The organism is Burkholderiales bacterium, assembly GCA_015075645.1.
Lineage (GTDB): Bacteria > Pseudomonadota > Gammaproteobacteria > Burkholderiales > Casimicrobiaceae > VBCG01.
The window spans coordinates 172001-229671 of record JABTUF010000001.1; the positions used below are offsets into that span (position 1 = coordinate 172001).

Annotated in this window: 48 protein-coding genes and 1 tRNA gene (2 of these 49 running past the window's edge); 23 read left to right on the forward strand and 26 right to left on the reverse strand. The window is 71.3% G+C overall.

Annotated elements, in window-relative coordinates:
* The 9 genes from HS109_00765 to alaC all read right to left on the reverse strand — a co-directional run.
* Positions 1-515, reverse strand: the 5' end (the start) of a protein-coding gene (locus HS109_00765; GenBank protein MBE7520895.1) for a GcvT family protein. It extends 1936 nt beyond the left edge of the window; 515 of the gene's 2451 nt are visible here — the first part of the coding sequence; its start codon is at positions 513-515; its stop codon lies beyond the left edge, outside the window.
* Positions 516-569: 54 nt separating this feature from the next.
* On the reverse strand, positions 570-1553 hold the full coding sequence (locus tag HS109_00770; protein ID MBE7520896.1) for a tripartite tricarboxylate transporter substrate binding protein: 984 nt from the start codon (positions 1551-1553) through the stop codon (positions 570-572).
* A gap of 138 nt (positions 1554-1691) precedes the next feature.
* Entirely contained in the window at positions 1692-2996 is a 1305-nt protein-coding gene (locus HS109_00775) for a GlxA family transcriptional regulator (GenBank protein MBE7520897.1), read from the reverse strand.
* An 84-nt stretch (positions 2997-3080) separates the two neighbouring features.
* A tRNA-Met gene (locus tag HS109_00780) sits at positions 3081-3157 on the reverse strand.
* Between the two features lie 102 nt (positions 3158-3259).
* On the reverse strand, positions 3260-4333 hold the full coding sequence (locus HS109_00785; protein MBE7520898.1) for an ABC transporter ATP-binding protein: 1074 nt from the start codon (positions 4331-4333) through the stop codon (positions 3260-3262).
* A gap of 9 nt (positions 4334-4342) precedes the next feature.
* On the reverse strand, positions 4343-5719 hold the full coding sequence (locus tag HS109_00790) for a hypothetical protein (GenBank protein MBE7520899.1): 1377 nt from the start codon (positions 5717-5719) through the stop codon (positions 4343-4345).
* On the reverse strand, positions 5719-7143 hold the full coding sequence (locus HS109_00795; protein ID MBE7520900.1) for a threonine synthase: 1425 nt from the start codon (positions 7141-7143) through the stop codon (positions 5719-5721). The genes HS109_00790 and HS109_00795 overlap by 1 nt, the downstream gene beginning before the upstream one ends.
* Before the next feature lie 7 nt (positions 7144-7150).
* Positions 7151-8467 (reverse strand): homoserine dehydrogenase, encoded by a 1317-nt coding sequence (locus HS109_00800; protein ID MBE7520901.1) that lies wholly within the window; start codon positions 8465-8467, stop codon positions 7151-7153.
* Between the two features lie 4 nt (positions 8468-8471).
* On the reverse strand, positions 8472-9677 hold the full coding sequence (gene alaC, locus HS109_00805; GenBank protein ID MBE7520902.1) for an alanine transaminase: 1206 nt from the start codon (positions 9675-9677) through the stop codon (positions 8472-8474).
* Between the two features lie 138 nt (positions 9678-9815).
* Here alaC and HS109_00810 point away from each other — a divergent pair, with 138 nt between their 5' ends.
* Both HS109_00810 and HS109_00815 read left to right on the forward strand, forming a co-directional pair.
* Positions 9816-10184, forward strand: coding sequence for a hypothetical protein (locus HS109_00810; GenBank protein MBE7520903.1), 369 nt, complete (start codon positions 9816-9818; stop codon positions 10182-10184).
* Positions 10185-10232: 48 nt separating this feature from the next.
* Positions 10233-11411, forward strand: coding sequence for an MFS transporter (locus tag HS109_00815; GenBank protein MBE7520904.1), 1179 nt, complete (start codon positions 10233-10235; stop codon positions 11409-11411).
* 14 nt (positions 11412-11425) lie between these two features.
* Here HS109_00815 and HS109_00820 read toward each other — a convergent pair whose 3' ends face one another.
* Positions 11426-12127, reverse strand: a complete 702-nt coding sequence (locus HS109_00820) for a (2Fe-2S)-binding protein (protein ID MBE7520905.1) — start codon at positions 12125-12127, stop codon at positions 11426-11428.
* Positions 12128-12340: 213 nt separating this feature from the next.
* Complete coding sequence (locus tag HS109_00825; GenBank protein MBE7520906.1) at positions 12341-13219, reverse strand: histone deacetylase family protein; 879 nt, start codon at positions 13217-13219, stop codon at positions 12341-12343.
* 199 nt (positions 13220-13418) lie between these two features.
* Between HS109_00825 and HS109_00830 the strand changes: the two genes are divergently transcribed.
* The 3 genes from HS109_00830 to HS109_00840 are packed head-to-tail and all read left to right on the forward strand — an operon-like array spanning position 13419 to position 17454.
* Positions 13419-14381, forward strand: coding sequence for an AAA family ATPase (locus HS109_00830; protein MBE7520907.1), 963 nt, complete (start codon positions 13419-13421; stop codon positions 14379-14381).
* Positions 14382-14389: 8 nt separating this feature from the next.
* The gene (locus HS109_00835) at positions 14390-15379 is read left to right on the forward strand and encodes a DUF58 domain-containing protein (protein ID MBE7520908.1); all 990 of its coding nucleotides are present in this window, start codon (positions 14390-14392) and stop codon (positions 15377-15379) included.
* Between the two features lie 38 nt (positions 15380-15417).
* On the forward strand, positions 15418-17454 hold the full coding sequence (locus HS109_00840) for a DUF3488 domain-containing transglutaminase family protein (GenBank protein MBE7520909.1): 2037 nt from the start codon (positions 15418-15420) through the stop codon (positions 17452-17454).
* An 88-nt stretch (positions 17455-17542) separates the two neighbouring features.
* On the opposite strand, the gene rpoS is transcribed toward HS109_00840, so the two are convergent.
* Genes rpoS through surE form a run of 4 tightly spaced genes read right to left on the reverse strand, consistent with a single transcriptional unit; the run spans position 17543 to position 21158 of the window.
* Positions 17543-18511, reverse strand: coding sequence for an RNA polymerase sigma factor RpoS (gene rpoS / locus HS109_00845; protein ID MBE7520910.1), 969 nt, complete (start codon positions 18509-18511; stop codon positions 17543-17545).
* A 22-nt stretch (positions 18512-18533) separates the two neighbouring features.
* The gene (locus HS109_00850) at positions 18534-19691 is read right to left on the reverse strand and encodes a peptidoglycan DD-metalloendopeptidase family protein (GenBank protein ID MBE7520911.1); all 1158 of its coding nucleotides are present in this window, start codon (positions 19689-19691) and stop codon (positions 18534-18536) included.
* A gap of 34 nt (positions 19692-19725) precedes the next feature.
* Entirely contained in the window at positions 19726-20376 is a 651-nt protein-coding gene (locus HS109_00855; protein ID MBE7520912.1) for a protein-L-isoaspartate(D-aspartate) O-methyltransferase, read from the reverse strand.
* A gap of 41 nt (positions 20377-20417) precedes the next feature.
* Positions 20418-21158 carry a 5'/3'-nucleotidase SurE gene (gene surE / locus HS109_00860; GenBank protein MBE7520913.1) on the reverse strand — a complete coding sequence of 247 codons (741 nt, stop codon included), beginning with the start codon at positions 21156-21158 and terminating at the stop codon, positions 20418-20420.
* Between the two features lie 55 nt (positions 21159-21213).
* Here surE and HS109_00865 point away from each other — a divergent pair, with 55 nt between their 5' ends.
* The 3 genes from HS109_00865 (at position 21214) to HS109_00875 (ending at position 23973) form a co-directional block, all read left to right on the forward strand.
* Positions 21214-22899 (forward strand): iron ABC transporter permease, encoded by a 1686-nt coding sequence (locus HS109_00865; GenBank protein MBE7520914.1) that lies wholly within the window; start codon positions 21214-21216, stop codon positions 22897-22899.
* Between the two features lie 159 nt (positions 22900-23058).
* Positions 23059-23445: a VOC family protein gene (locus HS109_00870; GenBank protein ID MBE7520915.1), complete on the forward strand. Its 387-nt coding sequence runs from the start codon at positions 23059-23061 to the stop codon at positions 23443-23445.
* A 45-nt stretch (positions 23446-23490) separates the two neighbouring features.
* Positions 23491-23973, forward strand: a complete 483-nt coding sequence (locus HS109_00875) for a hypothetical protein (GenBank protein MBE7520916.1) — start codon at positions 23491-23493, stop codon at positions 23971-23973.
* Positions 23974-24060: 87 nt separating this feature from the next.
* On the opposite strand, the gene HS109_00880 is transcribed toward HS109_00875, so the two are convergent.
* Positions 24061-25089: a Fe(3+) ABC transporter substrate-binding protein gene (locus HS109_00880; GenBank protein ID MBE7520917.1), complete on the reverse strand. Its 1029-nt coding sequence runs from the start codon at positions 25087-25089 to the stop codon at positions 24061-24063.
* Between the two features lie 139 nt (positions 25090-25228).
* Positions 25229-28006 (reverse strand): phosphoenolpyruvate carboxylase, encoded by a 2778-nt coding sequence (gene ppc, locus HS109_00885; protein ID MBE7520918.1) that lies wholly within the window; start codon positions 28004-28006, stop codon positions 25229-25231.
* A 35-nt stretch (positions 28007-28041) separates the two neighbouring features.
* On the opposite strand from ppc, the gene pgi reads away from it, so the two are divergent.
* Entirely contained in the window at positions 28042-29706 is a 1665-nt protein-coding gene (pgi, locus tag HS109_00890) for a glucose-6-phosphate isomerase (protein MBE7520919.1), read from the forward strand.
* On the opposite strand, the gene mltB is transcribed toward pgi, so the two are convergent.
* Complete coding sequence (mltB, locus tag HS109_00895; protein ID MBE7520920.1) at positions 29700-30683, reverse strand: lytic murein transglycosylase B; 984 nt, start codon at positions 30681-30683, stop codon at positions 29700-29702. The two genes, pgi and mltB, sit on opposite strands and share 7 nt — an antisense overlap.
* 169 nt (positions 30684-30852) lie before the next feature.
* On the opposite strand from mltB, the gene HS109_00900 reads away from it, so the two are divergent.
* Complete coding sequence (locus tag HS109_00900; protein MBE7520921.1) at positions 30853-31893, forward strand: quinone-dependent dihydroorotate dehydrogenase; 1041 nt, start codon at positions 30853-30855, stop codon at positions 31891-31893.
* 167 nt (positions 31894-32060) lie between these two features.
* On the opposite strand, the gene HS109_00905 is transcribed toward HS109_00900, so the two are convergent.
* The 4 genes from HS109_00905 to hrpA all read right to left on the reverse strand — a co-directional run bounded on the left by HS109_00905 (position 32061) and on the right by hrpA (position 39868).
* Positions 32061-32543 carry a MaoC family dehydratase N-terminal domain-containing protein gene (locus HS109_00905; GenBank protein MBE7520922.1) on the reverse strand — a complete coding sequence of 161 codons (483 nt, stop codon included), beginning with the start codon at positions 32541-32543 and terminating at the stop codon, positions 32061-32063.
* Positions 32540-33325: a competence/damage-inducible protein A gene (locus HS109_00910; protein ID MBE7520923.1), complete on the reverse strand. Its 786-nt coding sequence runs from the start codon at positions 33323-33325 to the stop codon at positions 32540-32542. The genes HS109_00905 and HS109_00910 overlap by 4 nt, the downstream gene beginning before the upstream one ends.
* Positions 33322-35721, reverse strand: a complete 2400-nt coding sequence (locus HS109_00915) for a DUF1631 domain-containing protein (GenBank protein MBE7520924.1) — start codon at positions 35719-35721, stop codon at positions 33322-33324. The genes HS109_00910 and HS109_00915 overlap by 4 nt, the downstream gene beginning before the upstream one ends.
* A gap of 166 nt (positions 35722-35887) precedes the next feature.
* Positions 35888-39868, reverse strand: coding sequence for an ATP-dependent RNA helicase HrpA (hrpA, locus tag HS109_00920; protein MBE7520925.1), 3981 nt, complete (start codon positions 39866-39868; stop codon positions 35888-35890).
* 161 nt (positions 39869-40029) lie between these two features.
* Here hrpA and HS109_00925 point away from each other — a divergent pair, with 161 nt between their 5' ends.
* The gene (locus HS109_00925; protein MBE7520926.1) at positions 40030-41637 is read left to right on the forward strand and encodes an ABC transporter substrate-binding protein; all 1608 of its coding nucleotides are present in this window, start codon (positions 40030-40032) and stop codon (positions 41635-41637) included.
* Between the two features lie 92 nt (positions 41638-41729).
* Here HS109_00925 and HS109_00930 read toward each other — a convergent pair whose 3' ends face one another.
* The 4 genes from HS109_00930 to HS109_00945 form a co-directional block, all read right to left on the reverse strand.
* The gene (locus HS109_00930; protein ID MBE7520927.1) at positions 41730-42056 is read right to left on the reverse strand and encodes a ubiquitin; all 327 of its coding nucleotides are present in this window, start codon (positions 42054-42056) and stop codon (positions 41730-41732) included.
* Between the two features lie 70 nt (positions 42057-42126).
* The gene (pntB, locus tag HS109_00935) at positions 42127-43545 is read right to left on the reverse strand and encodes a Re/Si-specific NAD(P)(+) transhydrogenase subunit beta (GenBank protein MBE7520928.1); all 1419 of its coding nucleotides are present in this window, start codon (positions 43543-43545) and stop codon (positions 42127-42129) included.
* 13 nt (positions 43546-43558) lie between these two features.
* The gene (locus HS109_00940; protein ID MBE7520929.1) at positions 43559-45154 is read right to left on the reverse strand and encodes a Re/Si-specific NAD(P)(+) transhydrogenase subunit alpha; all 1596 of its coding nucleotides are present in this window, start codon (positions 45152-45154) and stop codon (positions 43559-43561) included.
* Positions 45155-45256: 102 nt separating this feature from the next.
* Positions 45257-46321 (reverse strand): tartrate dehydrogenase, encoded by a 1065-nt coding sequence (locus tag HS109_00945; protein MBE7520930.1) that lies wholly within the window; start codon positions 46319-46321, stop codon positions 45257-45259.
* Between the two features lie 110 nt (positions 46322-46431).
* Here HS109_00945 and HS109_00950 point away from each other — a divergent pair, with 110 nt between their 5' ends.
* The 12 genes from HS109_00950 to hisS all read left to right on the forward strand — a co-directional run.
* Positions 46432-47337: a DMT family transporter gene (locus tag HS109_00950; protein MBE7520931.1), complete on the forward strand. Its 906-nt coding sequence runs from the start codon at positions 46432-46434 to the stop codon at positions 47335-47337.
* A gap of 4 nt (positions 47338-47341) precedes the next feature.
* Positions 47342-48118, forward strand: coding sequence for a sulfite exporter TauE/SafE family protein (locus HS109_00955; protein ID MBE7520932.1), 777 nt, complete (start codon positions 47342-47344; stop codon positions 48116-48118).
* A gap of 65 nt (positions 48119-48183) precedes the next feature.
* Positions 48184-49152, forward strand: coding sequence for an acetyl-CoA carboxylase carboxyltransferase subunit alpha (locus HS109_00960; GenBank protein ID MBE7520933.1), 969 nt, complete (start codon positions 48184-48186; stop codon positions 49150-49152).
* Complete coding sequence (gene tilS / locus HS109_00965; protein MBE7520934.1) at positions 49121-50506, forward strand: tRNA lysidine(34) synthetase TilS; 1386 nt, start codon at positions 49121-49123, stop codon at positions 50504-50506. The genes HS109_00960 and tilS overlap by 32 nt, the downstream gene beginning before the upstream one ends.
* Before the next feature lie 208 nt (positions 50507-50714).
* The gene (locus HS109_00970; GenBank protein ID MBE7520935.1) at positions 50715-51704 is read left to right on the forward strand and encodes a TRAP transporter substrate-binding protein; all 990 of its coding nucleotides are present in this window, start codon (positions 50715-50717) and stop codon (positions 51702-51704) included.
* A gap of 43 nt (positions 51705-51747) precedes the next feature.
* Positions 51748-52281 carry a TRAP transporter small permease gene (locus tag HS109_00975; protein ID MBE7520936.1) on the forward strand — a complete coding sequence of 178 codons (534 nt, stop codon included), beginning with the start codon at positions 51748-51750 and terminating at the stop codon, positions 52279-52281.
* A complete protein-coding gene (locus HS109_00980) occupies positions 52278-53555 on the forward strand; it encodes a TRAP transporter large permease subunit (GenBank protein ID MBE7520937.1) in 1278 nt (425 codons plus the stop codon). Before HS109_00975 ends, HS109_00980 begins: the two co-directional genes overlap by 4 nt.
* A gap of 186 nt (positions 53556-53741) precedes the next feature.
* Positions 53742-54167, forward strand: a complete 426-nt coding sequence (ndk, locus tag HS109_00985) for a nucleoside-diphosphate kinase (GenBank protein ID MBE7520938.1) — start codon at positions 53742-53744, stop codon at positions 54165-54167.
* A complete protein-coding gene (gene rlmN, locus HS109_00990) occupies positions 54100-55332 on the forward strand; it encodes a 23S rRNA (adenine(2503)-C(2))-methyltransferase RlmN (GenBank protein ID MBE7520939.1) in 1233 nt (410 codons plus the stop codon). The genes ndk and rlmN overlap by 68 nt, the downstream gene beginning before the upstream one ends.
* A 16-nt stretch (positions 55333-55348) precedes the next feature.
* Positions 55349-56164 (forward strand): type IV pilus biogenesis/stability protein PilW, encoded by an 816-nt coding sequence (gene pilW, locus HS109_00995; protein MBE7520940.1) that lies wholly within the window; start codon positions 55349-55351, stop codon positions 56162-56164.
* On the forward strand, positions 56161-57081 hold the full coding sequence (locus tag HS109_01000; protein MBE7520941.1) for a DUF4115 domain-containing protein: 921 nt from the start codon (positions 56161-56163) through the stop codon (positions 57079-57081). The genes pilW and HS109_01000 overlap by 4 nt, the downstream gene beginning before the upstream one ends.
* Before the next feature lie 58 nt (positions 57082-57139).
* A protein-coding gene (gene hisS, locus HS109_01005) for a histidine--tRNA ligase (GenBank protein ID MBE7520942.1) crosses the window boundary here: on the forward strand, positions 57140-57671 show its 5' end (the start). 785 nt of this gene lie beyond the right edge of the window; only the first 532 of its 1317 coding nucleotides appear in the window; its start codon is at positions 57140-57142; its stop codon lies beyond the right edge, outside the window.

The window sequence follows — 57671 nt, forward strand, 5'->3', positions numbered from 1 at the left end:
ATGCGCACGCCGAGCGAGCGCGCGCCGCGTGCGAACGCGAGCGTCACGCCCACGGGATCGGCTTGTCCGTCGCGCGGCAACCAGAAGCCACCGGTCACCCCGCGACCGTCGAGCAGCGGGTAGCGCGCGAGCACCTCCGAGGGCGAGAGCGTTTCCACCTCGAGACCGAAGCCGCGCGCCATCGACGCCTGCCGCTTCAGCTCCTCGAGTCGCGCCCCGGTCAGGGCGACGCTGATCGAGCCGTTCTGCCGGAAGCCGGTCGACTGGCCGGTCTCGCGCTCGAGCGTGCCGAGCAGCTCGGTCGTGTAGCGCGCGAGCGTCGTCAGGTTGCGGGTCGCGCGGAGCTGTCCGATCAGGCCGGCAGCGTGCCAGGTCGTGCCGCACGTCAGTTGCCGCCGTTCGAGCAGGACGACGTCCGTGATGCCGAGCTTCGCCAGATGCCAGGCGATCGAACAGCCGATCACCCCGCCGCCGACGATGACGACATCTGCGCGCGAGGGCAACGCTGTGCTCACGCGCTCGCGCCCGGCGCGCCGGAGTACGTCGGCAACCCGCTCACGCGGCGTCGGTCAATCGACCTTGAACCCGGTTTCCCGGATCACGCGACCGAAGCGCTCGTACTGCTCGCGCACGTAGCGCACCGAGTCCGCCGGCGACAGCAACGATGCGTCGATGCCCATCTGCTTCAGCCGCGCGGCGATCTCCGGTTCGCGCGCGATCGCGGCCAACTCGCCGTGCAGCCGCGCCACCACCGCAGGCGGCGTGCCGGCGGTCGTGAAGTAGGCGAACGTGGACACCATCGGCGGGATGCTCTGGCCGAACTCCGACGGGATCGGTACGTCAGGGGCCACCGGCGAGCGGCGTTCGTCGAACAGCACGAGCGGCCGAAGCTTGCCGTCGCGCACGTGCTCCGCCGTGCCCGCCACGAGGTCGATGGTCCCCGTCACGTGCCCGCCGTACAGGTCCGTCAGCGCCGGCGGCAAGCCCTTGTAGGCGACGAGTTCGAAGTCGAGCCCCGAACGTTGCTTGAACGAGGTCATCATGATGTGGACGGTACTGCCCGGAGCGTTCATGGTGAGCGACACCTTGCCCGGCGAGCGGCGGATCGTATCGATCAGGTCCGCGAAGGTCTTTTCCGGCCGGTCGGCGCGGACGACCAGCCAGTTGGGCACCGTGCCCACGACCATGACCGGCGCGAGGTCCTTGAGCGGATCGTAGGCCAGGTCCTTGATCGTGTATGGGTTGATCGCGAACGATGCGTCGCTCGTCAGGAGCAGCGTGTGTCCGTCCGCGGGCGCCTTCACGGCGGCGAGCACCCCGGGCACCGTGGCGCCGCCCGCGCGATTCTCGACCACGACGTCCTGGCCGAGCTTCTCGGACAGCCGCCGGCCCATCGTGCGCGCGATGACGTCGGTCGATCCGCCCGGAGGGAAGGGAACGACGATCCGGATCGGTCGATTGGACAGCGGCAGGCTGTCGACCGGCGCCGCCAACGCGAGGACGAGGCCGAGCGCAAGCAACACCGCGACAGGCTTGGGCGTGAGTCGAACCATGATCGGTCTCCTTGCGACGCATGCCCCGTCCATGCGGGGCACGCGACGAAAGTAGTCCGCGCGGCCGTCCGCCGCTAGCCTGTTTCGGACATTCGACAGCCGCTCGCGGACCGCCACGGCGGGCCGGCCCGTTCGGCATCAGGCCGCGGGAACCGGAAACTCGCCTGCCGGCGGCGCGAACGGCAGTCGCCGCTCGGCCGAAGGCGGATGTCCGTGCAGGACCCGGTAGCAGCGGGCGAAATGCGACGCCGAGACGAACCCGCAGGCGAGCGCGACTTCCGTGACCGGCAGGTCGGTCAGACGCAGCAGTGCCCGCGCGTGCTCGAGCCGTCGCGCACGTCGAAACGCGGCCGGCGTGGTCATGAGTTCTCGGCGGAACAATCGCGTCAGGTGCCGCACCGACAGGCCGACGCGTCGCGCGAGTTCGCGCTCGCCCAGCGCACGCGCCGGCTCGGCGGCCAGAAGGCGCCGCGCCTCCGTCACGGCGCGATGCCGCCCCGGGTCCGCTGCGGGCGCATTGCGTTGCGCCTGCGTACCCGCGCGGATGGTTTCGTGCAGGCAGTGCTCGGCGACGCGCTGCGCCAGTGCGGCGCCGTGGTCCTGTTCGATCGCCGCCAGCATCATGTCGATCACCGCGGTGCCCCCGGCGCAGGACATTCGCCGGCGGCCGACCTCGAACAGCGTCGGGCGGAGGTCCGCGCGAGGGAAACGATCTCGGAACGCCCCGGCGACCTCCCAATGCACGGTCACCGCGCAGCCATCGAGCAGGCCGGCCGCGCCGAGAAGCATCGAGCCGGTGTCGAGTCCGCCGAGCGTCGCGCCTTCGCGGTCGCAGCGTTGCAGCCATCGCTGCAACGCGGGGGTGAGGAAGCGTTCGGGACGCAGATCGGCGCAGACGATGAGTGTCCCCAATCGCGGCGCGCGCGCGTAGGTGTGGTCGACACGGATCACGATGCCGTTGCGGTCGCGGACGTCGGTGCCGTCGACCGAAATCGTGTACCAGGCGTAGCGCGACGCGACGGGCAGGTACCGGTTGGCGATACGCAGCGGCTCGATCGCGGAGGCGAGCGCGATCACCGTGAACTCGGGCACCAGGAGAAACCCGATCGGGCCGGGAAGCCGCGGCTCGCGCCCAGGAACCGGGGGCGCCTGGCGCGCGGACGATTTTCGTTTCGCCGATGGGCTGTCCATGAACTGCTCCCTCACGCTTCGACCTCGAGGGCGACCGCTGGACTCGAGCCGACCCGGAAGGCGCTCAAAGACATTGCCGCGATGCCGGCGCACCCGTTCAGGTGCCTGCATTGGGTCAACCGGCAGTTCCGGGGCGGAACCAGGGCGGGTCGCAGTTGGACGCCGATCGTCCTGTCGCAGGACGCGTCCCCGACGGACAGCCCGTTCGGGCGGGCCGAGACTCGCCGCACGTCGAACCGTTCCGTCGACCAAGCGACTCGCCGGCATCGAAACGGCACCCTTGCGTCACGAGTCCCGGAAATGGGACGGCCCGCATCGCTGCGGGCCGTTCGAATCTGGTTGCGGGGGAAGGATTTGAACCTTCGACCTTCGGGTTATGAGCCCGACGAGCTGCCAGACTGCTCCACCCCGCGGAAGGAGGTCAAGTATAACGCGATTGCCCGCCTCCGGTCAATCGGGGCGACTGCGCCTCGGACCGCGGATGGCAACCTTCTGCGTACCACCCGGTTGCCCCGTCAGCGCTGCGGGTCGGGAGCATCCTCGTCGGGCCGGGGAAAGGCGACGACGTGGTCGATGTCGAGCCGGATGCCGATGGGCTCGCCGATCGCGTGGTCGTGGTGCGACGGCACCACCGCGAGCACCCGCGTGCCGGACGCGAGGGCGAGCGTGTAGAGGAACTCGGAGCCGCGAAAGGTCTTGGCGACCACGTTCGCGCGCCACGGGCTCGCGTCGTCGTGCACGATGTCGTCGGGACGCAGCAGGACGTCCGCCGCGTCGCCTTCGCGCAGTTCCGGACGCGGCGCGCCGTCGAGTTCGCCGAGTTCGGTGAGAAGCCGCCCGCGCGCGTCCGCGACGCCGCGCACGAACACGCCCTGGCCGATGAAATCGGCGACGAAGCGCGTACGCGGCTGGTGGTAGAGGTCGTAGGCGCTCGCCCACTGCTCGATCGTTCCCTCGTTCATCACGCCGATCTCGTCGGCGATCGCGAACGCCTCGTGCTGGTCGTGGGTGACGAGGATCGCCGTGATCCCCGCCTCCTTGAGGATCGCGCGCACCTCGAGCGAGAGCCGCTCGCGCAGGTCGGTGTCGAGGTTGGAAAACGGCTCGTCGAGGAGCAGGAGCCCGGGCCGGGGCGCGAGCGCGCGCGCGAGCGCCACGCGCTGCTGCTGTCCGCCCGACAACTCGTGCGGCCACGCGCGCGCCGCGTCGGCGAGGCCGACGAGTTCGAGCATCGCTCGCGCGCGCGCGTCGCGCTCCGCGGGTGTGGCGCGCGCGAGTCCGAAGGCCACGTTGCGCAGGACGTCGAGGTGCGGGAACAGCGCGTAGTCCTGGAACACCATGCCGATGCCGCGTTCCTCGGGCGGCACCTCGACGCCCGGCGACGACACGACGCGTCCGGACAGCGCGATGCTGCCGCCGCGGACCGGCTCGAAGCCCGCGATGCAGCGGAGCACCGTCGTCTTGCCGCAGCCCGAGGGCCCGAGCAGGCAACCGATCGCGCCCGCCGGCAGCGAGAACGACAGCCCGCGCACGACCGGGACACGGTCGTAGGCCTGTTCGAGCGATGTCACCTCGAGCGTGGCTGCCATCGCGCGAGTCTACCCGTGCCGCGCGGCCGGGAGCGCTGCCTGTCGCTGCGCGCCACCCGGGCGGCCGAGTTCCGCGAGCCTCGCCGCGATGCCCGTTCCGACGTGCATGCGCGGATGCATCGCGGGATCGTGCGCCGCAACGCGGTCGCGCGCGACCTCGAAGGCCTGTGCCAAGCTCGCGCCCTTCCCCATGCCGTCCTCGAAGAAGGCGCGCCCGAACGCCGTGGCGCCGGCTTCGACGCCGCACCCGGCGGAGGAACTCGCGGCATCCGACGCCACGATCACCGCGGTGTCGTCGTCGGCGAGTTCGTCGGCGAAGGCCCCGGCGTTGCAGGCCGACACGACGACCACGCGATAGCGGATGCCGGCATCGTCGAACGCGCTGCGCACGCCCGCCGCGCTGATCGGGACGAGTTCGAGCGGCGGCATGCGCACGTCGAGTTCGCCGTTCCGTCGGCTCGGCGCGGCGAGGTAGACCATCGCGATGTCCTCGTCGGGATCCATCGCGGCGGCGAACTCGTCGAGCGTGTCGCGCAGGTGCGTCAGCGAGGCGATCGGATCGGTGAGGAGCGTGCGCCGATCGTTCAGGAGCACGATAGAGCGGCCAGCGGCGCCCCCGCGCTCGTCCATCGCGTGCCGCGCAGCCTCGACGTCGGCGCGGTACGCCGGCTCGTTCGCATCGCCCGCGAAGCCGGCGAAGTAGAGGTCGGTGACGCCCGGCCTGCCGTCCTCGATCGCGTCGAGCGCCTCGTCGAGGATGCGCATCTGCTCGGAGAGCACCGGCTCGGAGGCCGGGCTCGGGTAGCGGGAATCGGGCGCGTCGCGTGCGGGCGGAGCGAACCACGGCTCGAGCGTCATGATCGCCGAGGACAGGAAGATCGGCACGGCCAGCACGACGCCTCCCGCGAGCGCGCGGACCGCGCGCATTCCGCGGCGGTACTCGAGCGCTACGTGGACGATGCGTACGAGGACGACGAGGATCCACGCGAGGACCACGTCGTCGACGACGCCGGTCCATGCATCCGGCACGCCGAGTTCCTGCCACGGCAGGCCGTTCGCGAGCTGCAGGACCGGGAACGCCGAGAGCGCGATGACCGGAATCGCGTGCACGAGCGCGCGGTCGCGGTTCAGGAGCGCGATCAGCGCGGAAGCAAGAATCAGGATGCCGCCGGAGTAGATCTCGTTGCCGAGGCCACGCCACGAGAACGCGGCGCCGTCGCCGTAGCGCATGGCGTCCGCGGCGACATCGACGAGCGCGGAGACGACGAAGAGCGCGAGGAGCTGCCGGAGGTCGATCCGGAACGCCAGGCGACGGACCGGCAGGAACAGCGCGACACGGAGTCCCGCCGCGAGATTGCGGGCGAGCGCGCGCGCGAACGCGCGCATCAGGTCACCGGCTGCGCGTGCGAGGCGACGTAGGAGCGCACCGCGCCGGCGTCGTTGGCGATCACGGTCCGGTACTGCGGGCGCGCCTCGAGGCCGTCGAAGGCGCGCGGACGATCGGGATCGCGCCCGAGCGCCTCGCGGATCGTCGCGGCGAACTTCGCCGGCAGCGCGGTCTCGATGCACAGCAGAGGCACGTCGCGGTCCCGCTGCTCGAGCCCGACCTTGAGGCCGTCGGCGGTGTGCGGGTCGACGACGCGGCCGTAGCGCGCGGCGATGGCGCGAATCGTGGCGACGCGGTCCGCATGCGTGCTCCTGCCCGACACGAACCCGAAATCGGCCATGCCGCGCCAGGCGTCGGTGCCGCCGAGGTCGAACGACCCCTGCCGCGCGAGATCGTCCCACAGTGCGCGCAGGCGACCCGCATCGCGCCCGACGAGGTCGAACACGAAACGCTCGAAGTTCGACGCCTTGCTGATGTCCATCGACGGCGACGACGTCGCGCGCGTCTCGGCCGCGCCGCGCGGCCGGTAGCGGCCGGTGCGGAAGAATTCGTCGAGCACGTCGTTCTCGTTGGTCGCGAGGATGAGCCTTCGCAGCGGCACGCCCATGCGCTTGGCGACGTGCGCGGCCAGGATGTTGCCGAAGTTGCCCGACGGCACCGCGACGTCGACCGGCGCGCCCGGCGCGCTCCGCGCGGCGAGGTAGCCGTGCACGTAGTAGACGACCTGCGCGGCGACGCGCGCCCAGTTGATCGAGTTGACCGCGCCGATCGCGTAACGGCGCTTGAACGCCGCATCGCCGGCGATCGCCTTGACGATGTCCTGGCAGTCGTCGAAGGTGCCGTCGACCGCGAGGTTGTGGATGTTGGCGTCGGCGAGCGAGTACATCTGCGCCTGCTGGAACGGGCTCATGCGGCCGTTCGGCGAGAGCATGTACACCTCGATGCCGCGCCGGCCGCGCATCGCGACCTCGGCCGACGAGCCGGTGTCGCCGGAGGTCGCGCCGAGGATCGTGATCCGGCGCCCCTCGCGCGCGAGCGCGTACTCGAAGAGCTCGCCCAGGAGCTGCATCGCGACGTCCTTGAACGCGAGCGTCGGCCCGTTCGACGCGCACAGGAGGCCCAGTCCGCTCTCCAGCCACTCGACCGGGACGATCGCCTCGCTCCCGAACTTCTCCGGCGCGTAGGCGCGCGCGACGAGCCCCTTCAGGTCCGGCGCCGGAATGTCGCTCGCATAGCGCGAGAGCACGTCGAAGGCGATGTCGCGGTAAGGCGCACCGTGCAGCGCCTCCAGTTCGCCCGGCGCGAACGCGGGGTAGCGCTCGGGCACGGCGAGCCCGCCGTCGGGCGCGAGGCCCTCGAGCAGGATCGCGAGGAACGGCTGCGGCGCGTCGCGCCACGCGCCCCGGGTGGACAGGTACCTCACGCCAGCCTCACGCGAGGTCCTCGAGCCGGATGCGCACCACGCGGCCGCGCACGGTGGCGAGCGCCTCGATCGCGCGGATCGCGTCGACGACGCGCTTCTCGACCGAGCGGTGGGTGAGCAGGATGATGTCGGTCTGCTCCTCGCCCTCGTCGGGCTCCTTCTGGATCATCGCGTCGATCGAGATCTCGCGGTCGGCGAGGATGCGCGTGATGTCGGCCAGCACGCCGGGCTTGTCCTCGACGCGCATCCGCAGGTAATAGCTCGTCTCGACCTCGCCGATCGGCAGCACCGGCACGTCGGAGAGCTGGTCGGGCTGGAACGCGAGGTGCGGCACCCGGTGCTCCGGGTCCGCCGTGTGCATGCGCGTCACGTCGACGAGGTCGGCGATCACCGCGCTCGCGGTCGGCTCCGCGCCGGCACCGGCGCCGTAGTACAGCGTCGCGCCCACCGCGTCGCCCTTCACCAGCACGGCGTTCATCGCGCCCTCGACGTTGGCGATCAGGCGCTTCGCCGGGACGAGCGTCGGGTGGACGCGAAGCTCGTAGCCCTCGCGCTTGCGCCGCGCGATGCCGAGGAGCTTGATCCGGTAGCCCAGTTCCTCGGCGTAGCGGATGTCCTCGCGCGTGAGCTTCGTGATCCCCTCGTGGTAGGCGCCGTCGAAGCGCATCGGTACGCCGAAGGCGATCGCGGCCATGATCGTGAGCTTGTGCGCGGCATCGATGCCCTCGACGTCGAAGGTCGGGTCGGCCTCGGCGTAGCCGCGCTTCTGCGCCTCCGCGAGCACCGATGCGAACGACGCACCGGTCGCGCGCATCGTCGAGAGGATGAAGTTCGACGTGCCGTTGATGATGCCGGCGATCCACTCGATGCGGTTCGCGGTCAGGCCCTCGCGCAGCGCCTTGATGATCGGGATCCCGCCGGCGACCGCGCCCTCGAAGGCGACCATCACGCCCTTCGCGTGCGCGGCGGCGAAGATCTCGTTGCCGTGGAGCGCGAGCAGCGCCTTGTTCGCCGTGACCACGTGCTTGCCGCGCGCGATCGCGTCGAGCACGAGCGTGCGTGCCGGCTCGATGCCGCCGATCGCCTCGACGACGATGTCGACGTCCGGATGCGCGGCGACCTTCGCCGGGTCGTCGGTCAGGCCGACGCCGTCCGCGCCGCGCAGCGCCGCGCGCGCGCGGTCGGGTGTGCGCGTGCCGATCCACGCGACGCGGATCGGGCGTCCCGCCCGGCGCGCGATCTCCTCGCCGTTTCGCGCCAGCACGTCGAACACGCCGCGGCCGACGGTCCCGAATCCCAGCAATCCGACGTGGAGCGCCTTCATGCGGTCAGGCGGCCTGCGACAGGCCGTCGTCGCGGAACATCTGCTTGATGCCGCGGATGGCCTGCCGCGTGCGCGCCTCGTTCTCGATCATCGCGAAGCGCACGTGGCCGTCGCCGAACTCGCCGAAGCCGACGCCGGGCGACACCGACACCTTCGCCTGCGCGAGCAGGCGCTTGGTGAACTCGAGCGAACCCGCGGCGCGGTAGGCCTCGGGGATCTTCGCCCACACGTACATCGACGCCTTCGGGTTGTCGACCATCCATCCGGCTTCGTGCAGGCCCCGCACCAGCACGTCGCGGCGGCGCTGGTAGCGCATCGCGATTTCGGCGACGCAGTCCTGCGGGCCTTCGAGCGCGGCGATCGCGGCCACCTGGATCGGCGTGAACGTGCCGTAGTCGTGGTAGCCCTTGATGCGGCCGAGCGCGTTGACGAGGTCGCGGTTGCCGACCATGAAGCCGACGCGCCAGCCGGCCATGTTGTAGCTCTTCGACATCGTGAAGAACTCGACCGCCACGTCGCGCGCGCCGGGCACCTGCATGATCGACGGCGCCTTCCAGCCGTCGAAGCAGATGTCCGCGTAGGCGAGGTCGTGGACGACCCAGATACCGTATTCGCGGGCGAGCGCGACGATCTTCTCGAAGAAGTCGAGTTCGACGCACTGCGCGGTCGGGTTGGCCGGGAAGTTCAGGATGAGCATCTTGGGTTTCGGAAAGCTCATCCTGATCGTGTGCTCGAGTTCGGCGAAGAAGTCGACGCCCGGCGCGAGCGGGATCTGCCGGATGTCGGCGCCGGCGATGATCGGCCCGTAGATGTGGATCGGGTAGCTCGGGTTGGGGACGAGCACCGTGTCGCCGCGATTCATCGTCGCGAGCACGAGGTGCGCGATGCCCTCCTTCGACCCGATCGTGACGATCGCCTCGCTCTCGGGGTCGAATTCGATGCCCCAGCGCGCCCGGTACCAGTGGCAGATCGCGCGGCGCAGCCGCGGGATGCCCTTGCTCACCGAGTAGCCATGGGTATCGGGCCGTTGCGCGGACTCGACGAGCTTGGCGACGATGTGCGGCGGCGTCGGGCCGTCGGGATTGCCCATGCCGAAGTCGATGATGTCCTCGCCGCGGCGGCGGGCGGCCATCTTGAGTTCGGTGGTGATCGCGAAGACGTAGGGGGGCAGCCGCTCGAGGCGGTCGAAGCGTTTCGGGGGAGGAAGCATGGCGGGCTCTCGCGTAAGCGCCCGGAACCGTCCGAGCGACGCGCCGCCGGTCCCCGGGCGGATCCCGGGGCAGGCGACCGTATAATCGTAGCCAATCCGCGGGTTTACCGCAACGCACCATCGACCGGCACGACCGACGTGAAGCTCTCCCTCGACTCAGGCGCCGGCATCGTCGTCACCGGAGCGGGTCCGGGATGGATCCGGGTCGGCGCGCAGGAAGTGCGCGACAACGTCGTGCTGGCGCCGGACCGCATGGTCCCCGGGTTCGCGCCGCACGGCTTCGACGCGCTCGAAGCCGCCGACCTCGCGGCGTTGCTCGAACACCGACCCGAACTCGTGATCCTCGGCAGCGGCGCCGTGCAGAAGTTCGTCCACCCGCGCACGCTCGTTCCGCTGATCGACGCCCGGGTGGGTGTCGAGACGATGGCGACACCCGCCGCCTGCCGCACGTTCAACATCCTCTCCGGCGAGGGTCGGCGCGTGGTGGCCGCCCTCATCGTCGGGTGAGGCACGTTGAACGTTCGACGTTGGACGTTTGACGTTCAACGTCCAACCATGCGACGCAGTCGCGTAGTCGTCGCGGTGGGGACCGCGCAGACGCTCGCGTGGGCGTCGTCGTACTACCTGCCCGCGGTTCTCGCCGACTCGATCGCATCCACGCTCGCGCTCTCGCGCACCTGGGTGTTCGGCGCGTTCTCGATCGCGCTGGCGTTGACCGGATTCCTCGGCCCGGCGATCGGGCGGCACATCGACGCGACCGGCGGCCGCAAGGTGCTCGCCGCCTCGGCGCTCGTGCTGCCCGCCGGACTCTCGCTGCTCGCGGGGGCGCAAGGCCCGGTGTCGCTCGTGCTCGCGTGGGCGGTGCTCGGCATCGGCATGGCGCTCGGGCTCTACGACACGGCGTTCGCTGCGCTCGCCGCGATGTACGGCCGCGCCGCGCGCTCGCCGATCACCGGCATCACGCTCCTCGCAGGATTCGCGAGCACGCTCGGCTGGCCGGTGTCCGCCTGGCTCGACCACGTGGTCGGCTGGCGCGCGGCCTGCCTCGCGTGGGCCGCGGTTCATCTGGTCGTGACGCTGCCGTGCTACCTCGTTGCCGTGCCGCGGCGCGCGGTCCGCGAACCCGACGACCCCGACGTCGAGGTCGATGCGCCAGCGCACGCGGGAGCGACGCCCCGCCATGCGATGCTGCTCCTGGGCTTCGCGTTCGCCGCTGTCGCGTTCGTGTCGACGTCGATGAGCGCGCACCTGCCGCGCCTGTTGCAGGACACCGGCGCGAGCACCGCGGCGGCGATCGCCGCGGCATCGCTCGTCGGCCCCGCGCAGGTGGCCGCGCGCTTCGCGGAATTCCTGAGCATGCACCGGTGGCAACCGCACCCGGCCGCAGTCGCCCGGGTCGCGGCGAGTCTCAATCCGATCGGCGCAGGTGTGCTGGCGTTCGCCGGGGGCGCCGGGTTCGCGGCGCCGGTCTTCGCGTTGCTGTACGGCGCGGGCAACGGACTCTTGACGATCGCGCGGGGCACGCTGCCCCTCGCGCTGTTCGGTCCCTCGGGCTACGGATTCCGCCAGGGCACGATCGCCGCGGCGGCGCGCGTCTCGCAGGCCTGCGCGCCGGTCGCGTTCGGCCTGCTGCTCGAACAGGCCGGCACGGGTGCAGCGCTCGCGGTCTCGGCCGGGCTGTCGCTAGCCTCGCTCATGGCGTTCATCGCGCTGGGGCGTCCGGCGACGCGGTAGCACCGAGCGTCGCGTCAGCACTGGATCGTGTTGCGGCAGTAGGCCGAGAGTTCGCGCACGACGGTGGTCGCCTCCACCGGGCGACGCCCGCGGCCGCCGTAGTCGATCGCGAGCTTGAACTCGTACTTCGCGAAGAATGCGTCGAACTGCTCGGCGCCGACCGTCCCGGTGGCGGTGAGGTGGTCGGTCGCCGCCTCGTACTCGAGCACGATCGCGGCGAGCGGCTGGGGCGCCGGCCCCGAGACGACGCGTGCGCCTTCGAGCGGATCGTAGACGCTGTGGTCGGCGCAGCAGTGGATGACCGCGCCGCCCGAGGTGGGCGAGCGTTCGCGCTGATAGCGGATGAACGAGACTTCCTTCGTCGGGTAGGCGAGCTTGTGCGCGCAGATCGCCGAGAACGCCACGATCGTGCGATCCGGGCCGACGCCGCCCGACCATTCGTAGCGCGCCCCGTTTTCGCGCCGCAGCGTCGCCGGCGACCGGACGGCCTTCGGCAGGCGCAGCAGGAAGCACGGCGTCGCCGCGTACGGGTACTGGAACACGAAGTTGGTCTCGGCGGCGAGCTTCGTGGCGAGGATCGGGACGCCGTGGATGTCGACCAGGAGCGCCGGCCGGTAGCTCCGGCTCCCGGCCTGCGCTCGGGCCGCGTCCGCAGCGGCCAGTCCCGCCGCACCGGCCATCGCACCGCACACTTCCAGAAATTCGCGTCGCTTCATCGTGGTTCACGCGCAGTTCGGGGAAAATCCACGTCCTTCCGAAGTCGCGGCCCGGGTGTCCGACGAACTTCCGCGAGCATGGCCCCGTGGTACCGGAAAGTTCGGCCGCCGATCGCCGAACCCCACCGTCGCTCGACGCCCACTGCCCGACCCGTTCGCCATCTGGGCCCAAGCTGCGCCTGCGACCGTTCTCGCATCGAAGCGCAGCGCCGGTCAGCCCTCGACCAGTGCCCTGACGTGCTCGGCCGCGCTGCGGCCGAGCGCGGAGAGCGCGTAGCCGCCTTCGAGCGTCGAGACGATGCGGCCCTTCGCATGGCGGCCCGCCACCGCCACGAGTTCCCTCGTCACCCAGCCGTAGTCCGCGTCGACGAACGCGAGCCCCGCGAGCGGATCCTCGCGGTGCGCGTCGAAACCCGCGGACACGAAGATCACCTGCGGCCGGAACGCCTCGAGCGCCGGCAGCCAGCGATCACGCACCGCAGCCCGAAAGCCGTCGCTGCCGGTCCCTTCGGGCAGCGGCACGTTGACCATGTTCGGCGCCGGTTGGTCGACGCCGGAATACGGGTAGAGCGGGTGCTGGAAGATCGACGCCATCAGCACGCGCTCGTCGCCGGCGAACACGTCCTCGGTGCCGTTGCCGTGGTGGACGTCGAAGTCGATGACCGCCACGCGATCGAGCCGGTGGTGGTCGAGCGCGTGCATCGCTCCGACCGCGACGTTGTTGTAGAGGCAGAAACCCATCGCGCGGCGCCGCTCGGCGTGGTGCCCCGGCGGGCGAACCGCGCAGAACGCGGTGCGGCACTCGCCGGACATCACGAGGTCGGTCGCCAGCACCACCGCGCCCGCGGCGTGGCGCGCGGCGCCGAGCGAGTGCGGACACAGCGCGGTGTCGGGGTCGAGGTAGGCGAGGCCGTGGTCGGGGCTCGTGTGCTCGATCTCGGACAGGTAGGCCGCCCCGTGGACCCGAAGCAACTGCTCGCGGGTCACCGCGGGCGCTTCGTAGTGCCGCAGGTACCCGTCGATGCCGGCGGCGATCAGCCGGTCGCCGATCGCGGGGAGCCGGTCGGGACACTCCGGATGGTAGGGCCCCATGTCGTGCAACAGGCAGGACGGATGCGTGATGTAGGCGGTGGGCACGGCGCGGGAAGGCTTGCGATCGTTCGGGGCGCCCGGCGTCGGCGGTTCGCGCGAACCGCGCTCCGGACGGACGGAGTGTAGCGCGCGATCGTCGGGGGTGACGAAGCGGCCCCGGGCGGCTAGAGTGCCCGGAGCCCCGGCCTTGGCCCACCCGATGAGCGTCCGCCCCGCCTCCCAGATCGTTCCCGTCGCGCAGCGCGCGCAGGCGATCCTGCGCGAACTCGCCCGCATCGTCGTCGGCAAGGACGAGATGCTGAAGCTCGCCCTCGCCTGCATGATCGCGCGCGGCCACCTGCTGATCGAGGACATCCCGGGCGTCGGCAAGTCGACGCTCGCGCAGGCCCTCGCCGCGGCGCTGGGGCTCAAGTACGCGCGCATCCAGTTCACGAGCGATCTCCTGCCCGCCGACGTGCTCGGCGTGTCGATCTACGACGAGCGTTCCTCCGCCTTCCGGTTCCATTCCGGGCCGATCTTCCATTCGGTCGTGCTCGCCGACGAGATCAACCGCGCGCCGCCGAAGACGCAGAGCGCGCTGCTCGAGGCGATGGAGGAGCGCCAGGTCTCGATCGACGGCCAGACGCGCCGGCTCCCCGATCCGTTCTTCGTGATCGCGACGCAGAATCCGGTCGAGCAGATCGGCGCCTATCCGCTGCCCGAATCGCAGCTCGACCGCTTCCTGATGGCGCTCGAACTCGGTTACCCGGATCCGGCAGCCGAGCGTGACCTCCTCGCCGGCGGCGACCGCCGCGCGCGGATCGCGGAGTTGCCCGCGCTCGCGGACGCCGCGACGCTCGCGGATTGGCAGCGTGAGGCCAGTGCGATGCACGTCGCGCCCGCGTTGCTCGACTACGTGCAGGCGCTGCTCGCGGCGAGCCGCGGCCATCCCGGCAACGCCCCGACCTCCGACACCGGAGCGCGGCGCGGCCTCTCTCCGCGCGCGGGACTGATGCTCCTCAACGCCGCGCGCGCCTGGGCGCTCGTCGGCGGCCGTCCGATGGTGCTCCCCGAAGACGTGCAGGCGGTGTTCCCGGCGGTCGCCGGGCATCGACTCGCCGGCGGTGCGCGCGCCGGCGCGCTCGTCGCGGCCACGCTGCTGCGCTCCGTACCGCTGCCGTAGCGCAGGCCATGGCGTCGATCGCGGCACAGGCACCCGCGCCCGGAGCGTGGGCGCGCTGGCGCCAGCGCTTCTTGCGTCTCGCTCCGGGCGACGGCGACGAGGTCGTGCTGCGCCATTCGCGCATCTACATCCTGCCCTCGCGCCGCGGGACGACGATGATCGCCACGCTGGCGATCATGCTGCTGACCTCGCTCAACTACGCGCTCTCGCTCGGCTTCGTCGTCACGTTCCTGCTCGCCGGGCTCGTCGCCGCGTCGCTGCTGCACGCGTTCCGCAACCTCGCCGGGGTCGAGATCCGCCCGCTCGCCGCGAGCGAGACCTTCGCCGGCGGACGCATCGCGTACGCGCTCTCGCTCGGCGGCGGAGAGCGCACCCGCGAGGCCCTCGAAGTCCGGGCCATCGACGCCGAACCGGTGGTCGCCGACATTCCGGCCGGCACGACGGTGAACGTGCGCGTCGAACGGCCGGCGCCGCGGCGCGGACGCCATGCGCTCGGGCGCGTGACGCTGTCGTCGACGCAGCCGCTCGGGCTGTGGCGCGCGTGGTCGTACGTGCACTTCCCGCTCGCCGGTGTCGTCTACCCCGCACCCGAACCCGGAGCGCCTCCGCTGCCGCCCGGCGCGCATGGACAGGACCTCTCCGCACCCGGACAGGGCGACGAATCGGAGTTCGCAGGCCTGCGCGAATTCCAGCCCGGCGACCCGCCGCAACGCGTCGCCTGGAAGGCGGTCGCGCGCGGCGCCGGCTGGTACACCAAGGAGTTCGAGGGCTCCGGAGGCGGCGGTCCGGTCGGGCTCGACTGGGCGCAACTGCCGCGCGCCCTCGACGACGAGACGAAGCTCTCGCGCCTCACCGCCTGGATCCTCGCGGCCGAACGCGCGGCGCGTCCGTTCTCGCTTCGCGTGCCCGGCGCGGCGCTCCCGCCGGGGCAGGACCGCGACCACCGCCGCTCGGCGCTCACGATGCTCGCGCTCGCGCGCAGCGGAGACTCGTGGTGAGCGCCAAGCTGCGTCGCGCACGGCGCCGGAACGCTCGAGTGTCGCCCGCGCTCTCGGCGACGCAGATCCGCTGGATCGGCGCGCTGATCGTCTGCGCGCAACTGCCGCAGGCGCCGCATCTGCCGCTTTGGGTCGCCGCGTTCGGGATCGCGCTCTGCGGATTGCGCCTGCTGCTGTTGCGGCGCGACCGCGCGCGCCCCGGCGCCCCGGCGCGCATCCCGTCGTGGACGCTGGTGCTGTTCGCGCTCGCCGCCGCGCTCGCCGTGCGCGCCTCCTACGGCTATCTGCTCGGCCGCGATCCGTCGGTCGCATTCCTGTTCATCCTCGTCGCGATCAAGTTCCTCGAGACGCGCACGGTCCGCGACGGCACGCTGCTCGTCGCGCTCGCCTCGTTCCTGCTCGTCACGCCGTTCTTCGCGAGCCAGTCGCCGCTCGCCGCGTTCGCGGCGCTGCCCGCGCTGCTGGTGCTGGGCGGCACGCTCGACGCGCTCTCGCGTCCGCCGAACGCGTTGCCCCCTCGTCCGCCGGGCGTCGCGCTCGCGCGCACCGGCAAGTTCATCGTGCAGGGCATTCCGATCGCCGCGCTGCTGTTCGTGCTCTTCCCGCGTATCGCGGGCCCGCTGTGGGGCGTGCCGGCCGAAGCGGGCGCGACGACCGGATTGTCGGATTCGATGGAGCCGGGGTCGATCAGCGAGCTGTCGCTCTCCGACGCGGTGGCGTTCCGCGTCGACTTCGACGGCGCGGTTCCGCCGCCCGCGCAGCGCTACTGGCGCGGACCGGTGCTGTCGCGCTTCGATGGACGCGCGTGGACGCTCGTGCCGCGCTCGATGCCGGGCCATCTCACGCCGCCCGGTCCGGGGGGCGTCGCGTACACCGTCACGCTTGAGCCGCACGGCAAACCCTGGCTCTTCGCCCTCGAACTGCCGGCGAGCCTGCCGCGACCGGCCGGCGCCGACGCGGATCCCGGCGGCGACGAAAGCCATGCACTGCTCACGCGCGACCAGCAGCTCGTGGCACGCACGCCGGTGTCGCAGGTCCTCCGCTACCGCCAGCTCTCGATGCTGCGCGACGCGTTCCCGCAGGCCGACGAAGGCGAGGGACAGGAGTACCTGCGCCTGCCGCCGCGGGGCAATCCGCGCACGGTCGAACTCGGGCGTGAACTTCGCGCCGCGAACCCCGATCCGCAAGGAGCCGTCGCCGCGGCGCTCGCCTGGTTTCGCGCGGCGCCGTTCGTCTACACGCTGTCGCCGCCGCCGCTCGACCGCGATCCGGTCGACGCGTTCCTGTTCGACACGCGCCGCGGCTTCTGCGAGCACTTCGCCGGCTCGTTCGTCGTGATGATGCGCGCCGCGGGCGTTCCCGCGCGCGTGGTGACCGGCTACCAGGGCGGCGAGTGGAATCCGCGCGGCGGCTACCTGATCGTGCGGCAGTCCGACGCGCACGCGTGGGCCGAGGTGCTCGTCGACGGCGAATGGCGGCGCGTCGACCCGACGGCGACCGTCGCGCCCTCGCGCATCGAGATGGGCCTCGCGCGCGCGGTCGCCGCCGGCGAACCGGTACCGCTCTTCGCCCGTCTCGACGCCGGCTGGCTCAAGAGCACGCAACTCGCGTTCGATGCGCTCAACCACGCCTGGCGCACCCACGTCGTGGGTTTCAACCGCGACCGCCAGCGCGAACTGTGGCGCGACCTCACGATCGACCGCTACGCCGGCTGGCAGATCGCCGCCATCGCCGGCGTTCTCGGCCTCGCGTGGGCCGCGGTCGCGCTCGCGTTCATCGGACTCTCCCGCACCCGGCGCGAACGCGAGCTGGTGCTGTGGCACGAGGCCTGCACGCGTCTCGAGCGGGCCGGGCTGCCGCGCCAACCGCACGAAGGGCCGATCGCCTTCGCGGCGCGCGCGAGCGCGCGCTGGCCGCAGTTCGCGATCGCGTTCTCGGCGATCGCCGAATCCTACGCCGCGCTACGCTACGGTCCGCCTTCCGCGCGGCCGGGCGAGCGTGAGGCGCTCGTGGCGACGCTGGAGCGGGCGGTCGAGGTGTTGCCGGCGGCCGGCGAACTGCGCGCCGCTACGTAGATCGGAGTCAGAGCCGCCATTCTCGCGTGCAACGGCGCTGCGACTTCGCGATGCTCGTTCGCGCGAGAACCGCGACTCCGACCCCTGCCTACAGCAACGCATCCCGATCGAGCCCCGATGCCGCGAGCCGCGCACGCAACCGGTCGAGCGCCTCGATCTGGATCTGCCGCACGCGCTCGCGCGTGACGCCGAGTTCGCGCGCGAGTTCGTCGAGCGTCGCGACCTCGGCGCCGTTCAGGCCGTAGCGCCGCTCGATCACCCGCCGCTGGCGCTCCGGCAGCCCGGCCAGCCACTCGGCCACCGAGCGTTCGAGCGCGTTGTGGTGGAGCATCAGCTCCGGCTCCATCGCGCCTTCGTCCGGGAGCGCGTCGGCGATGGTGACCGACGGATCACGGTCGAGCGGCGCGTCGAGCGAGAGCACGTGCTCCTGCCATCGCACCAGCCGTGCGATGTCGTCGACCGGACGGTCGATCAGGTGCGCGACGTCCTCGATCGTCGCGTCGCGGCCGTCGGCGGGCGGATGGTTCTCGAGGTAACGCAGCGCGCGCTGCACGACGGAGAGCTCGCGCATCACGTGCGCGGGCAGGCGGATCGTTCGCGCCTGCTGCACGATCGCGCGCTCGATCGCCTGCCGGATCCACCACGTCGCGTAGGTCGAGAAGCGGAACCCGCGCTCCGGGTCGAACTTGTCGAGCGCGTGCATGAGGCCGAGGTTGCCCTCCTCGATCAGGTCGGGCAGCGCGAGTCCCCGGTGCGCGTAGTGGCGTGCGATCGACACGACGAGGCGCAGGTTGCGCTCGATCATCGTCTGCCGCGCGGCGAAGTCGCCGCCGCGCACCGCGCGCGCGAGGGCGAGTTCCTCGTCGGCCGACAGCAGAGGATGCTGGCCGATCTCGTTCAGGTAGAGCTGCGCGACGTCGGCGACGAAGTCGGCGGCGAGGCCGGGCGCGGGCTCGTCGAGCGGCAGCGGCGCGGTCAGCGCGTCGTGCGCGACCGGTTCCGATTCGTGCGCCGCGTCGCCGTCCTCGTCGAGCGGATCGGGCGCGGCGGCGGCCATCGGCGGGCGGGAGCGGCCGGCGTCAGGCGGGCGGCAGGAAACGCAACGGGTCCATCGGCTTGCCCAGGCGCCGGATCTCGAAGTGCAGCTTGACGCGATCGGCGTCCGTCGACCCCATCTCCGCGATCTTCTGACCGCGCGCGACGGCCTGCCCTTCCTTCACGAGGATGTCGGCGTTGTGCGCGTAGGCGGTGAGGTAGGTCGCGTTGTGCTTGATGATGACGAGCTTGCCGTAGCCGCGCAGGCCGCTGCCCGCGTAGACGACCTTGCCCGGCGCGCTCGCGACGACCGGATCGCCCGCGGCGCCTCCGATGTCGATGCCCTTCAGGCTCGCGCTCTCGGAGAACTGCGCGACGACCTTGCCCTTCGCGGGCCACACCCAGTCGAGCCCTTCGTCGTCGCCGGGCGAAGGTCCGGGCGCGGGCGGCGTGGTGGCGGGGACACTCGCGGCCGCCGAAGCAGCCGCGTTCGACGGCGTGGTGCTCGTCTGCGGCGCGCTCGCGATCGTCGTCGGCGGTGGCGCCGGCGGCTTGACAGCCGGCGTATCCGGCGCGGATGCGAGGCGGGCGACGTCGCGCATCGCCTGCTCCGACCACGGCTCCTTGATCGCCTTGGGCGAGGTCTTCGTCAACCGATCCGCGGCGGCCGCGGTCGGCGGCACGGACGCGGACGCCACGGCAGGCGGCACTGGCGCGCCTCCCGACGCCACGCCCGCCGCATCGGATCGAGGCGCGCCGGCCGTGACCGGCGGCACGGTGCGCAACGGTGTCACCGTGGTCCCGGGCGCGCCCGCGTCCGCGCCCGCAGCCATCTGCGGCGGCTCGCTGCCCGGCGCGGTGAGCCGCAGCGCTTGCCCGACGCGAATCACGTTGATGTTCTCGATGCCGTTCCACGCCGCGAGGTCGCGGTAGTCGAGTCCGTGCTCGAGCGCGATCTGGTAGAGCGTGTCGCCGCGCTTGACCGTGTAGGTCGGCGGGCGCCAGTCGGGTTCGCCGGGTTTCGTCGCGGCCGCCGGATGCGGCGGCGGCAGCGGCGCGGTGGACGGTGCGGCGCGCGGCGGAACCGCCGGGCGGTCGACGACGGGAGCGGGCGTGCGCGTCGCGCAGCCTGCGGCGAGCGCGGCGGCCGCGAAGAGCGCGGCGACGCGCGGGATCGAAAGGGTGGTTCGGCTCGTCGTCATCCGGGCGCTCGGGGCGCCCGGCCGCGCGAGCGCGTCAGGCGAGACCCGGCAGCAGTGGCACGAATCTTACCGCATCGAGACGTTGCTCCCTCACGCCGCCCGGCCCCATCTCGATCACGGTCAGGTACTGGACGCCGCGTTCGCCTTCTTCGGGGGATCCGGCGAGCGGAATCACCATGCGCCCACCGGGCTTGAGATAGCGCAGCAGCGCGGTGGGCACGTGCGTCGCCCCCGCGGTGACCACGATCGCATCGACCGACAGGTCCTCGCCCAGGTCGGCGCTCCCGTCGCCGTGCTTGAGCGCGACATTGCCGCATTTGAGTCCCTGCAGGTTGCGCCGGGCTTTCGCGACCAGCGCCCCGATGCGCTCGACCGTCCACACCTTCTTCGCGATGCGCGAGAGGACCGCGGTCTGGTAGCCGCAGCCGGTACCGATCTCGAGCACGCCGTCGAGGTCACGACCGTTCCGCGCGAGTTCGGTCATGCGCGCGACGACCCAGGGCTGCGAGATCGTCTGGCCGTGCCCGATCGGCAGCGGCACGTCGTCGTAGGCGCGGATCGCGAGCGCCTCGTCGACGAAGCGGTGGCGCGGGATCGCGAGCATCGCCGACAACACGACCTCGTCGCGGATGCCCTCCCCGCGCAGCCGCTCGATCAGGCGCGCCTGCGTGCGCGCCGACGTCATCCCGATCCCCTGCTTCTCCATCCTCCCGCCCTCCCCGGCGGTCAGGCAGCGAGCCAGGCGCCCACCTCGTCCATGCGTTCGCGGTTCGTGAGGTCGACCTGCAGCGGCGTGATCGACACCTGCCGCGAATCGACCGCGTGGAAATCGGTGCCTTCGCCCGCATCCGCCGCCGGGCCCGCCGCGCCGACCCAGTAGACGGTCTCGCCGCGCGGACTCGTCATCCGGATCGTGTCCTCCGCCTTGTGCCTCCGGCCGAGCCGCGTGATCCGCGTGCCGCGGACCTCGGCGCGCGGCACGTCGGGTACGTTCACGTTGATGAGCCAGCTTCCCGCCGGCGTGCGCGCATGGCGGCTCACGAGGTCGATCGCGACCTCGCACGCGGTCTCGAAGTGCTTCGCGGTCTTCGACGCGAGGGAGATCGCGATCGACGGAATGCCGAGCAGGAAGCCCTCGGTCGCGGCGGCGACGGTGCCCGAGTAGATCGTGTCGTCGCCCATGTTCGCGCCGAGGTTGATGCCCGAGATCACCATGTCCGGCAGGTGGTCGAGGAGCCCGGTCACCGCGAGGTGCACGCAGTCGGTCGGCGTGCCGTTGACGAACAGGAATCCGTTCGGGGCGCGGCGCACCGACAGCGGGCGGTCGAGCGTGAGCGAATTCGACGCGCCGCTGCGGTCGCGCTCCGGCGCGACGACCGTGATGTCCGCGTGCGGGATGAGGGCGGCGGCGAGCCGCTCGAGCCCGGGCGCGAAATAGCCGTCGTCGTTGGAGAGCAGGATGCGCATGCGGGGCGTCGCGCCGATTATAGCCGGACGGCCCGCCTCCTATAATCGCCCCATCATGAACGGTCGTCGCCCGCTCGTCCTCGCCGCCCTCGCGCTCGCCGCGCTCGCGCTCCTCCCGGTGCTCGCCGTCGTGGTGCGGGGCATCGCGCCGGGGGCGAGCGACACCTGGTCGCACCTCGCCGACACCGTGCTCGCCCGTTACGTCGGGAACACGCTCGCGCTGGTAGTGCTGGTCGGCGCGGGCGTCGCCTTCGGCGGCACGCTGACCGGCTGGGCGCTCGCCCAGTACCGCTTCCCCGGCAGCCGCATGTTCGCGTGGGCGCTGCTGCTGCCGCTCGCGATGCCGACCTACGTGATGGCCTACGCCTACACCGACTTCCTGCAGTACTCGGGGCCGGTGCAGACGACGCTACGCCGGGCGTTCGGGGAGGCGGCGAGCCACGCGTTCCCGGACGTTCGCTCGCTGCCGGGTGCGGCCGCGATGTTCGTCTTCACGCTCTATCCGTACGTCTACCTGCTCGCGCGCACCGCGTTCGCCGAACGTCCTGCGGCCTTCGTCGAGGCGGCGCGAACGCTGGGCCTCGACCGGCGGCGCGCGTTCTGGCGCGTCGAACTGCCGCTCGCGCGTCCGGCGATCGCGGGCGGCGTCGCGCTCGCGCTGATGGAGACGCTGGCGGACTTCGGCACGGTCGCCTACTTCGCGGTCGACACCTTCACCACCGGCATCTACCGCGCGTGGTTCACGCTGGGCGACCGCGCCGCCTCCGCGCAGCTCGCGGCGACGCTGCTCGCGTTCGTCCTCGCGGCGCTCTGGCTCGAGCGCGCGTCTCGCGGCGCGGCGCGCACCTCGAGCGCCCGGGCGCGCGCCGGCGCGCCCGACGCCCGGCCGCGCATCGGCGGTTCGCGCGGCGCCACGCTCGCGGTGCTGTGCAGCGTGCCGCTCGCGGTCGGATTCGTGATTCCGGTGTTGCTGCTCGTGCGCCTCGTGCTCGCCGAGCCCGAGATCCCCGGCATCGAGCGCTTCGTCGACGGCGCGTGGAACAGCGTTCGCGTCGCCGCCATCGCGACCGTCGTCGCGGTGGCCTTCGCGGCGACCGTGTCCTATGCGAACCGGCTCGCGCCCGGCGCCGCCGTGCGAGCGGCGACGCGCGTGCTGACGCTGGGTTATGCGGTCCCGGGCACGGTGCTCGCGGTCGGCGTGCTGCTGCCGCTCTCCACGCTCGACGGCTGGTTCGCCGACGCGATCCGGCGCACGACCGGAGCGCACGCCGGACTCCTGTTGACCGGCACCGTCGTCGCGCTCGTCTACGCCTACCAGGTCCGCTACTTCGCGGTGGCGTGGAACGGCATCGAACCCGCGTTCCAGCGCATCACGCCCGCGATGGACGCTGCCGCGCGGAGCCTCGGCGCCGGCACGATCGGCACCTTCCGCCGCGTGCATGCGCCGCTCCTCGCGCGCAGCGTCGCGGCGACGCTGCTCCTGGTGTTCGTCGACGTGATGAAGGAACTGTCGGCCACGCTCGTGCTGCGGCCGTTCAATTTCGACACGCTGGCGACGCAGGCGTTCTCGCTCGCGAGCGACGAACGTCTCGCTGAGGCTGCGGTGCCGTCGCTCGCGATCGTCGCGGTCGGGCTGCTGCCGATCGTGCTGCTCTCGCGGGCGGCGATGCGGCGGCGGGACTCCCGGCCGTCCGCGGCCGGCGTATCGGCGCCGGGTCAGGGCCTGCAAGCGCTTCCATAGCCGGCGCCGGCAGGGTGGCTTCGCTGCCGCCCCGAAGGTTCGACGTTCACGACCCGGCCACGCCATTTGCGACAGGCGAGGACCGTTGCGGTAGTCTGTCGGACCGTCGTCACGCCGGCACAGTCCCCCTCTTCTTCTGACATCGACAGGAGACGAACCATGCGCCTGGGCAACTTCTCGATCGGTCTCGCCGTCAAGGACATCGGCGCATCCCGCGCCTTCTACGAGAAACTCGGGTTCCGCGCGATCGGCGGCGACCAGGAACAGAACTGGCTGATCCTCCAGAACGAGACCGCGACGATCGGACTCTTCCAGGGGATGTTCGACCGGAACGTGATGACGTTCAATCCCGGTTGGGACCGCAGCGGCGCACGGTTGAACGACTTCGACGATGTTCGCGACATCCAGCGGATCCTCCGCGACCGCGGGCTCGCCCTCGTGTCCGAGGCGGACGCGACGTCGACCGGACCCGCGAGCCTGATGCTGACCGATCCCGACGGGAATCCGATCCTCGTGGACCAGCATGTGCCGAGACCTCGGAGGTGACGCGGGCGACCAGGTGAACCCACGCGGGTTCTCGGTCGAATCGTCATGCAGGCGCTGACCAGGCGTGTGCGCGCGCACGCCACCCATCGGGTCTGCATCGTGCCTGGGCCGGCGATGAAGCTCGGCGCCCTGCTCTTCGTCTGCCTGCTCGCCGGCTGCCAACCCTTCGAGCAGGCGTCCGTCGATCTCCTGACCGAAACCGGGGTCCACCATCGCCTCCTGTCCTGCAGCGGCGGATGGATGTCGCGGATCGCGCGCTGCGACCTGGCGATTGCGCCCGGCGAATTCGATCGACTGGTCGTGGCGCTCGACGTTGCCACGCCGACGCACGACGCGACCCGCGGGAGCCGGGTCGTGCGGCTCGCCGCGGGCGACTCGTTGGACGACCCGAGATTCGCGGCGCTGGCCGAGGTCGCCTTCATGCGCACGCTGTGGACGCCTTCGCGGCACGGATTCGCCGGCGCCTTCCTCGTCTACGACCCGAGTCGGGAAGTCGCCCGTCTGCGGCTGTCCATCGCCTATGGATAGCCTGCCGCGAACGACGCGCGATGGGCGAACCCCCGCCAGCGCGTCGTGGAGCGCCGGCCAGCGGACGGCGCGAGACGATGCCGCGGGCTACCTCCAGCCCACGCGATCGACGATCTTCTGTGCCGCCGGAATGTTCTTCGCGATCGTCGCGATCGACAGGTCGTCGGACTTGAACGGCCCCATCGCCTCGAGCGCGGGGTTCTTCACCTGCACGCTCTTCACCGCCGGCCACTCGTTGTTGCCGTCGGCGAAGTAGCGCTGCGCGTCGTCGCTCGCCAGGTACTCGAGGAACTTCACCGCGTTGTCCTTGTGCGGTGCGTGCTTGAGCACGCCGGCGCCCGCGACGTTGATGTGCGTGCCGTGGCCGGCCTGGTCGGGCCAGACGAGCCAGGTCTTCGACGCGATCTCGCGGTCCTCCGGCTTGGTCGAGCGCAGGATGCGCGCGTAGTAGTACGAGTTGTTGATCGAGATTCCGCACTCGCCGGCCGCGGCACCCTTGATCTGGTCGGTGTCGCCGCCCTTCGGCGCGCGCGCGAAGTTCGCGACCACGCCGCGCGCCCACTCCTCGGCCTTCGCCTCTCCCATGTGCGCGACCATCGCGGCCACCAGCGACAGGTTGTAGGGGTGCGAGCCCGAGCGCACGCAGATCCTGCCCTTGTGCTTCGGATCCGCGAGCGATGCGTAGGTCGATACGTCGGCCGGATTCACCATCGCCTTGTTGTAGACGATGATGCGCGCCCGGCTCGAGAATCCGAACCACTCGTCGTTGGTGCCGCGCATCGACGCGGGCAGGCGCGTATCGAGGATCGACGACTTCACCGGCTGGAACAGCCCCAGTTGCTGCGCGTTGTACAGGCGCGACGCGTCGACGATCAGCAGGATGTCGGCCGGACTGTTCGCCCCTTCCGCCTTGAGGCGCTCGAGCAGTTCGTTCTCGCCGGCCTCGATCCGGTTGACCTTGATGCCGGTGGCCTTGGTGAAGTTCCCGTAGAGCGCTTCGTCGGTCGCGTAGTGCCGCGCCGAGTAGACGTTCACCACCTGTTCCTGGGCGGCGGCGGCGAGGGGGAGCACGGCGGCGAGCGCCGCGGCGAGGAGCACGGGTCGAAGGCGGGGCATGGGAGCCTGCGGACAGGGAATGGACTGGGGTTCACTCTAGCGGCGTCGCGCGCCGATGTCAATAAGAATGCGAACCATTCCTGTTCGTTTCCTGTGTCGCAGCCCAAGTGGCGATATCCCCGGGCGGTCCACCGGCGGATCAGCCGCTGTTCCGCAGGCCCGCGGCGAGCCCGTTGATCGTCAGGTGGATCGCGCGCTTGGTGCGCTCGTCGGTCTGGCCGGCACGGTAGCGCGTCAAGAGCTCGATCTGCAGGTGGTTCAGCGGATCGAGGTAGGGGACGCGGTTGCGCAGGCTCCGCGCGAGCGTCGGATTGTCGGCGAGCGGGTGGTCCTGGCCGGTGATCTCGGCGAGGACGGCGAGCGTGCGGGAATGCTCGGCGGCGATGCGGCCGAAGATCGCGTCGCGCAGCGCGGCATCGGGCACCAGCGCCGCGTAGCGCGACGCCACCGCGAGATCCGATTTGGCGAGCACCATGCCCATGTTCGACAGCACCGACGCGAAGAACGGCCAGCGCAGATGCATCTCGCGCAGGAGGTCCATCGCGTCGCCGCGCTCGCGCCGCCACGCCTCGATGGCGCTGCCGACGCCGTACCAGCCCGGGAGCATCAGGCGGCATTGGCTCCAGCTGAACACCCAGGGGATCGCGCGCAGGTCCTCGATGCGCGTCGACGCCGTACGCGACGCCGGCCGGCTGCCGATGTTGAGCTCGGCGATCTCGGCGATCGGCGTCGACGCCCGGAAGTACGCGACGAACCCGGGCGTGCCGTACACGAGATCGCGGTACGCCGCGAGCGCGTGCGCGGAGAGTTCGTCGAGCGCGCGGTAGTAGCGTTCGGCGCGGTCGCCGAGCTGCTCCGCGTCGGAGAGCGCGGCCTCGAGCGCCGCGGCGACGAGCGTCTCGAGGTTGCGGCGGCCGAGTTCCGGGTCCGAGTACTTGCTCGCGATGATCTCGCCCTGCTCGGTGAGCCGCAGGCCCGCGTTCGCGCTGCCCTTCGGTTGCGCGAGGATCGCGTCGTACGACGGCCCGCCGCCCCGCCCCACGGTACCGCCGCGCCCGTGGAACAACGCGAGCGTGACGCCCGCCCCCCGGAACGCTTCGACGAGATCGCGCTCCGCGCGGTAGAGCGCCCAGTTCGACGCGAGGTAGCCGCCGTCCTTGCTGCTGTCGGAGTAGCCGAGCATGATCTCCTGGCGGTTTCCGCGGCCCTCGACGATCCGGCGCCACGCGGGCAGCGCGAACGCCTCGCGCATGATCCGGCCGGCGCCCTCGAGGTCGTCGATCGTCTCGAACAGCGGCACGATGTCGAGCGCGCTGCGGCCGTCGCGGACGAGCCCCGCGCCCTTGAGCAGCACCGCGACCTCGAGCAGGTCGGAGACCGACCGGCACTTGGAGATCACGTAGTACGGCACCGCGTCCGCGCCGTAGTCCGTGTGCACCGACGCCGCCGCGTCGACGATCGCGAACTCGCTACGCGCACGCTCCGAGTAGTCGAGGAACGGCGAGCGCAGCGGGCGCGGGTTCGTGAGCTCGGCGGCCAACGCGGCGACGCGCGCCGGCTCGTCGAGCGCTGCGTAATCGGCCACCGCGCCGGCGCGTTCGAGCAGTTCGCCGACGACGACCTCGTGGACGTCCGCGTTCTGCCGGAGGTCGATCGACGCGAGGTGGAAGCCGAACGCGGCCACCGCGTAGCGCAACGGCAGGAGCCGCTCTTCGGCGAGCGCGGACCCGCCGTGCGTGGCGAGCGAGGCGGCGATGGTGGCGAGATCGGCGTCGAACTCCGCGGGCGACGCGTAGGGGGGCCGCTCAACCTGCGGCGCGCGCGCGATCGGGGCATCGGACTTCGCCTTCGCCGTCGCGGCCACGCGCGCGTAGACGCCGATCAGCGCCTGGCGATACGGCTCGTCCTGGCGATGGGGATTCGCGTCGTTCGCCGCACCCGCGAGTTCGAGGAGCGCCGGCGTCGGCCGCACCAGCCGCGACGACAGCGACAGCTCGCTCCCCAGCCGGTGCACCTCGTCGAGGTAGTGCGTGAAGGCGACCGTCGACTGCGCGCGCACGGCTTGCACGAGCGTGCGCGCGGTCACGAACGGATTGCCGTCGCGATCGCCGCCGATCCACGAGCCCATCCGCAGGAACGGCGGCAGCAGGTCCCCGCCGAGCGCCTCGCTGCCGAGGCGCGAGGCGAAGTCCGCGTAGAGCGACGGCAATCCGTCGAGGAACGTGTACCGGTAGTACGCAAGACCGTTCTCGATCTCGTCGACGACCTGCAGGCGCGACAGGCGGAGCATCGCCGTTTGCCACAGCCCGAGCACGCGGCGGGCGAGGCGCCGCTCGACGTCGGCGCGCTCGGGCGCAGTGAGCGCCCGGCGGTCGTGCCGCGACAAGAGTTCGGCGATGCCGCGCTCCGCGTCGAGGATGCTGCGACGCTGCACCTCGGTCGGATGCGCGGTCAGGACCGGCGACAGGCGCGCATGTGCGCACCACCGGGCGATCGCCGCGGCGCCGACGCCCGCGGCGGCGAGCGAGGCGAGCGAAGCCTCCAGGCTGCCGCGTTGCGGCGGCGATCCGGCGAGCGCGTGCATGCGGCGGCGCCGGTTCTGGTGGACGTCCTCGGCGAGGTTCGCGAGCTGCGAGAAGTACGAGAACGCGCGCACGACGTCGAGCACCTGCGGGATCGGCAGGCCGTCGAGGAGCCGCGCGAGTTCGGCGCGGGCCGCTTCCGCCTCTTCGCCCTCCCCGCGCCGGAACCGGACCGCCGCCTGGCGGACGGCCTCGACGCGCGCATAGCCCTCTTCGCCCGTCTGCTGGCGCAAGACCTCGCCGAGGATGCGGCCGAGCAGCCGCGTGTCCTCGCGCAGCGGCCGGTCCTTGTCCGCGTCGTCGTTCGAAGGTGGCGGAGTGCGGACGTCGGGCATCGTCGGAACGGAGCGTGGTTACAATCGCAGTGTATATGACCGTCGAACTCCCCGATTCGCTCCGCGCGGCCGCGCGAACCCTCACCGCGACGCCGCTCGCATCGCTCTTCGAACGCGACCCGCATCGCGTCGAGCGGCTGACGTTCGCGTGGGAAGGCTTCCGCGTCGACCTCGCGAAGGAACGCATCACGCCGGAAGTGCTGGCGGAATGGTGCGCGTTCGCGTCCGACTCGGGCATCGAGCGGTGGATCGCCGCGCTCTTCGCCGGCGAGAGGATCAACGTGACCGAGGCGCGCCCGGTGCTGCATCCGGTGCTGCGCGACCGCGCGTCCGCGCCGCTCGTCGTCGACGGCGTCGACGTGCGCGGCGCGTTTCGCGCCATGCGCGAACAGGTCGCGGCGATCGCGGACGAACTCGCCCGCGGCGTGCGCCGGGGCGCGACCGGCGTGCCGTTCCGCCACGTCGTGCACCTCGGCATCGGCGGATCGGACCTGGGGCCGCGGCTCGTCGTCGACGCGTTGCGGCCATCGCGCCCGCCGGCCGGTGTCGGCGTGTCCTTCGTCGCGAACGTCGATCCGGTCGCGCTCGACCGCGCGCTCGCCGGCCTCGACCCCTCCGCGACGCTCTTCGTCGTCGCGTCGAAGAGCTTCTCGACGCAGGAGACGCTCGCGAACGCAACTGCCGCGAAGGCCTGGCTCGCCGCGTCGCTCCCTCCCGGCGCGGACACGGGCCGGCATTTCCTCGCCGCGACGGCTCGGCCCGACGCAGCCGCGGCGTTCGGCATCGCGCCGCAGGACGTCCTGCCGATGCACGACGGCGTCGGCGGCCGCTTCTCGCTGTGGTCGTCGGTCGGCGTGACGATCGCCGCCGCGCTCGGCAATCGCGCGCACGCGGCGCTTCTCGACGGCGCGCACGCGATGGACCGTCACTTCGCCACGGCGCCGCTCGCGTCGAACCTGCCGGTGATCCTCGCGCTCGCGGGCTTCTGGAACGCCAACGCGCTCGGCTTGCGCCAGCGCGTCGTGGTGCCCTATGCGGAGGCGCTCGCGCTCCTCCCGGCCTACCTGCAGCAACTGTCGCTCGAGAGCAACGGCAAGCGCGTGACGCGCGAGGGCGCGCCGGTCGGCGGCCGAACCGCGCCCGCGCTGTGGGGCGGTGTGGGCACCGACGGCCAGCACGCGTTCTTCCAATGGCTGCACCAGGGGACCGACGTCGTGCCGGTCGAGTTCGTCGTTCCTTCGGTGCCGGCCGAAGGCGACCCGGGACGCCACGCGCTCCTCGTCGCGAACGCGCTCGCCCAGGCCCAGGCGCTCGCGGTCGGACGTTCAGCGGACGAGGTGGCCGCCGATCTGCGAGGACGCGGCGAGCGCATCGACGCCGCCGCGCTCGCCGCGCGCGCGAGTCCGGGTGATCGTCCGTCGACGACGTTGCTGACTCCGCGCCTGGATGCGCATGCGCTCGGCGCGCTGCTCGCGCTCTACGAGCACCGCACCTTCGTCGAAGGCCTGCTGTGGGGCATCAACCCGTTCGACCAGTTCGGCGTCGAACTGGGCAAGATCCTCGCGCAGCCGATCGCCGCGGCGCTCGAGGGCACCGGTGAGCTTTCCGCCGCCACCGATCCTTCGACCCGCGCGCTGGTAGCGCATGTCCGCGCCGCCATGCTCGGCCAGGACCGCGACGCGGATCCTTTCCGTCAGTAGGCGGCCTTGATCGCCTCCGCGAGGCGGATCACCGCGGTCGCGTAGAGGCGGCTGCGGTTGTAGCGGGTCACGACATAGAAGTTGGGGCCGGCGATCCAGGTGCTCGCCCCGCCGTCGGATTCCTCCAGCAGCAGCAAGCCGACCGGTTCGTCGGCCGATCCGACCGGCGTCGCCGGACGCACGCCGTCGGCGGCCCAGGCGTCGAGGCTGCGCCGCTCGCTCAGCCCCCCGTCGAGCTTGCGGAGCACACCGTCGCGCGCGTCGGCGTCGATGGCCGCGGGCACGATCGTGGTCCCGCCCGGCTGCCAGTCGTGGCGCGCGAGATAGTTGGCGACGCTGCCGACGACGTCGGGCCCGCTCTTCCACAGGTCGATGCGCGTGTCGCCGTCGAAATCGACCGCGTAGCGGCGCACGCTGCCGGGCATGAACTGCGGCACGCCCATCGCGCCGGCGAACGACCCCTTCGGCGTGAACGGCGAGAAGTCCTGCTCGCGCGAGAGCAGCAGGAACTCCTTCAGTTCTCCGCGGAAGAACGGCGCACGCCGCGGGTAGTCGAACGCGAGCGTCGCGAGCGCGTCGATCACGCGGAAGCCCCCGAGCAGCCGGCCGTAGTTGGTCTCGATGCCGACGATCGCGACGACGATCTCCGGCGGCACGCCCCACTTCGCCTCGGCGCGCGCGAGCGCGTCGGCGTTCGCGCGCCACCAGAGGACGCCGTCCGAAACGCGCGCGGACGACAGGAACGGCGGCGCGTACTCGAACCACTTCGGCGGCGCGATGATCGGCCTGCTCATCAACGCGACGATGCGCGGCTGGAAGCGCGCGCCGGCGAGCCAGCGCTCGACTCGCGTCCGGTCGAGCCCGGTCTCCGCCGCGATCTCGGCGGCGAACGCGCGAACGTCGTCACGCGGGCCGTAGGCGATTCTGCGCGCGTCCTTCGCGGCTTGCGCGAGGACCGTCGGCGCGGCGAGCGCCAACGCGCACGCGAGGAGGTAACGCAGGACCGGATCCGCGCGACGACGAAGCGGAGATCCCGCGCGAGTCGGACGAGGTCGCACGGCGCGCCGATGGTATCATCGCCGCGCCCGCCGCCCGGTGCTCCGGCGCAGCATGCTGCGTCGACCGGACTTCGCATCGCGCAACCCGATGCTCTATCCGCTGATCCGTCCCGCGCTGTTCGCGCTCGACCCCGAGCGCGCGCACGCCATGACGCTGGCCGCGCTCGATGCGGCCGCGACGACGGGTCTCGCGCGCTGCACGGCGCCGCGCCTGCCGGCCGACCCGATACGGGTGATGGGACTCGACTTCCCCAATCGCGTCGGCCTCGCGGCGGGGCTCGACAAGGACGCCGCGCACCTGCCCGGCCTCGCCTCGCTCGGGTTCGGTTTCCTCGAGGTGGGCACCGTCACGCCGCGTCCGCAGCCGGGCAATCCCCGGCCGCGCATGTTCCGGCTTCCGGAAGCGCAGGCGCTGATCAACCGGCTCGGATTCAACAACGGCGGGGTCGAACGCTACGTGGTGAACGTGCGGGCGTCCGGCTACCGCGGCATCCTCGGCTGCAACATCGGCCGCAATGCCGACACGCCGAACGAGCGCGCGGCCGACGACTACCTCGCCTGCCTCGCGGCGGTCGCGCCGGTGGCGAGCTACGTCACGATCAACGTGAGCTCGCCCAACACGACCGGGCTGCGCGACCTGCAGTCCGAGACCGCGCTCGACGCGTTGCTCGCCCGCCTCACCGCCGCCCGCGACGAGCACGTGCAGAGGCTGGGGCACGCGCTGCCGCTCGCGATCAAGATCGCGCCCGATCTCGACGACGACGCGATCGGCGGCCTCGCGCGCGTGCTGGTCGCGCGGCGCGTCGACGCCGTGATCGCGACCAACACGACGCTCGCCCGCGACGCCGTCTCCGGGATGCCGCACGCCGACGAGCGCGGCGGACTCTCCGGCCGGCCGCTCTTCGATCGCTCGAACGAGGTGCTCCGCACGCTCGCACGAGCGCTCGACGGCGCGCTGCCGATCATCGGCGTCGGCGGGATCTGCTCGGGCGAGGACGCGGCGGCGAAGCTCGCCGCCGGCGCGAGCCTCGTGCAGCTCTACACCGGCCTCGTCTACCGGGGGCCCGCGCTCGTCGGGGAATGCGTGCGCTCGCTCGCCGCGACGTCCAAAAGGGTCAGACTCGATTGAAATTCTGACGGCGACCGACGCGCCACGCGCAATCGATGAGGGACAAACGAGCTGGCGACGTCTTGCTCATCAATCGAGTCTGACCCCTTTGATTGAGCTGGCGACGTCTTGCTCATCAATCGAGTCTGACCCCTTTGATTGCGCCGGCCGCGAAATTGGGGGCTGCGCTACCCGTTTTTCGCGCCGAGCCACCCCGCCGTCGCATGCGCGAGCATCTTCGCGCTCCCTTCCGCGACGGTCTCGCCGCGCTGGTTGGTCGCGACGGCGCGCAGCGTCACGATGCCGCCGCCGTGCGACGGCTTGTCGTCCTTCGCAACGACGGTCCAGGTCGTCGTCACGGTGTCGCCCGGCCGCACCGGCGCGGTGAAGCGCGTCGCGTGTTCGAGCAGCGCGATCGCGGTGCCGTGGAAGATCATGCCGACCGCGCCGCCCATCATGGCGCTCGTCATCACGCCGTGGAGGATGCGCGTGCCGAACCGAGCCTGAGCCGCGTACGCGCCATCGACATGGTGCGGGTTGAAGTCGCCGATGAGGCCGGCGCCGAGCACGAGGTGCGCGTCGGTGACCGTCAGCGATCGTCGGAACGATTCCCCGACCGCGATCTCGTCGTAGTGGCGGCCGCTGCCGTCCATGCCGCTCGCTGCATTCACCCGGTACGCTCCGCCGGAGGATCCAGCGCTTCGTATCGGTGTCCTGCCGCCCGCACGCCGGCGACCAGATGGTCGAGCGCGGCGTCCGCGTCGGTGCGCGGTCCGCGCACGCCGAGTTCGATGCGGCGCCCGCCGCCCGGCAGGAACGCCGGCAGGCTGAAGAGCTTCACGGCCGGAAAGCGCGCGACGTTCTCGTCCATCAGCGGCAGCAACTGGCTCTCGCCGACGTCGTAGACCGCGATCGCGCGCTCGACCGCGCTCTCGCGGCGCAGGTCCGGGTAGCGTGTGTCGAGCACCCAGTCCATCATCGGCCAGGCCATCTGGGGAAATCCGGGAAAGAAATGGTGATCGCGCACCGAGAACGCGGCGACGCCGTTGAACGGATTGGGAATGATGCGCGCACCCGCAGGAAACTCGGCCATCCGCACGCGATGCGGATGGGCTTCGAGCCCGAAGCGCGCCTCGATCTCCGCGACCGCCTCGGGATGGGGCTCGAGCGCGACGCCGAGCGCCGCCGCGACGGCCTGCCGCGTCCGGTCGTCGGGCGTGGCGCCGATGCCGCCGAACGAGAACACGAGTTCGCCGCGCGCGAAGCTCGCGCGGTAGAGCGCGGTGAGTCGAGGGAGGTCGTCTCCCACGAAGCTCGCGTGGTCGATCGCGAGGCCACGTGCGCGCAACGTCGCGATCGCATGGGCGAGATGCTTGTCCTGCCGCTTGCCCGACAGGATCTCGTCGCCGACGATCACGACGCCGATCGCGAGCGATGCCGCTGCGGCGCTCATTGCGCCGCGGGTGGGAGGCGCGTCTCGAGTTGCCCCATGACGTTGGACAGCGCGCGATCGAGCAGCGGCTCGGCCTCGACCGGGCGCGCGCGGTCGGCGCGGAAGCGCTCCGCCAGTTCCTCGGCGGTCATCGACAGCGCCTTCTGGCCCTGGCGGTTGGTGAAGAGGTAGGTGCCGCGCAGCGGGCTCACCCACGCGAGCTTCGCGAACGCGAGGTGGCCGTCGTCGCCCTCGAACTCGATCCACATGCCGCGCTCGAGGCTGCGCGCGATCTCCAGGTACTGGTCGTCGCGGACCTCCGGCTCCTCGACCGGCGGCGCGGGTTCCGCGGGCGCCATCGCCTCGGCGAGCGCCTCGGCCTGCCGGGCCGCGCGCTCGTCGCCGGCGGCCTTCGCCACCTCGGCCTGCGCCTTCGCCGCCTCCGCGACCGCTGCGGTCGGCGATTCGACGTTGGCGAACGTCGGCTTCACCGCGGCCGCGTGCGCCTCGACGAGGTTCGCCATGAACGACTCGCGCGCGTGCGGCGACCAGTCCTGTCCCCGCACGCCGCTCGTCAGGCGCTTCAGGAGCGAGGGCAGGAGCGCGACGAGATGCTTGCGGTCCTCGGCGGTGCGCTTGGGTTGAACGCTCCACACCAGGTCTTCGAGCGTCGCCACCGACGCGCCGAACGCCTCGCTCTGGTCGCCGTCGGTCGCGTAGGCGTGGGCCATCGCGCCCTGCCAGTGCTCGCGCAGGAAGCCCGCGAGGAAGCGCGGCACCGGCGAGGCCTCGATGCGCCGCTCGACCTCGCCGCGCGCGACGTTGGCGGAGATCTCGGCGCGATCCCGGAGGTTGATCTCCTCGGCCGAGGTGTGGATGTTGGCCTCGGCATTGCGCTCCTCCTCGGCGAGGAACGCCTCGAGTTCCGCGCGCTGCTCGTCGAAGACCGCGAGGTCGTCGGAGAAGCCGTCGAGAATCCGGTGGACGATCGCGTCGATCCTGCGGTAGAGCGGATCGTCGTTCCCCATCGCGGGCGACCAGCCCCGTCCGGCTTCCGCCAACGCGTTGACGAGCAGGCGCGACGGATGCGACTTCTTGGCGAAGAAGGCGCCGTCGAGCATCGCCGCCTTGAGCACCGGGATCTGCAGCCGCGCGAGCAGCGCCTTGATGCCGTCGGGCAGATCGCGCGTCTCGAAGATGAAGTCGAACAGCATCGCGACCATCTCGATGGTCATCGATTCGAGCTGGTTCGCCTTGCGTCCGAGCGGCGACTCCTGCAGGTCGCGCAGGACGTTGTGCAGGCCTTCCGGGATGCCGGAGAACTGGACCAGCGCGCCACCGCCCAGGTCGAAGCCGCTCTGCCCCGCCTGCAGGCGCGTAAGCCCCTCGTGCAGCATCTGCGTCGCGATGATCGGCGCGCCGGGAACGTAACCCGACGGCGTCGGCGCCATCGGCGCGAAAGTCACCGGCGGCAAGCCGCCGGACATCGCCATCGGCATTCCGATCTCGGGGAGATCGTCACCCGCCGCCGAAGGGCGCATCGCGGACGCCCCGCCATGCGGCGCCATGCCACCGCCGGCGTGGGGCATCGCGGCCGGCGCACCCCCGGCGGTGCCGAACATCCGCCGGAACAGCGCCATCACGTCGACCTCGGCCGACGGAGAGGATGTCGGGGGATGCGGCGCCTTGCCTTCCGCCGCCGCCCGGCGTGCGTCCGCGCCGGCGGCGCGGTTGATGATCGCGGGACGGATCGACGCCGGGATGACGTGCAGGTTGGCGAGGTGCCGGTTGATGTCGCCGTAGATCGACGCGATGTCGCCGAGCGAGGCCTGGTTCAGTTCCTTCAGGATCTGGAACTTGATGCGGCTCTCGCTCTTCAGTTGCCGCAGGGCGTCCGCGAACGCGTCGACGATCGTCGTCGGCGCGAGCGGATTGTCGGGCGTTTCGAGATCGGGCCGGCCGAGCAGATGCCCGAGCCCGCGGTTCAGGAGCCCCAGTTCCTCGTGACACGCGTTCTCGACGATGCGCGTGATGTTGCCGGTGACGACGGATTCGTCCATCGACGCGGTGTCGACGAGCGTGAGCTTGGTCGGATCGACCGCCGAGTAGTCCGGCTTGGGGGTCTCCCGGTTCGCGATGCGGTCGTCGACGCGCTCGCGCAGGCGCCGCTCGAACTCCGCCATCAGCGTCGGGCGCTCGCTCTTGAGCAGGCCGCGCGCGTCGAGGTAGAGCGTCTGCTCGTCGCGGACGTCGGTGCGCGCCGCGCGATCCATCAGGAGGTCCCCGACGCGGTCGAGCATCGCGGAGAACGCGAGCATCAGGCGATGCACCGCCAGATCCCGGCAATCGCCCAGGATCTTCGACAGCTCGCGCGGCGTTGGACGCCGCGCCGAAGTTTCCGCCGTCGGCACGTTCACGCTGGGTTCCGGTCCCCTGATGACCCGTTCCGCCGGGCCTCGCGCCCGACTGGGCGCGTTCCCGGCCGCGGGCCGAGCGCCGGCATTTCCGCCAAACTACTGCAGGTGCGGACGCCAAGCCACTGTAGCACGGAGGATTTTGAGCTACCAGCGCCAGGGCCGCCGGCTAGCGGCCGCCAAGCGCCGCCCAGGCTTTTTCGACCCGTTTCAGCGACACCGGATACGGGGTCTTGAGCTCCTGGGCGAACAGCGACACCTTGAGTTCCTCCAGAAGCCAGCGAAATTCGTCGAGCGCCGGGTCCACCCTACCGGCCGTCCGGTCCCGGTCGCGTCGCTCGGACCAGCGCCGGACCCAGTCGGCGACCTGCGGCCCGTGGCGCGCCTCGCGGTCCGGCCGTTCCTTCGCCTTGGACCAGCGCCGGCCGATGGCCTCCAGGTAGCGCGGGACGTGCTGAAGCTGGGCCCATCCGGTCGCGACGCAAAACCCCGGTCGGACGAGTTCGTCCCGCTGTGCGCGCAGGTCGGAGGCGAGCCTCGCCAGCGCAGGTGGCGCACCCGCGAGCGTCGTGCCGAGCGCGTGGTACGAGGCGGCGATCGTACCGAGCAGCCGGAACGCCCCGTCGGCGACGGCCGGAAGTCGGGTTCGCGCCCGCTTGACCTGCTCGTCGAACGAACGTGCGTCGCGAGGCAGGGGATCGTCGGCGAGGAACGCGCGGTCGGCGACGAGGTCGAGCAGGTCGGAGAGCAGCCGGTCGGTGGGCACCGCAGGCTTGAGTGCGAGGGCAGCCTGCGCGAACCCCGGCCCGCCCTTCTCGTAGCGGGCCATCGCTTCGCGCAGGGCCAGGCGGATGAGGCGCACGACACCCGCACGCGTCGACGCCTGTGCGGCCTCCCGCGTGTCGGCGAGCGCAAGCGCCACGCTCGTGCCTTCGTCGACGAGCGAGGGGAACGCGACGAGCTTCCCGCCCCGGCGCTCGATGGTCAGTGTGTCGGGCAGATCGCCGAAGTCCCATCGGGTGAGTCCACGCTTGCCGTAGGCAGGTCCGTCGGCGGCGAAACTCGCCTTCGCCGCCTCGCCGAGTCGAGAGCGAAGCTCGGCGAGGTCGCGTCCCGAACCCAGTTCGGCGCCGGAGGCGTCGACGACGACGATGTTCATGGCGAGGTGCGCGGGCAGCACCATGTCGTCCCACACGTCGGGGGCCGGCGACTCGCCCAGTTTTCGTCCGAGCCATCCGCGGATCGCCTCCGGCAGCGAGGTCGCACCGGAGTACGCCTGCTCGAGGAACGCCGTCACCGCCGGCGGCAAAGGGACGAGCCGGTTCCGCAGGCCCTTGGGCAGCGCCTTCAGGTACCAGAGGACCTTCTCGCGCAGCATGCCGGGCACGAGCCAGCCGAGCGCGCCGGGGTCGAGCTGGTTCAACCGCGCGAGCGGCACCGTGAGCGTGAGCCCGTCGAGCGGATGGCCGGGAGAGAAGCGGTACTTGACCGGGTAGTTCGTCCCGGCGAACTCGAGGTGTTCCGGAAAGAGTTCGGCCGTCACGTCGTTCGCGGCGTGACGCATCAGGATCTCGCGCGTCATGAACAGGAGCCGCGGATCGCGCGCCTCGGCGGCCACGCGCCAGCGCTCGAACGCGGCGGTCGTCGACACGTCGGCGGGGACGCGCTCCGCATAGAACGCCGCGAGCGCGTCTTCGTCGACGAGCACGTCCTGGCGGCGCGCCTTGTGCTCGAGATCGGCCACCTCCGCGACGAGCCGGCGGTTGTGCGCGAGGAACGCGCCGCGCGTCGCGAGGTCGCCCGGCACCAGGGCCTCGCGGATGAACACCTCGTGCGCGCGCGAAGGATCGAGCGCCGTGAGCGACACCGGCCGCGAAGCGACGAGCGTCAGTCCCTGGAACGACACCCGCTCGCGCGCGACGACTTCGCCGCGTTTCGCGTCCCACGAGGGATCGAACTGCTCGCGGGTCACACGCTCGCCCGCCGCCGCTTCGATCCACTCCGGCTCGACGCGCGCGGCGCAGCGCGCGTACAGGCGCGTCGTCTCGACGAGTTCCGCCGCGAGGATGAAACGCCCGCCCTTCTTCGCGAGTCCGCTTCCCGGGTGCAGGTGGAAGCGCAGCCCGCGCGGGCCGGAGTAGCTCTCGGCGGGCGCCCGTCGACCCGGCGCCTCGTGCCGCGCCCCGCCGCCGGGCTCGCCGTCGCGCAGTCCGATGTTGGAGAGGAGCCCGGCGAGCAGCGATTCGTGGATCGCCCGGTAGCGGACGGCATCGATGGTGGCCGGAAACTCCGGCTTCCACGTCCAGCCGCCTTCCTCGAGCGTCCGCACGAGTTCGCGGTGGACGTCGCGCCATTCGCGCATCCGCAGGTGGTTGACGAACATCGCGCGGCAGCGTTCGACCTGGCGGCGGTGGGAGAGCTTCTCGCCCGCGAGCGCGTCGAACACCTGCCACAGGTTCACGAGCGACAGGAAGTCCGAGCGCTCGTCGCGGAAGCGCAGATGCGCCTGGTCGGCCGCCTGCGACTTGTCGAGCGGGCGCTCGCGCGGGTCGGGCACGGACAACGCGCTCGCGATCACCAGCGCCTCGGGCAGAGAGCCGCGCGTGCGCGCCTCGAGCACGATGCGTCCGATGCGCGGGTCGAGCGGCAGCTTCGCGAGTTCGCGGCCCACCGCCGTCAGAGCGCGCGTCTCGTCCACCGCGCCGAGGTCGGAGAGGAGCTGGTAGCCGTCGGCGATCGCGCGGGGGAGCGGCGGCTCGACGAACGGGAACGCGTCGACCGGGCCGAGGTCGAGCGCGGCCATCTGCAGGATCACGCTCGCGAGCGAACTCCGCAGGATCTCGGGCTCCGCGAAGCGCGGCCGCGCATCGTAGTCGTCCTGCGCATACAGGCGCACGCAGATCCCGTCCTGCACGCGGCCGCAGCGGCCGGCGCGCTGGTCGGCGTTCGCGCGCGCGATCTTCTCGATCCGCAGCAGCGTCGTCTTGTTGCGCGGCGCGTAGCGCTTGACGCGCGCGAGCCCGGTGTCGATCACGTAGCGGATGCCCGGCACCGTGAGCGAGGTCTCCGCGACGTTGGTCGCGAGCACGATGCGCCGACCGTTCGACGGCGCGAACGCGCGCTGCTGCTCCTCAGGGGACAGTCGCGCGTAGAGCGGCAGGATCTCGGCCGCCGTGCCCCAGGGCCGGCGGCGCAGGTCGGCGCGCAACAACTCCGCCGTCTCGCGGATCTCGCGCTCGCCGGGCAGGAACGCGAGGATGTCGCCCGGCCCCTCGCGCCACAGGTCGCCCGCGGCGTCGACGATCGCCTCCTCGATGTCGCCCTCATCGTCGGTCGACTCGTCGTCGGGGTCGCCACCGACGGCGCGGTAGCGGACCTCGACCGGATAGAGCCGCCCCGACACTTCGATGACCGGTGCCGGATGGTCGGCGTCCGTGCCGAAATGGCGCGCAAAGCGTTCGGCGTCGAGCGTCGCCGAGGTGATCACGACCTTGAGGTCCGGGCGGCGCGCGAGGAGCTGCTTCAGATAGCCCAGCAGGAAGTCGATGTTGAGGCTGCGCTCGTGCGCCTCGTCGACGATGATCGTGTCGTACGCGAGGAGGCTTCGGTCACCGCGCGTCTCGGCGAGCAGGATGCCGTCGGTCATCAGCTTCACCCACGCGTCGGGCGAGGTCCGGTCGGCGAAGCGCACCTTGTAGCCGACCGCGCCCCCGACGGGCGAGCCGAGTTCCTGCGCGACGCGCGCGGCCACCGCACGCGCTGCGAGCCGCCGGGGCTGCGTGTGGCCGATGAGTCCGCGCTCGCCGCGCCCGGCGGCGATGCAGATCTTCGGAAGCTGGGTCGTCTTGCCCGAGCCGGTCTCGCCGCAGACGATCACGACCGGGTGAGCGCGGATCGCGGCCGCGATGTCCTCGGCGCGCTGCGACACCGGCAGGTCGGGCGGGAACGCGAGCGTCGGACGGGTCGCGACGCGCGCGGCCTTGCGCGCGACGGCGCGCTCCACGTCGGCGGCGAGCTTCCGCCACGTGTCGGCGCCCGCCCGACGCGCCTTGGCCTCACCGATGCGCGCGGCGAGTCGCGCGGCGTCGGCGGCGAACGTGTCGTCGAGCCGCGCGGCGAGCGCGCGGGCGTCGGTGGGGTGGGCGGTCATGGCAGGAAACCGCGGTTCCGGATGCGCGGCGGATCGCGGGGCGCCGGGGCGCGGATTCTACCGTCCTACCGCCGCGCCGGCGGCTCCGTTATGATCCGCCCGTTTCGCCCGGCCCGCACCGGCACCCCGGTCCGCGCCACCCCCCCACCCCGGAGGACGCCATGAACCGCCCCGCCAGGAACGCACCCGTCCCGAAGCTCGCGCTCGCCGCCTGTGTCGCCGCCCTCCTCGCCGTCGGGTCGATGGCCGACGCGAAGACGCTGCGCTGGGCCGGCCGAGGCGATCCGCAGACGATGGACCCGCTCTCGCAGAACGAGAACCTGACCAACAACATCAACGGGCTCATTTACGACACGCTCGTGATGCGCGACAAGGACCTCAAGGTCATTCCCGGCCTCGCGACGTCCTGGGAGCAGTTGAATCCGACGACCTGGCGCTTCAAGCTGCGGCCGGGCGTGAAGTTCCACGACGGCACGCCGTTCACCGCGGACGACGTGGTGTTCTCGATGCAGCGCGCGGCGGAGGACACCTCGCAGATCCGCGCCTACTCGAACGCCGCGGGCAAGCCGCGCAAGATCGACGACCTCACGGTCGAGTTCGTCACCAGCGGCCCGAATCCGATCGAGCTCGAGCATCTCGTCACGCTCTTCATCATGTCGAAGTCGTGGTGCGAGAAGAACAAGTGCATGAAGCCGCTCGATTTCAAGGCGAAGGAGGAGATGATCACCGCGCGCCACGCCAACGGCACCGGCGCCTACACGCTCAGGTCGCGCGAGCCGGACGTCAAGACGGTGCTGGTCCGCAACCCCGACTGGTGGGGCTGGAAGGACAAGCGTTTCGACGGCAACGTCGACGAGGTCGTCTACACGCCGATCGCCAACGACGCGACGCGGCTCGCGGCGCTCGTCGCCGGCAACGTGGACATCGTCAACGACCCGGCGCCGCAGGACGTGCCGAGGCTGCACCAGACGCCGGGCGTCAAGGTCATCGACGGCTTCGAGCAGCGGATCGTGTTCATCGGCATGGACCAGGCGCGCGACGAGTTGCTCTACTCGAGCGTGAAAGGCAAGAACCCGTTCAAGGACAAGCGGGTGCGCGAGGCGCTCTACAAGGCGATCGACATCGACGCGATCCACAAGGCGACGATGCGGGGCCTGTCGAAGCCCTCGGGCGCGATGACGCCCTCGCCGGTCCAGACCACGCCCGAGATCGAGAAGCGCTTCGCCTACGACCCGGCCGCCGCGAAGAAGCTCCTCGCCGACGCGGGCTACGCGAACGGCTTCGAGGTGCAGCTCGACTGCCCGAACAACCGCTACGTGAACGACGAGAAGATCTGCCAGGCGCTCGCCGCGATGTGGACGAAGATCGGCGTGAACACCAAGCTCGCCACGCTGCCGCGCGCGCAATACTTCCCGAAGCTCGAGAAGCTCGACACGAGCCTCTTCATGCTGGGCTGGGGCGGCGCGTCGACCGACGCGATCTTCACGCTGCAGCCGGTGCTGTCGACCTACAACGGCAAGGGCGACGGCGACTTCAACTACGGGCGCTACAGCGATCCCAAGTTCGATGCGATCGTCGCCGAGGTCAAGGTCGAGTTGAATCCGGACAAGCGTCTCGCGCTCATTCGCCGCGCGCTCGAGATCCAGAAGAACGAGATCTACACGCTGCCGCTGCACCGGCAGGTGATCCCCTGGGCCGCGCGCAGCAACGTCGACGTCCCGCATCGCGCCGACAACCAGGTGTGGCCGGTCTGGGCGAAGATGAAGTAGGCGCCGGGCGGTTCCGCGGAAGTCGCCGGGACGCCGGCGATCCGGCCGACCGCGCCGCCCGCGTGGCGGCTCGCGTCGACGGCCGGCGTCGGCTAGCCGGGGCGAATCCTCGGGCGCAGGCGGCGGCGGCCGGCGATGGCGAGCGCGAGCGAGACCATCGCGAGCGCCGCGCCGCCCGACGCAGGCACCGCGAAGGCATCGCGGACCAACGCGAGCACGAGCACCGATTCCTTCTGGATGCCGTAGTCGGCGAGCGTACGGCTGTCCACCAGAAGTTCGCCGGCGTAGTACAACCGCTGCCGGGCGGCCGGAATCCCCTCCTGGTCCTGCACCTTCTGCTTGACGTTCCCGATCGTGTCGTTGCCTTCGACCTCGATCGCGATCGTCGGGCCGTCCGGCGTCTGCACGAAGATCTGCATCGCCTGCGCCCCGGCCGGAAGCGCGAGCGCGAGCCATGCCGCCAGCGCCGACAGGAACCGCCGGACCACGTCAGGCCTTCAGCGCCGCGAGAACCTCGTCGAGCATCTTCTTCGCGTCGCCGAACAGCATCCGGTTGTTGTCCTTGTAGAACAGCGGATTGTCGACGCCGGCGTAGCCCGACGCCATGCTGCGCTTCATGACGACCGAGTGCTTCGCCTTCCAGACCTCGAGCACCGGCATCCCGGCGATCGGACTTGCCGGATCCTCCTGCGCGGCGGGATTCACGATGTCGTTCGCGCCGATCACCATCGCCACGTCGGCGTCGGGGAAGTCCTCGTTCAGCTCGTCCATCTCGAACACGATGTCGTAGGGCACCTTCGCCTCGGCGAGCAGCACGTTCATGTGTCCGGGCATCCGCCCCGCGACCGGGTGGATGCCGAAGCGCACGTTGACGCCGCGCTCGCGCAGCGCCTTGGTGATCTCGTAGACCGTGTGCTGCGCCTGCGCGACCGCCATGCCGTAACCCGGGACGATGATGACTTCCTTCGCTTCCCTCAACAGGTCGGCGGTCTCCACCGCGGAGATCGGGTGCACTTCGCCCGCCGGTTGCGCCGCGCCGTCGCCCTTGGCCGCGGCGCCGCTGTCGGTGCCGAAGCCGCCCGCGATGACGCTGACGAAGTTGCGGTTCATCGCGTTGCACATGATGTACGACAGGATCGCGCCCGACGACCCGACCAGTGCGCCCACGACGATCAGGAGGTCGTTCGACAGCATGAAGCCGGTCGCCGCAGCGGCCCACCCGGAGTAGCTGTTCAGCATCGACACGACGACCGGCATGTCCGCTCCGCCGATCGCCATCACCATGTGGACGCCGAAGAGGAGCGCAATCACCGTCATCACGACCATCGCGGTCGTCGCCGAACCCGCGTCGTGCGAGGCGACGAAGCGCCAGCCGAACCAGACCACGACGACGAGGCCGGCGAGGTTGATCCAGTGGCGCGCGGGCAAGAGCAGGGGCTTGCCGCCGATCTTGCCCGAGAGTTTGCCGAACGCGATCAGCGATCCCGAGAAGGTCACTGCGCCGATCAGCACGCCGACGTACATCTCGATCTCGTGGATCGCGTTCTCGGCGGGCGTGAGCGTCGCCGAGACCGCCGGATCGACGAAGTTCGCATAGCCCACCAGCACCGCCGCGAGCCCGACGAGACTGTGCATCAGCGCGACCAGTTCCGGCATCTGCGTCATCTGGACGATGCGCGCCGCGTAGAGCCCGATGATCGCGCCGACGACCATCGCGCCGGCGATCCACGGCAGCCCGGCCGACGACACTTGCGTGCCGAACACGGTCGCCAGCACGGCGATCGTCATGCCCACCATGCCGTAGAGGTTGCCGCGGCGGGACGTTTCCTGGTTCGACAGGCCGCCGAGGCACAGGATGAAGAGGATCGTCGCGCCGAGGTACGCGACGGTGGCGAGGCTCGTGCTCATGGTCGCGCCGCCCCTACTTGCGGAACATGCCGAGCATGCGCCGCGTCACCGCGAAGCCGCCGAACATGTTGACGGTGGCGAGCGCGATGGCGGCGATCGACAGCCAGCGGATCAGCGCGTCGGGACGCGTCACGCCGGCGGGCAGCGCCGAGAGGTTCGGCGCGATCTGCACCAGCGCACCGATCGCGATGATCGACGACACCGCGTTGGTGACGCTCATCAGCGGCGTGTGCAGCGCCGGCTTCACGTTCCAGACCACCATGTAGCCGACGAAGCAGCCGAGCACGAACACGGTGAAGTGCCCGAGGAACGATGCCGGCGCGTAGCGGCCGATCAGAAGGAACAGGACCGCGCCGACGCCGAACAGCAGCGCCGCCTTGCCGGGCGACATCGGTCCCGACGGCTCGCCGTGGCCTTTCGGCTTCGCGGCGGCGACCGGCGCCGCCGCGGGCTTCGGCGGAGGCGCGGCGGGCAGCCTGGGCGGCGGCGCCGGCCACGTGATCGCGCCATCCTTGACGACGGTCAGGCCGCGGATCGCGTCGTCCTCCATGTCGACGACGACGTTGCCGTCCTTCGCCTTGCACAGCTCCTCGGTGAGCCGCAGCAGGTTGTTCGAGTAGAGCGTCGAGGCCTGCGTCGCGAGGCGGCTCGCGAGATCGGTGTAGCCGATGATCGTCACGCCGTGCTTGACCACCGCCCTGCCGGGCTCGGTGAGCTCGCAGTTGCCGCCCTGCTCCGCCGCCATGTCGACGATGACGCTTCCGGGCCGCATCGAGCGCACCATCTCGGCCGTGATGAGCCGGGGCGCGGGCTTGCCCGGAATCAGCGCGGTCGTGATGATGATGTCGGCGTCGCGCGCCTGTTTCGCGTACATCTCGCGTTGCGCCTGCTGGAAGCCCTCGCTCATGACCTTCGCGTAGCCGCCGCCGCCGCTGCCTTCCTCGACGTAGTCGACCGGCACGAACTCGCCGCCGAGCGACTTGACCTGGTCGGCGACCTCGGCGCGCGTGTCGTTGGCGCGCACGATCGCGCCGAGGTTGGCGGCCGTGCCGACCGCCGCGAGCCCGGCCACGCCGGCGCCGGCGATGAACACCCTGGCCGGCGGGATCTTGCCCGCGGCCGTCACCTGCCCGTTGAAGAACCGGCCGAAGGCGTTGGCCGCCTCGACGACCGCGCGGTAGCCGCTGATGCCAGCCATCGAGGTGAGCGCGTCCATCTTCTGCGCGCGCGAGAGCTGGCGCGGCAGCGCGTCGATGGCGAGCACCGTCGCCTTCTTCGCGGCGAGCTGGGCCATGAGCTCGGGGTTCTGCGCCGGCCAGATGAAGTCGACGAGCATCCCGCCCTCGCGCATCAGCCCGACCTCGGAGGACGTCGGGGGACGCACCTTGAAGACGATGTCCGAGCCGGCCCACAGGGCCGCCGCCGCGGGCACGATCTCGGCGCCCGCGGCACGGTAGGCGTCGTCCGCGAAATTGGCGGCATCGCCCGCGCCGGACTCGACGGCGACGCGGAATCCGAGCTTCACGAGCTTCTCGACGACGTCGGGGACGGTTGCGACGCGCTTCTCGCCGGGGAAGACTTCCCGCGGCACTCCGATCTGCAGGGGCATTCCGATGCTCTCCCGGGTTTTCGCGCGCTTCGCGTCCGGCAGCGTGTCACGCGCGGGCGACATACTGCCACAAACCGCCCGACGCCGCCCGCCGGCGACGCGTCAGATCGCTGCGGCGATCGCCTTGCCGGCCTCGACCGTCGAGGCGCGTCCGCCGATGTCGCGCGTGCGCGGCGCTGACGGATCGGAGAGTACGCGCTCGATCGCCGCGACGATCGACGCTCCCGCTTCGCGATGACCGAGGAACTCGAGCATCAGCGCCCCCGACCAGATCTGGCCGATCGGATTGGCGATGCCCTGGCCCGCGATGTCGGGCGCCGAGCCGTGGACCGGCTCGAACAGCGACGGGTGATCGCGTTCCGGGTTGAGGTTCGCGGACGGCGCGATGCCGATCGTGCCGCACACCGCGGGGCCGAGGTCCGACAGGATGTCGCCGAACAGGTTCGAGCCGACGACGACGTCGAACACCTGCGGGCGCTGGACGAAGTGCGCCGACAGGATGTCGATGTGGTACTGGTCGGTCCGGATGTCCGGATACCGCGCCGCCATCGCCCGGAAGCGCTCGTCCCAGTACGGCATCGTGATCGAGATGCCGTTCGACTTCGTCGCCGACGTGAGGTGCTTCGCGTCCCGCGTGCGCGCGAGTTCGAACGCGTAGCGCAGCACGCGGTCGACGCCCTTGCGCGTGAACACCGATTGCTGGAACACGATCTCGCGCTCGGTGCCCTCGAACATCCGCCCGCCCACCGACGAGTACTCGCCCTCGGTGTTCTCGCGCACGACGACGAAGTCGATGTCGCCCGCCTTCCGGTGCGCGAGCGGCGTCGCGATGCCCGGCATCAGCCGGCACGGCCTCAGGTTGACGTACTGGTCGAAGCCGCGCCGGAACGGGATCAGCGAGCCCCACAGCGACACGTGGTCGGGCACCGTGGCGGGCCAGCCGACCGCCCCGTAGTAGATCGCCTCGAAGCCCGAGAGCGTCTCGAACCAGTCCTCCGGCATCATGCGGCCGTGCTTCGCGTAGTAGTCGCAACTCCAGTCGAAGTGCGTGAACGCGAGCGACACGCCGTGCTTCTTCGCCGCGGCCTCGACCGCGCGCAGGCCCTCGGGCATCACTTCCTTGCCGATGCCGTCGCCGGGCATCACCGCGATCCTGTGCGTCGCCATCCGTCCCTCCCTGAGGTCGCGCACATTCTAAGGCCGCAGGAGCCGTCGTTGCGCTGTGCTAGAGTGTCCCTGCGCGCCGGCATCCGCCGGCGTCGTCGCGTTCCGCCTCCGTGACCCCTGCCGCCGCCCGCCGTCGCGCGATCGCGATGATGATCGTCGCCGCGACCTGCTGGTCGTCGGGCGGCTTCCTCGTGCGGCGCCAGTCGCTCGACGACGCCTGGGAGATCGTGTTCTGGCGCAGCACCTTCATGGTGCTGTTCGTCGCCGGCGTCCTCGCCGTCCTCCACGGCCGCAAGACGGGCGCGGCGATTCGCGCGGTCGGCGCACCGGGGCTCGCGTCGGGCGTCTTCCTCGCCTGCACCTTCTTCTTCTTCATCGCGTCGCTGACGCGCACGACGGTCGCCAACACCTTCGTGCTGATGAGCATCGCGCCGTTCGTCGCGGCGATCGCCGGCCGGGTGTTCCTGCGCGAGGCGGTGCCCCCGCGAACCTGGATCGCGATGGCGGTCGCGTTCGCCGGCATCGTCGTGATGTTCGGCGACGCGATCGACTCGGGGCAACTCGTCGGCAACCTGCTCGCGCTCGGCGTGCCCTGCTTCTTCGCGGCGCAGGTCACGGTACTGCGGAAGTACCACGCGAGCGTCGACATGCTGCCGCAGGTGCTGGTCGCGGGCGTCGTCTCGATCGCGGTGGCGGCGCCGCTCGCGTCGCCGTTCACCGCGACGCCCGGCGACCTCGCGGTCCTCGCCGTGATGGGCTCGATCCAGTTGGGCGCCGGCTGTCTGCTCGCCACCGCGGCGTCGCGCCAGCTCACCGCCACCGAACTCGGGCTCCTCGGACTCCTCGAGCCGATCCTCGGCCCGATCTGGGTGTGGGCGCTGATGGGCGAGCATCCGGGCACGACGACGCTCGTCGGCGGCGCGATCGTGCTCGCCGCCGTGATCGCGAACGAGGCGTTCGCCGCCTGGCGCACCCGCAATCGCGAACCGGCCACGGGACTCCCGCCGGTCGGGTGAGCCGATGACGCTCCCCGAGTTCCCGCTCCTCTTCTACCCGGTCGCGATCGCCGGCATCCTCCTGACCGGCATCGCCAAGGGCGGCTTCGGCGGCGGCGCCGCGGGCATCGGCGTGCCGCTGATGTCGATGTTCATCGCGCCGCCGACCGCCGCGGCGATCATGCTGCCGATCCTGTGCGCGATGGACCTCTTCGGCGTCCACGCCTGGCGCGGACGCTGGTCGCGCACGCACCTCGCGGTCCTCGTGCCCGGCGCGCTCGCCGGCATCGCGCTCGGGGGGCTCGCGTTCGGCGCGATGTCGGTGAACGCGATCCGCGTCGTCGTCGGCGCCATCGCGGTCCTGTTCGCGCTCAACCGCTGGTTCCGCCTCTCCGAGCGTCTGGCCGCGCGGCTCGCGCGCGCTACCGCCCCGCCCGGCCGCGTCGCGGGCACGTTCTGGGGCGCGGTGTCGGGCTTCACGAGCACGCTCGCGCACGCGGGCGGGCCGCCGTTCGTGATCTACCTCCTGCCGCACCGGCCGGACAAGACCACGTTCGTCGCGACCTCGGTCGTCTTCTTCCTGATCGTCAACTACGCGAAGCTCGTCCCGTACGCGATGCTCGGGCAGCTCAACGCGGCGAACCTCGCGACCTCGCTCCTGTTCGCCCCGCTCGCACCGATCGGCATCCGGCTCGGGGTCTGGCTGCACCGGCGCTTGCCGGAGGCCGTCTTCTACCAGGTGACCTACGTGCTGCTGTTCGCGAGCGGCGGCAAGCTCCTCCGGGACGCGCTCTCCGCCTGAACGCGCCCGCCGCACGGCCCGGCGCGCTGCGCTATCATCCCTGACCCGTCCACGGAGCCGACCGGATGAAGCAGACCTTCCTCGACTTCGAGCAGCCGATCGCGGAACTGCAGACGAAGATCGACGAGTTGCGCTTCGTGCACGAGGATTCGGCGGTGGACATCGCCGACGAGATCGCGCGGCTCACGCGCAAGAGCCAGCAGCTCACCAAGGACATCTACGCGAAGCTCTCCGCCTGGCAGATCGCGCAGGTCGCGCGCCACCCGCAGCGTCCCTACACGCTCGATTACGTCGCCGGCATGTTCACCGAGTTCCGCGAACTGCACGGCGACCGCAGCTACGCCGACGACGCGGCGATCGTCGGGGGACTCGCGCGCTTCAACGGCCGGCCCTGCGTGGTCATCGGCCACCAGAAGGGCCGCGACACCAAGGAGAAGATCCACCGCAACTTCGGCATGCCGCGCCCCGAGGGCTACCGCAAGGCGCTGCGCCTGATGAAGCTCGCGGAGAAGTTCGGCCTGCCGCTCTTCACCTTCGTCGACACGCCCGGCGCGTACCCGGGCATCGGCGCCGAGGAGCGCGGCCAGTCGGAGGCGATCGGCCGCAACCTGTTCGAGATGGCGGGGCTGCGCACGCCGATCATCGTGACCGTCATCGGCGAGGGCGGCTCCGGCGGCGCGCTCGCGATCGCGGTCGGCGACGTCACGCTGATGCTGCAGTACGCGACCTACTCGGTGATCTCGCCCGAGGGCTGCGCCTCGATCCTGTGGAAGAGCGCCGACCACGCCCCGGAAGCGGCCGAGATCCTCGGGATCACCGCGCCGCGCCTGAAGCAGCTCGGCCTCGTCGACAGGATCGTGAACGAGCCCGTCGGCGGGGCGCATCGCGACCCCGCGGCGATGATCGCGTCGCTCAAGAAGGCGTTGGCCGACGCGCTCAAGTCGCTCTCCGACCTGCCGCTCGACGAACTGGTCGAGCGGCGCGAGGACCGGATCGTCTCCTATGGCAAGTTCAAGGAGCTCAACCCCGGCTGACCGGACGGGCGCGAAGCTGCGCCGCGCCCTCGCCGACTGGGTCGCCTCGCTTCCGGACGGCGACGGACCGATCGCGATCGCGCTCTCCGGCGGTCGCGACTCGATGACGCTCCTCGACGCCGGCGCCCAGGCGCTCGGCGCGGCGGGGCGCCGCGCGATCGCCTTCCATGTGCACCACGGTCTCCAGCCCGGCGCCGACCGCTGGGCGGAAGCCTGCGCGCGCGCCTGCGCGATGCGCGGCATCGCGTTCGCGATGCGCCGCGTCGCCGTCGGCCTGCGGCCGCGCACGAGCCTCGAGGCGGCCGCGCGCGACGCCCGCTACCGGGCGCTCCGCGAACTCGCCCGGGAACACGGTGCGCTCGTCGTCGCGCTCGCCCACCATCAGGACGACCAGGCCGAGACGCTCCTCCTGCAGCTCGGTCGGGGCGCCGGACCCGCGGGACTCGCCGCGATGCCGGCGTCCGCGCGCGACGCGGAGGGCGTCGTCTGGTGCCGTCCGCTGCTCGGGCTGCCGCGCGCGGACATCGATGCGTATGCGACGCTTCGCCGGCTCGACTACGCAGACGATCCGAGCAACGCGGACACGCGGCTGCGCCGCAACGCGGTGCGCGCGCGTGTCGTCCCCGCCTTCGCGGCAGCGCTCCCGGGCTATCCGGCGACGCTCGCGCGGGCCGCCGCCCACCAGGCCGACGCGACCGCATTGCTGGATGCGCTCGCCGCGATCGACGCCCGCACCGCGGGCTACGTGGAAACCGCGGGAACGATCGACGCAGCCGCGCTCGCGTCGCTCGACGCGGCGCGGGCGCGCAACCTGCTCCGCTGGTTCCTGCACGAGCGCGGCCTGCCGCCTCCGCCCGTCGCGCGCCTTGACGCGATGCTCCGGCAACTCGCGCACGCCAGGCAGGACGCCTCGGTCGAGATCCGTCACGCCGGCGCGATCGTCGGCCGCCATCGCGGGCGCGTCGTCGTGCACGCGCCGCCGGCCGGCGCCTTTCTGCTCGACTGGCGCGGCGAGACGACGGTCGCGCTGCCGCACGGCGAACTCGAGTTCCGTGCCGTCATCGGGGCAGGCGTCGACCCGCGCCACGCCGAAGCGGGTCTCGCCATCCGTCCGCGTCACGGCGGCGAGCGCCTGAAGCTCGAACGCGCGGGCGCCCGGCGCACGCTCAAGGCGCTGTTGCGGGAGGCCGAACTGCCGCCCTGGGAGCGCGACGCGCTGCCGCTCGTGGTGGCCGGCGACGCGCTCGTCGCGGTGCCCGGACTGGGCGTCGACATCGCCTGGCGAGCGCCGCCTGGCGCTGCGGGTCTCGTCCCGATCTGGCGGCCGATGCCCGACGCGACCGCAGCGGCCTGACCAGCGGGCGCTCCCCCTCCGGCGCGGGCCGGCAGGCAAGAGGCATCACGCGCCGCGCGAGCGGCGGGGCGCGGCGCGCGGCCGCGGGCCTCGCCGGTCGGCCGGACTCCCACGCCGACCGGTACCCGGGCTAGAATGCGGCAAGCCGCACAAGAGGGGGGGCCAGTCCCGGACCGAACCCGGCTTCCACCGAACAGGAGACCATCCGATGTTTGCTCGCTCCATGCTCGCCGCGGCGCTCGTCGCGACTCTGGCGTTCGCCCTTCCCGCGGGTGCGCAGCCGATCGTCATCAAGTTCAGCCACGTGGTGGCCGAGCACACGCCCAAGGGTCAGGGCGCGCTCAAGTTCAAGGAGTTGGCGGAGAAGAAGCTGCCCGGCAAGGTGCAGGTGCAGGTCTTCCCGAGCTCGCAGCTCTTCGGCGACGCGAAGGAGATGGAGGCGCTGCTCCTGGGCGACGTGCAGCTCATCGCGCCGTCGCTCTCCAAGTTCGACCGCTACACCAAGAAGATCCAGCTCTTCGACCTGCCGTTCCTGTTCGACGACGTCGACGCGGTCGACCGCTTCCAGGCGAGCGCGAAGGGACAGGAACTGCTGACCTCGATGAAGAACCGCGGGCTGGTCGGCCTCGCGTACTGGCACAACGGGATGAAGCAGCTCTCGACCAACCGGGACAAGCTCGAGCGGCCCGAGGACGTCAAGGGTCTCAAGTTCCGCATCCAGGCCTCCGACGTGCTCGAAGCCCAGTTCCGCGCGCTCGGCGCGAACCCGCAGAAGATGGCGTTCTCCGAGGTCTACCAGGCGCTGCAGACCGGCGTGGTCGACGGACAGGAGAACACCTGGTCCAACATCTACTCGCAGAAGTTCCACGAGGTGCAGAAGACCATCGCCGAGACCAACCACGGCGTGATCGACTACATGGTCGTCACCAACGCCAAGTGGTGGGACGGCCTGCCGGCCGACGTGCGCAAGGGACTCTCCGAGGCCATGGCCGAAGCGACCGCCTACGCGAACAAGATGGCGAACGATCTCAACCAGGCCGACCGCCAGCGCATCGCCGACGCCGGCAAGGCGCGCATCCAGAAGCTCACGAAGGACGACGTGGCCGCCTGGCGCAAGGCGATGGAACCGGTCTGGAAGAAGTTCGAAGGCGACATCGGCCGCGACCTGATCGACGCGGCGCTCAAGTCCAACAAGTAGCCCCATCGGGAGCGGGGTCCGCGCCGCGGGCCCCGCCGACGCCATGCGCTGGCTCGAACACCTCGAGGAGGGCCTCGTCGCCTTCCTGATGGCGGCGATGACGCTGGTCACCTTCATGCAGGTGGTCGCGCGCTACGTCTTCAACTACAGCTTCGTCTGGGCGCTGGAACTCACCGGCGTCATGTTCGCGTGGCTGATCTTCGTCGGCATGTCCTACGGCGTCCGGGTCGGCGCCCACATCGGCGTCGACGTGCTGGTCAAGTCGCTGGGCCGGGGCGCGCGGCGCGCGGTCGTCGTCGCCGCCGCGCTGCTGTGCCTCGCCTACGCGCTCATCGTCACCTGGGGCGGCTACCAGTACGTGCGCAAGATGTACGACGTGGGCATCCTGATGCAGGACATCCCGATCCAGCAGTGGATCCCGCGCATCATCCTGCCGCTCGGCTTCGCGATGCTGGCGTTCCGCTTCGCCGAAGTGCTCGTCCGGCTCGCGCGCGGCGGCGAGGCGCACCTCGTCGGCGACGAGGCCGAGGACGCGCTCAAGCTGCGCCAGGACGAGCCCGGAGGGAACGCGCGATGACCACCCTCGCGCTGTTCGTCCTGCTGTTCGCGTTCATGTTCATGGGCATGCCGGTGGCGATCGCGCTCGGCTTGTCCTCGCTCGTGACGATCATGCTGTTCGCGCAGGACTCGCTCGCGTCGCTGTCGCTCAAGCTGTTCGAGACGTCCGAGCACTACACGCTGCTGGCGATCCCGTTCTTCATCCTCGGCGGCGCGTTCATGACCACCGGAGGCGTGGCGAAGCGGATGATCCGCTTCGCGAACGCCTGCATCGGCCACCTGCGCGGCGGGCTGGCGATGGCCTCGGTCATGGCGTGCATGCTCTTCGCCGCGGTGTCCGGCTCGTCGCCGGCGACCGTCGTCGCCGTCGGCTCGATCGTCATCGCGGGCATGGTGCGGGCCGGCTATTCGCAGAACTTCGCGGCGGGGGTGATCTGCAATGCGGGCACGCTCGGCATCCTGATCCCGCCGTCGATCGTCATGGTCGTCTACGGCGCAGCGACCGAAACCTCGGTGGGCAAGCTCTTCATGGCCGGCGTGATCCCCGGGATCCTGCTCGGCCTCCTGCTGATGGTCGCGATCTGGTTTCGCGCGCGCATCATCAAGCTCCCGACGCAGCCGCGCGCGACGCTGCGCGAGGTGCTGACCTCCGGGCGCGATTCGCTGTGGGGCCTGCTGCTGATCGTCATCATCCTGGGCGGCATCTACGGCGGCGTGTTCACGCCGACGGAAGCGGCCGCGGTGGCGGCGGTCTACGCGTTCGTGATCGCGGTGTTCGTCTACCGCGACATCGGGATGCGCAACGTGCCGGAGGTCCTGATCGAGGCCGGCAAGGTCACGGTGATGCTGATGTTCATCGTGGCCAACGCGCTCCTGTTCGCGCACGTGCTGACCACCGAGCGCATCCCGCAGCAGATCGCCGAGATCATCGTCGGCTGGGGCATGTCCGGCTGGCAGTTCCTGGTCGTGGTGAACATCCTGCTGCTGATCGCCGGCATGTTCATGGAGCCGACCGGCATCATCCTGATCCTCGCGCCGATCCTGTTCCCGATCGCGACCCGGCTCGGCATCGATCCGGTCCACCTCGGCATCATCATGGTGGTGAACCTCGAGATCGGCATGGTCACGCCGCCGGTCGGCCTCAACCTGTTCGTCACCGCGGGCATCACGCGAATGTCGATCGGACAGGTCGTGAAGGCGGCGCTGCCGTGGACGCTGTTGCTGCTCGCCTTCCTCGTCGTCGTCACCTACGTGCCGGTGATCACGCTCTTCCTGCCCGACCTGCTGTTCTGAGCCGCCGGGCGCGCCGGACCGATCCGGCGCGCTCCGTCGGCCCCTTCGCGCCCGCACGCCTGTCGTGCCGTTCCCGCCGATCCGGGCAGCCGCGCGAGCGCGCCCCGCGTCGCGGCGCATGCGCCCGGGGGACACCGATGCTACAATATTGAATTTCCTCGGAATAATCCTGTCGGAGCGCCCAGCATGGCCGTCGAACGCACCCTTTCCATCATCAAGCCGGACGCCGTCGCGAAGAACGTCGTCGGTCAGATCTACGCCCGCTTCGAGGGCGCGGGCCTGAAGATCGTCGCCGCCCGCATGGCGCATCTCTCGCGTGCCGAGGCGGAAGGCTTCTACGCCGTGCACCGGGCGCGCCCGTTCTTCAAGGATCTGGTCGAGTTCATGACCTCCGGCCCGGTGATGATCCAGGTGCTCGAAGGCCCCGGCGCGATCGCGAAGAACCGCGACCTGATGGGCGCGACCGATCCGAAGAAGGCGGCGCCCGGCACGATCCGCGCCGATTTCGCGTCGTCGATCGACGCGAACGCCGTGCACGGCTCCGATGCGCCGGAGACCGCGGCGATCGAGATCGCCTATTTCTTCCCGGCATCGCAGGTCTACTCCCGCTGACCGTCACGGCGTCGTGAACCTCCTCGACCTCGACCCGCAAGGCCTGGAGCGCCATTTCGCCGCACGCGGCGAGAAGCCTTTCCGCGCCCGCCAGGTGTCGCGCTGGCTGCACCGGCACCTCGCCGGCGACGTCGCGTCGATGACCGATCTGGCGAAGTCCTTGCGTGCCTCGCTCGCGGCCCACGACAGCATCGAGGGCCCGACGGTGCTCCGAGACACGACGGCCTCCGACGGCACACGCAAGTGGCTGTTCGACGTCGGCGACGGCAACGCGGTCGAGGCGGTGTTCATTCCCGAGGACGACCGCGGCACCCTGTGCGTCTCGTCGCAGGCCGGCTGCGCGATGGATTGCCGGTTCTGCTCCACCGGAGCACAGGGTTTCAACCGCAACCTCGGCGTCGCGGAGATCGTCGGCCAGCTCTGGCACGCGAACCGGGCGCTCCTGTCGGACGCCCCGCCCGCCCCGGGATCGCCGGGCTGGGTGGCGGAACCGCGGCCCGCGTCGGCCTGGCCCTGGGTCGAGGCCGGCCGCGCACCGGTCACCAACGTCGTGATGATGGGCATGGGGGAGCCGCTCGCGAACCTCGACCGCGTGATCCCCGCGCTGCGGCTCTTCCTCGACGACCACGCGTACGGACTCTCGCGCCGGCGCGTGACCGTGTCGACCTCGGGACTCGTGCCGCAGATGGACCGCCTGGCCGCCGAATGCCCGGTCGCGCTCGCGGTGAGCCTGCACGCGCCCGACGACGCGCTGCGCGACCATCTGGTTCCGATCAACCGGAAGCACCCGCTCGCCGAACTGCTGGCCGCGTGCCGCCGCTATCTCGAGGTCGCGCCGCGCGATTTCGTGACCTTCGAGTACGTGATGCTCGACGGCGTGAACGACGCGCCGGCGCAGGCGGACGCGCTCGTCGCGCTCGTGCGCGAGTTGCCCTGCAAGTTCAACCTGATCCCGTTCAATCCGTTCCCGGGAACCGGGTTCCGCGCGAGTCCGCGCGAGCGCATCGTCGCGTTCCAGCGCCGGTTGATGGACGCGGGCCTGGTCACGACGATCCGCAGGACGCGGGGCGACGACATCGACGCGGCCTGCGGCCAGCTCGCCGGCCGCGTGAAGAACCGGGTGATCCGCCCGCTCGCGACGCGAAGCTTCGCGGTCCGCCCCTGACGAACCCGACCCGCCGATGTCTATCCGTTCCGCCGTTCCCGCCGCCGCGCTCGCGGTCCTCGCCCTCGCCGGATGCGACACCTTCTCGTCGAAGAAGGAGACGCAGCCCGCGCCGCAGACGGTCCAGCCGCAGCAGCTTCCTCCGATCAAGCAGGAGGAAGCCACACCGCGCTACAAGTCCGAACTGCGCACCGAACTCGCCGCCGCGTATTTCGAGCGCGGCCAGTACGACGTCGCGCTCGAGGAACTCGCCGAGGCGGTCAAGTTCGACCCGACCTACCCGAAGCTCTACAGCATCTACGGTCTCGTCTACGCCGAACTCGGCGACAACGCGAAGGCCGAGACGAACTTCCGGCGCGCGCTCGACCTCGCGCCGTCGGACTCGGAGATCCGCGGCAACTGGGGCTGGTACCTCTGCACGCACGGCAAGCCGCAGGAGTCGATCGGAGAGTTCGAGGCGGCGTTGCGCAACCCGCTCTACAAGTCGCCCGAGATCGCGCTCATCAACGCCGGCAAGTGCAGCGCGCAAGCCGGCGACGCCGCGGCGGCCGACCGGTACTTCCGGCGCGCGCTCGCCGTCCGCCCCGGCAACCCGATCGCCGCGTACAACCTCGCTCTCCTGTCCTACCGCGCCGGGAGGCTCGACGAGGCGCGTGCGCTGATGCGTTTCGTCATGGCGCAGACCGCCCCGCCTCCGGAGGGGCTCTTCCTCGGCATGTGCGTCGAGCGCAAGCTCGGCGACAAGGCCGCCGAGGATTCCTACGTCACGCAGCTCAAGAACCGCTACCCGAACAGCGCGGAGACGCGCGCCATGGGAGGGAGCTGCGAGTGAACGAACCCGGGCGTCCCGAAGCGGACGAGGCCGCGCCCCCGGCTCCGCCGAGCGCGGGCGCGCTGCTCGCCCAGGCCCGCGGCATCGCGGGGCTCACCGTCGAGGACGTCGCGTCGCAGCTCAAACTCGCGCCGCGCCAGGTCGTCGCGATCGAGCGGGACGACTTCGCGAACCTGCCCGGCCGTACGTTCGTGCGCGGATTCGTGCGCAACTACGCGCGCCTCGTCAAGCTCGACGTCGACGACGTGCTCGCCGCGCTTCCGGGCGACGGTCACGCGCCCGCGCCCGAGCGCACGCTCGCGTCGGCCGCCGGACGGTCGATCGGCGAGATGCCGCGCGAATCGCGCCCGCGTTCGGGCGTGGCGCGTTGGGCGATTCCGCTGCTGCTCGCGGCGATCGTCGGCGTGGCCGCGTTCTACGAGTTCGCGCGCCCGCCGGCGGCCGAGCGCGGAACGGCGACGAAGGCCGAGTCGGCCCTGACGGCTCCCCCTGTCGCCGCGCCCGCCGATCCCGCGCCCGCAATGCGCCCCGACGAACCGGCGACGGCTCCGGCGACCGGCCAGGCGACGGAGTTGCCCAATCCGGTCGCCGGCACCGCGGCCGCGCCCTCGCCCGGCGCGGCCAGTGCGCCCGCGCTCCCCGTCGCGCAGGACGCCGCGGGCGAGCGATCCGCCGCAGCGCGAAGCCAGCTCAGATTCGCCTTCCGGGGCCAATCGTGGATCGAAGTGCGCGACCGCTCCGGCAGCGCCGTGATGTCGATCACCGGATCGGCCGGATCGACGCGCGAACTCGAGGTCGCGCCGCCGGTCGATGTCGTCATCGGCAATGCAGCGGTGGTCGACGCGGCCTGGCGCGGCAGGGCCGTCGACCTCGCGCCGCACACGCGCCAGAACGTCGCGCGCATCCGCCTGGAATAGATCGCCACGAATCCATCGGCCTTCGCGCGCGAGCGGCGGAGGCCACGAGCATGACCCGATGACGACGCCCCACGACACCGCCACCGCACGGCCCAAGACCGCGCCGATCCAGGCCGTCCGCGGCATGAACGACGTGCTGCCGGACGAAGCCGCCCTCTGGCTCGAACTCGAGGACACCGCCCGCCGCGTCTTCGCGCTCCACGGCTACCGGAACCTCCGCGTGCCGATCGTCGAGCCGACGCCGCTCTTCGTGCGCGGCGTGGGCGAGCACACCGACATCGTCGAGAAGGAGATGTACACCTTCGACGACCGGCTCTCCGGCGAGAGCCTCACGCTGCGGCCCGAGGCGACCGCGGGCATCGTGCGCGCGGCGATCGAGCACAACCTGTGCTACGAGCGACCGCAGCGCGTCTGGCTCGCCGGTCCGATGTTCCGCCACGAACGCCCGCAGAAGGGCCGCTACCGCCAGTTCCACCAGTTCGACGTCGAGGCGCTGGGATTCCCGGGGCCGGACGTCGACGCCGAGCAGATCGCGATGCTCGCGCGCCTGTGGCGGGAACTGGGTCTCGCCGACGGGATATCGCTGCAGG

Excerpts from the sequence above, each read along its gene's own strand:
- HS109_00770 (MBE7520896.1), bottom strand. The coding sequence starts at position 1,553 with ATGGTTCGACTCACGCCCAAGCCTGTCGCGGTGTTGCTTGCGCTCGGC.
- HS109_00785 (MBE7520898.1), bottom strand. The coding sequence starts at position 4,333 with ATGGCAGCCACGCTCGAGGTGACATCGCTCGAACAGGCCTACGACCGT.
- HS109_00790 (MBE7520899.1), bottom strand. The coding sequence starts at position 5,719 with ATGCGCGCGTTCGCGCGCGCGCTCGCCCGCAATCTCGCGGCGGGACTC.
- HS109_00800 (MBE7520901.1), bottom strand. The coding sequence starts at position 8,467 with ATGAAGGCGCTCCACGTCGGATTGCTGGGATTCGGGACCGTCGGCCGC.
- alaC (MBE7520902.1), bottom strand. The coding sequence starts at position 9,677 with ATGCTTCCTCCCCCGAAACGCTTCGACCGCCTCGAGCGGCTGCCCCCC.
- HS109_00815 (MBE7520904.1), top strand. The coding sequence starts at position 10,233 with ATGCGACGCAGTCGCGTAGTCGTCGCGGTGGGGACCGCGCAGACGCTC.
- HS109_00820 (MBE7520905.1), bottom strand. The coding sequence starts at position 12,127 with ATGAAGCGACGCGAATTTCTGGAAGTGTGCGGTGCGATGGCCGGTGCG.
- HS109_00825 (MBE7520906.1), bottom strand. The coding sequence starts at position 13,219 with ATGGGGCCCTACCATCCGGAGTGTCCCGACCGGCTCCCCGCGATCGGC.
- HS109_00830 (MBE7520907.1), top strand. The coding sequence starts at position 13,419 with ATGAGCGTCCGCCCCGCCTCCCAGATCGTTCCCGTCGCGCAGCGCGCG.
- HS109_00835 (MBE7520908.1), top strand. The coding sequence starts at position 14,390 with ATGGCGTCGATCGCGGCACAGGCACCCGCGCCCGGAGCGTGGGCGCGC.
- rpoS (MBE7520910.1), bottom strand. The coding sequence starts at position 18,511 with ATGGCCGCCGCCGCGCCCGATCCGCTCGACGAGGACGGCGACGCGGCG.
- HS109_00850 (MBE7520911.1), bottom strand. The coding sequence starts at position 19,691 with ATGACGACGAGCCGAACCACCCTTTCGATCCCGCGCGTCGCCGCGCTC.
- HS109_00855 (MBE7520912.1), bottom strand. The coding sequence starts at position 20,376 with ATGACGTCGGCGCGCACGCAGGCGCGCCTGATCGAGCGGCTGCGCGGG.
- surE (MBE7520913.1), bottom strand. The coding sequence starts at position 21,158 with ATGCGCATCCTGCTCTCCAACGACGACGGCTATTTCGCGCCCGGGCTC.
- HS109_00865 (MBE7520914.1), top strand. The coding sequence starts at position 21,214 with ATGAACGGTCGTCGCCCGCTCGTCCTCGCCGCCCTCGCGCTCGCCGCG.
- HS109_00870 (MBE7520915.1), top strand. The coding sequence starts at position 23,059 with ATGCGCCTGGGCAACTTCTCGATCGGTCTCGCCGTCAAGGACATCGGC.
- HS109_00875 (MBE7520916.1), top strand. The coding sequence starts at position 23,491 with ATGCAGGCGCTGACCAGGCGTGTGCGCGCGCACGCCACCCATCGGGTC.
- HS109_00880 (MBE7520917.1), bottom strand. The coding sequence starts at position 25,089 with ATGCCCCGCCTTCGACCCGTGCTCCTCGCCGCGGCGCTCGCCGCCGTG.
- ppc (MBE7520918.1), bottom strand. The coding sequence starts at position 28,006 with ATGCCCGACGTCCGCACTCCGCCACCTTCGAACGACGACGCGGACAAG.
- pgi (MBE7520919.1), top strand. The coding sequence starts at position 28,042 with ATGACCGTCGAACTCCCCGATTCGCTCCGCGCGGCCGCGCGAACCCTC.
- HS109_00900 (MBE7520921.1), top strand. The coding sequence starts at position 30,853 with ATGCTCTATCCGCTGATCCGTCCCGCGCTGTTCGCGCTCGACCCCGAG.
- HS109_00910 (MBE7520923.1), bottom strand. The coding sequence starts at position 33,325 with ATGAGCGCCGCAGCGGCATCGCTCGCGATCGGCGTCGTGATCGTCGGC.
- hrpA (MBE7520925.1), bottom strand. The coding sequence starts at position 39,868 with ATGACCGCCCACCCCACCGACGCCCGCGCGCTCGCCGCGCGGCTCGAC.
- HS109_00925 (MBE7520926.1), top strand. The coding sequence starts at position 40,030 with ATGAACCGCCCCGCCAGGAACGCACCCGTCCCGAAGCTCGCGCTCGCC.
- HS109_00930 (MBE7520927.1), bottom strand. The coding sequence starts at position 42,056 with ATGCAGATCTTCGTGCAGACGCCGGACGGCCCGACGATCGCGATCGAG.
- pntB (MBE7520928.1), bottom strand. The coding sequence starts at position 43,545 with ATGAGCACGAGCCTCGCCACCGTCGCGTACCTCGGCGCGACGATCCTC.
- HS109_00940 (MBE7520929.1), bottom strand. The coding sequence starts at position 45,154 with ATGCCCCTGCAGATCGGAGTGCCGCGGGAAGTCTTCCCCGGCGAGAAG.
- HS109_00945 (MBE7520930.1), bottom strand. The coding sequence starts at position 46,321 with ATGGCGACGCACAGGATCGCGGTGATGCCCGGCGACGGCATCGGCAAG.
- HS109_00955 (MBE7520932.1), top strand. The coding sequence starts at position 47,342 with ATGACGCTCCCCGAGTTCCCGCTCCTCTTCTACCCGGTCGCGATCGCC.
- HS109_00960 (MBE7520933.1), top strand. The coding sequence starts at position 48,184 with ATGAAGCAGACCTTCCTCGACTTCGAGCAGCCGATCGCGGAACTGCAG.
- tilS (MBE7520934.1), top strand. The coding sequence starts at position 49,121 with ATGGCAAGTTCAAGGAGCTCAACCCCGGCTGACCGGACGGGCGCGAAG.
- HS109_00970 (MBE7520935.1), top strand. The coding sequence starts at position 50,715 with ATGTTTGCTCGCTCCATGCTCGCCGCGGCGCTCGTCGCGACTCTGGCG.
- HS109_00975 (MBE7520936.1), top strand. The coding sequence starts at position 51,748 with ATGCGCTGGCTCGAACACCTCGAGGAGGGCCTCGTCGCCTTCCTGATG.
- HS109_00980 (MBE7520937.1), top strand. The coding sequence starts at position 52,278 with ATGACCACCCTCGCGCTGTTCGTCCTGCTGTTCGCGTTCATGTTCATG.
- ndk (MBE7520938.1), top strand. The coding sequence starts at position 53,742 with ATGGCCGTCGAACGCACCCTTTCCATCATCAAGCCGGACGCCGTCGCG.
- rlmN (MBE7520939.1), top strand. The coding sequence starts at position 54,100 with ATGCGCCGGAGACCGCGGCGATCGAGATCGCCTATTTCTTCCCGGCAT.
- pilW (MBE7520940.1), top strand. The coding sequence starts at position 55,349 with ATGTCTATCCGTTCCGCCGTTCCCGCCGCCGCGCTCGCGGTCCTCGCC.